Here is a 57,671-nt window from a genome sequence, read left to right on the forward strand (position 1 = left end):
CTTGTTCCAGCAGAGTGCAAAGCTCCGGCAGAGGCTGCACTTGTTGGTACAATTCGGTGAGCAAAGCACAGTGCCAGCTGCTCGCCAGTGGCTGCAGACTTGGTAGTTGCTGCAGAGCCTGGCGCAATCGGGCAAAGTCGCGCGGCCTGGCTGAGCGTAGCGCCAGCCGGGCAATCACCCGCTCAATATCGCCAATCTGCTTGAGTTGAGGTTGCAGCTCCGGGTAGCTGTCGCTCAGCTCGCTAACGGCCTGCAATCGCTGTTCAACGCGATGATGTTGCCGAAGTGGTGCCTGGATCCAGCGCTGCAATAAGCGGGATCCCATTGCGGTTTGGGTCTGATCCAGCACATCCAGCAGGGTATGCTCCCGACCACCGGCCAGATTTTGCGTCAGCTCCAGATTACGACGGGTAGCGGCATCCAGCACAATGTAATCATCGCCTTGCTCTTTGGCGATGGCGCGAAGATGCGGCAACTGGCTGCGCTGGGTGTCCTTGACGTACTGCATCAAACAGCCCGCCGCCATCAGGCCAGCCGGAGCATCCTCCACCCCAAAGCTCAGCAAATCCTTGGTACCAAACTGCTGGCACAATAAACGGCGGGCGGTTTCTATTTCAAACTCCCAGGCCGGACGGCGACGATTGCTGCAGCGAGACGGCAGCAGCTGTTGTGCTAACAGTTCCTCGCTGTACAACAGCTCGGCCGGTTGCAGTCGCTGCAGCAAGGCCTGCACATCGCTGTCGTTGTCGAGCTGCTGCAGCAAAAAGCGGCCACTGGCTAAATCCAGCCAGGCCACACCAAACTGATTTTTGTGCTGCACTAGGCAGGCCAGTAGGGTATCGCGCCGCTCTTGCATCAGGGCTTCATCGGTGACGGTGCCTGGGGTCACAATACGTACGACCTGACGCTCAACCGGACCTTTGCTGGTGGCCGGATCGCCAATCTGCTCGCAGATGGCAACCGACTCGCCCAGCTGTACCAGCCGGGCCAGGTAGGACTCAACGGCATGGTAGGGCACACCAGCCATCGGGATCGGTTGACCACCACTTTGACCGCGTTTGGTCAACGAGATATCCAGCAAGCGGGCTGCTTTTTTCGCATCGTCGTAAAACAGCTCGTAAAAATCACCCATACGGTAGAACAGCAGAATGTCCGGGTGCTGGGCTTTTAAGCCCAGATACTGTTGCATCATCGGAGTGTGGGCACTGGCAGCTTGCCCCAAAGTGGTGGTGGACGGCATAATAGCGTTACATTCCTTGCATCTGGATCACTGATGAACAAAGTCACCGACACCATGCAACTGGCACAGACGCTGGGCCAGTTATTAAAAGCGCAAAAGCGGATGGTGACGGCGGCGGAATCCTGTACCGGCGGTGGCTTGGCTTACAGCCTGACCGCTGTGGCCGGTAGCTCTGCGTATCTGGACCGCAGTTTTGTCACCTATAGTAACAAATCCAAACAGCAATTATTAGCGGTGGATGCGCAAACCCTGCAGCAGCATGGTGCTGTTAGCCTGCAAACGGTGCAGGAAATGGCGGCAGGTGCCGCCAAAGCGGCAGAAGCGGATTTGGCGATTGCGATTTCCGGTATCGCCGGGCCTGATGGCGGCTCCGAGCACAAGCCGGTAGGCACGGTGTGTTTTGCCTTTTGGCTGGATGGCATCTGCACCAGCAATCAGCAACACTTTGCCGGCGACCGGACGCAGATTCGCCAGCAGGCCATCGATTTCGCGCTGCAACAAAGCATCCGGCTGTTGACAGCGGCTTCAAACTAAACTACTGTATGCTCATACAGCATTCAGCCCAATCCAATTTTTCGGGAGTCATCAATGGACGACAATAAACAAAAAGCGCTGGCCGCCGCCTTAGGCCAAATTGAACGTCAGTTCGGTAAAGGCTCGATTATGCGGCTGGGCGACAGCACAGCGCTGGATATTGCCTCTGTTTCGACCGGCTCGTTAGGGTTGGACATTGCACTGGGCATTGGCGGTTTGCCGTATGGTCGTATTGTGGAGATCTACGGGCCTGAATCCTCCGGTAAAACTACGCTCACCTTACAGGTGATTGCTGAAGCGCAGCGCGCCGGTAAAACCTGTGCCTTTATCGACGCTGAGCATGCGCTGGACCCAGTGTATGCCGCCAAGCTGGGGGTCAATGTCGATGATTTGCTGGTGTCGCAGCCGGATACCGGTGAGCAGGCGCTGGAAATTTGCGATATGTTGGTACGTTCAGCCGCGGTCGATGTGGTCATTGTCGACTCGGTCGCCGCCTTAACGCCGAAAGCGGAAATTGAAGGCGATATGGGCGATAGCCACATGGGTCTGCAGGCACGTCTGATGTCGCAAGCCTTGCGTAAGTTGACTGCTAATATCAAGCGCTCCAACACCCTGTGCATTTTTATCAACCAAATCCGGATGAAGATTGGCGTGATGTTCGGCAACCCGGAAACCACCACCGGTGGTAATGCACTGAAGTTCTATGCTTCTGTCCGGTTGGATATCCGCCGCATTGGCTCGGTGAAAGATGGTGATGAAATCATCGGCAACGAAACCCGGGTTAAAGTGGTGAAAAACAAAGTAGCGCCGCCGTTTAAGCAAGCGGAGTTTATCATCACCTACGGCCAGGGCATCAACAAGCAGGGCGAGCTGCTGGATCTGGGCGTGCAGGAAAAACTGGTCGATAAATCCGGTGCCTGGTATGCCTATCAGGGCAATAAAGTTGGCCAGGGCAAAGCCAATGCGATGAAGTTTCTACTGGACAATCCGGCCATCGCTAATGAAATTGAAACCGAACTGCGCAACCGTCTACTGCTTAAGCCTGAAGCTTTGAAGCAAGCCGGTGCGGATGCAGCCGAGAGTCTGGCTGCCGACGACTAGCTGCGTCGAACGTTATCCCCCTTCCAGCCAGCCTTGTTGCTGGCTTTTTTGTGCGTTTGAGCTAGAGGATAGCTTACTTAATCTGTAGACGTCTATACGTTTAGAAGTTGACTTTTTGCCGTCTTTTGCGCACACTGCCAGCTATGTTCAATTGGGCGATGGAAGCGTTATGCCTATCAAAGTTGTCGATCAGTTGCCGGCTATTGGGGCCTTGTCGGCTGAAAATGTCTTTGTGATGACCGAAAGCCGGGCGGCCAGTCAGGATATCCGGCCGCAGCACATTGCCATCTTAAACCTGATGCCCAATAAAATAACCACTGAGATCCAGTTGCTGCGACTGTTGGCCAACTCACCATTGCAGGTGGATGTGGAATTGCTCAGGTTGGATGACCATGTCAGCAAGCACACGCCGGAAAGTCATTTGAACTGCTTTTACCGCTATTTCTCGCAGGTTGCAGAGCAAAAGTACGATGGGCTTATTATCACCGGCGCTCCCCTTGGGCTGGTCGACTATGAGGATGTGACTTACTGGGATCAGCTGGAAGGGATCCTGAGCTGGGCCGACAGCCACGTCACCTCCACCTTATTCTTGTGTTGGGCTGCCCATGCGGCTTTGTACCATTATTATGGCTTGCAGCGTGAGATCCGTGGCGAGAAGCTGTCCGGTGTCTACAACCAGCAGTTGGTGCAGCCTTTGTGCCCGCTGGTGCGCGGTTTTGATGATGAATTTAAAGTGCCGCATTCGCGCTATGCCCAGGTGCCCAAGCAGCGCTTTGCCCAGCACGATGATTTGCATATTCTGGCCGAGTCCGATGTCACCGGCCCCTATTTGCTGCAAAACAGCAGTGGCAGCCGGGTCTTTGTCACCGGCCACCCGGAGTACGATGTCAATACGCTGGCCGATGAGTATCAGCGTGATCTGGCCGCTGGACAAAATCCCCGGATACCCGAGCATTACTTTCCAGGCGATGATCCGGCGCAGCCACCGCTGAAGCTGTGGCAAAGCCACGCCTTTTTGTTATTCAGCAATTGGTTGAACTATTATGTCTATCAGGCCACACCCTTCGATTTGGGTGCCATTGGCCGGAAGTGAGGTATCATGAGTAAGGCTCGATTAACCCCAGCCCAACTAAGCACAGCTCTGTCACAGCGTATTATGATTCTGGATGGCGCCATGGGCACCATGATCCAGGCGCACCAGTTGCAAGAGGCCGATTACCGCGGCAGCGAGTTCATTGATTGGCCGACGGATTTAAAAGGCAACAATGATCTGCTGGTACTGACCCAGCCTGACATCATTCGCGAAATCCACCGGGAGTATCTGCTGGCTGGGGCCGATATTGTCGAAACCAACAGCTTTAATGCCACCACCATCGCCATGGCCGACTACCAGATGGAAGGCCTGTCGGCCCGCATCAATCGCGAGGCAGCCCGACTGGCGCGAGAATCCTGTGATGAAATCACGGCCCAGACACCGGAGCGGCCCCGCTATGTCGCAGGGGTGCTGGGGCCAACCAACCGCACCGCCTCGATTTCACCCGATGTCAATGATCCTGGCTTTCGCAATGTCAGCTTTGATGAATTGGTGCTGGCCTACAAAGAGTCGACCCATGCCTTGGTTGAAGGCGGAGCCGACATCATTATGCTGGAAACCATTTTTGACACCTTGAATGCCAAAGCTGCCGCCTTTGCCGTGTTGGAGGTGTTTGATGAGCTTGGTTTTGAGCTACCGGTGATGATCTCCGGCACCATCACCGATGCCTCCGGCCGAACCCTGTCGGGCCAGACCACCGAAGCTTTTTATCACTCACTGGCGCATGTCAAACCAGTCAGTTTTGGACTGAATTGCGCACTGGGGCCGGATTTACTGCGCCCTTATGTCGAGGCGCTTTCCACCGTGTCGGAAGCCTATGTCTCGGTGCATCCCAATGCCGGTTTGCCAAATGAATTTGGCGAGTATGATTTGGGCGCTGACGAAATGGCAGCAGAGATTGCCGACTGGGCCCGCCAAGGCTTCGTCAATATTGTCGGCGGTTGCTGCGGCACCACGCCAGAGCACATTGCTACCATTGCTGCCGCGGTGGCTGGCGTCACACCGCGTCAACCTAAGGCGGTTCGTCATCAGTTTCATCTGGCTGGGCTGGAAGCTTTTTCACCGGAGTGGTAATGCAACAACAAGCACGATTTATCAATGTGGGCGAGCGCACCAATGTCACCGGCTCGGCCCGTTTTAAAAAGCTGATTTTAAACGGCGACTACGAGACTGCGCTCGAAGTGGCAAAGCAGCAGGTCGAAAACGGCGCTCAGATTATCGACATCAACATGGATGAAGCCATGCTCGACAGCAAGGCTGCCATGGTGCGGTATCTGAATTTGTTGGCCGGTGAGCCCGATATTGCCCGGGTCCCCATTATGGTCGACTCCTCCAAGTGGGAGGTGATCGAAGCCGCCCTCAAATGCATTCAGGGCAAGGCCATCGTCAATTCCATTTCATTAAAAGAAGGCGAAGCGCCATTTTTAGAGCAGGCCCGTCGCATTCGGCGCTATGGTGCTGCCGCTGTGGTGATGGCCTTTGATGAAGTGGGGCAGGCCGATACCCAGGCGCGCAAAGTGGAAATTTGCCAACGTGCATACCGTTTGTTGGTCAATGAGGTTGGCTTTCCACCGGAAGACATCATCTTTGATCCCAATATTTTTGCCGTGGCGACCGGTATCGAAGAGCACAACAACTACGCGGTCGACTTTATTGAAGCCTGCCGTGACATCAAACGCCTGTGCCCTTACGCCAAAATTTCCGGCGGCGTGTCGAACATTTCCTTTTCGTTCCGAGGCAATGACCCGGTGCGTGAGGCGATGCACTCGGTATTTTTGTACCATGCCATCGCCGCCGGTATGGATATGGGCATCGTGAATGCTGGTCAGTTGGCCGTGTACGACGATATCCCACAGTTGCTACGCGAGCGGGTCGAGGATGTGATCTTAAACCGGCGTGAGGACGCTACCGAACGCTTGCTGGAGATAGCGCCGGAGTTTAAAGGCGACGGCAGCGTGGCGGAAAAGCAAGACGATGCCTGGCGCAGTCTGCCGGTGACCAAGCGGCTGGAACACGCCTTGGTCAAAGGCATTACCGATTACATTGAGCAGGATACTGAAGAAGCCCGTCAGCAGGCCGAAAAGCCACTGCACGTGATTGAAGGCCCCTTGATGGATGGCATGAATGTGGTGGGCGATCTCTTTGGTGAAGGCAAGATGTTCTTGCCTCAAGTGGTCAAATCGGCCCGGGTCATGAAAAAAGCCGTCGCTTATCTGCAGCCCTACATCGAGCAGGAAAAATCCGGTGGCAGTGCTCAGGGCAAAATTTTGCTGGCGACCGTCAAAGGCGATGTGCACGACATTGGTAAAAACATTGTTGGCGTGGTGCTGCAGTGCAACAACTTCGAAGTCATTGACCTGGGTGTAATGGTGCCTTGTGCCAAGTTGCTGCAGGTGGCCAAAGACGAGAATGTCGATGTGATTGGCTTGTCCGGATTAATCACCCCATCATTGGATGAAATGGTGCATGTGGCAAAAGAAATGCAGCGTCTAGGCTTTGAACTGCCGCTGCTGATTGGTGGCGCCACCACCTCCAAGGTGCACACTGCGGTGAAAATAGAACCGCACTACCCGCATGGTGTGGTCTATGTACCCAATGCCTCGCGCAGTGTCTCTGTGGTGCAATCGCTGATCAGTAAAATTGGCAAAGCCGAGTATCTGGCCCGCATTCAATCCGAGTATCAAACGGTGCGTGAGCAGCATCAGCGCAGCCGCCCCGGTCAACGCATGCTGAGCCTGGAGCAGGCCCGAGCCAATAAATTTTCGCTGGACTTGAGCAAAGTGGCCGCGGCACCGAAAAAGCCTGGGGTGCATCTGTGGCAGGATGTCGACTTACAGCCATTGCGTGATTACATTGACTGGACTCCCTTTTTCATGACCTGGCAGTTGTCGGGCAAGTACCCGCAAATTCTGAATCATGCCGAAGTAGGCATGGAAGCGCGGAAACTTTTTGCCGATGCCAACGCCATGCTGGATACCATGATTGCTGAGAAGCGCATTCAGGGCAAAGCGGTGTTCGGGCTCTTCCCGGCCAACAGCGAGGGCGATGACATTGTGGTCTACACCGATGAAAGCCGCACCGTTGAGCGTTGCCGCTTGCACCAGCTCCGTCAGCAATTGCAGCTGCGCAATAACATTCCCAACAGCTGTCTGAGTGATTTTATTGTGCCGGTAGGCAGTGGTGTGGCTGATTATGTGGGGGCCTTTGCCGTCAGTACGGGTTTTGGTGCCGACGAGTTCGCTGCCGAATTTGCTGCAGCGCACGATGATTACAACAGCATTTTAGTCAAAGCTCTGGCCGACCGGCTGGCAGAAGCGCTGGCCGAATACCTGCACCTGTGCATTCGTCGTGATTACTGGGGCTATGCCGCCGATGAAAACCTGGATAACGACCAGCTGATTCGTGAGCTCTATCAGGGGATCCGGCCCGCACCCGGTTATCCGGCTTGTCCTGAGCATACTGAGAAAGGCACCCTGTGGCAGTTGCTGGATGTGGAAGCGCAAACCGGCATGCAGCTGACGGAAAGTTTCGCGATGTGGCCTGGCGCCGCAGTCAGTGGCTGGTATCTGGCGCATCCAGATAGCAAATACTTTGCCGTCAGTAAAATTGGCCGCGATCAGCTGGCGGATTATGCTGCCCGTAAAGGCTGGTCTGAGCAAGAAGCGGAATGCTGGCTTGCACCCAATCTGAATGATTAGGGCGTGTTAACCTTTGCTGTTTGCTTTTAGAGCTGCTTGGCTGGTATCTATATAAGGCAAAGGTTGTAAGGTCAACATGCCCTAGTGTATAGCAGCCGGCTCTGGCAGTGGCAGGGTCGGCAAGTAGCGCGCCCGGATCTGCTGCAACCGGCCCTGCTGATACAGTCGTTGCCAGGCCTCATCCAGCTGGATTGCCTGAGCCTCAGCAATACTTTGTCGACTAATGCCAAAATAGACCGGGTTTTGATACACCACCAGCAGCTGCTGGTATTGGTTGTGTTGCACCTGACCGCTCTGCTGCCAGTGATAGAGGGTGGTTTGGTCTTCCAGCACCGCATCGACCCGGCCACTTTCCAACAAAGCCAGTTTGTCTTCATGGCTGCGGATTTCCACCAGAGTCGGGCCAAAGCCGTCCTGTTCAATCAGCTGCTGGAAAGCCTCGCCGTAGTAAGCACCATTTAAAATCGCAATGATGCGCTCTTTCGGCCACTCGGCTAATTCTGTAAGACTTTCAAGCTTTGGCAGCTTTGCGGCATCGCCGATAAGAATAACCGTTTCAATATGGTGAGGTCCGATAAAGCGAAAGTCGGCATGCCGTGCTTCGGAAAAAGATAGGTGACTCAGTATGTCCAACTGGCCTTGAGCCAGCAACTGCAATGATCGCCGCCAGGGCGACTGCAAAATGGTCAGCTCGCAGCCAACCTCTGTAGCCAGGGATCGCGCCAGATCAATGGACAAGCCCTGCCAGCCTTGTTCACCCGGGTTTAAATGGGGCGGGAAGTAACTATCAGCCCCCATTCGCAGGGTGCAACTGTAAGCCGGCATGGCAGCCAGCCAAAACAGCAGGGAAATCAAGAATAATCTTGGCACGAAGTGGCTTTCCTCAAAGCTGCCGTTGCGTTGTATTAAAGATACGTCGCAATGTTGTGAAATACAATTTCAGACTATACTTAAAAAACCAAAACATCATGAGCTTTGACCATGCGCTTTCTGCTCGGTTTTATCTTGCTGTTGGTGAGTATAAGTCTGTCTGCTGAACGTACCCTGACTATTCTGGTAGGAATGGATAAACCGCCTTACATTCAATTGCAGGACGGCACCGGTTTTGAGCTGGAGCTATTGCGTGAAGTCAGTCGTAAAATGGGCTATGAAGCGGTTTATTTGCACGTGCCCAATGCCCGTATTCGCTATTTGCTTGAGCAGGGGCATGGCGATGTCGCGACCTTGCAGCGGCCTTCCGGCGAGCCGAGCACGCTGTATTACAGCCAGCCCTATGTGCGCTATCAAAATGCGGTCATCAGCTTGCGTGAGCGTGAACTGGTGATTCAGCATCCTCAGGATATGCAGCCTTTACGGGTTACTGCCTTTCAAAATGCCCATTTTGTGTTGGGGCCGGATTTTCAGAGCATGGCACAAAGCTCCAGCCGCTACCAGGAGACCACCAACCAACAAACTCAGGTCAGCCTATTGCTGGCCGGGCGGATCGATGCCGCTGTGATGGACATCAATATTTTCCACTATTTTCGGCGTGTCAGTGGGGACAATCAACCTATTCAGCTGCATACCATTTTCCCGCCCAGTGATTACCGGGCTGTTTTTCGTGAGCAGTCGTTGCAACAAGCCTTTGATCGCGCCATGCATGCTTTTATGACATCGCCGGACTACTCTCGTTTGCAACTGGAGTTCTTTGGCTCCGTCAATCAGTATCAACTGGCCCCTTTAAGCACGGAATAACACTGGTTTTTTCCGGCTGACTCCTGACGGCACAGGCTTTTTCCAGTATCATAGCCGCCATGTCCAAGCCGTGCTATCCGGTAGTTTGTTGCGAGGTTGCTGTGCACTCTGTGTTTGAATTGATTCGTCGTCGCCCGGTCCTGTCAGCTGTGTATTGGGTAAAAGATGCCTGGCAATTGTTTGCGCAAGCACCCTGGCTCTGGATCCAACTGACTTCCTTTGCTTTGTTGCTGAATCTGGTGGGTCGGTTCAATTCTTTATTGCTTATTCTGGCAATCTTTTTAAATCCTTTTATCACGGCTGGCTTTTACAAGGTGGTGGTAGCGATTCAGCGGCAGGAAGCAGCCTCCTTTGCGCTGCTGTTTAAGCCGCTGCAACAGCCAGAATACCGACCTTTGTTTTTACGTCTGGCGGGCTTAAATTTTCTGCTGGCGATTCCGCTCAGCCTTTTTTATGAGTTTTTGGTGCAGCAGGTAGAGGCGGAAACGGTGCAGTTTAGCTTGGTCTTCTTGTTTGTGTTTTGTACCGCCATCGTCTGGATGATGTTCAGCTATGCGGTGGCGATTGTGTATTTTTTAGCAGAAAAGCGTTTGCTGTCTGCTTTGATGGCCAGCCTGGTTGCTTGTTGGCGTAATTTAGTGCCATTGATATTGTTTGGCATCATTGCTCTGGCGCTGAGTCTTGCTACGGTACCAACCTTTCTCCTGGGGATGATTCTGGTCATGCCACTGCTTCGCATAGCTTTCTTTTTGTCCTTTGAAGACATATTTTCCTTTGATCCCAAACAAGGTCGGGGCCAGGATTCGGAGCCTCCGGCAGCAGACGATGTGCTGGAAGTCTGAGTGATGGACTTCTCCGGGCTAAAAAAAGCAGCGCTGCAGTTGCTGTCGCGGCGTGAGTACAGCGCTCAGCAATTGCAGCAACGTTTGCAAGCCCGTACAGAGGATGACCAACTGGTCCAGCAAGTGATATCATGGTGTCAGGCAGAAAATTATCAGAGCGATAGCCGTTTTGTCGATATGCTGCTGCGCTCTCGGCTGGGCAAAGGCTATGGCCCTAAGATGATCCAGCAAGAGTGCCGCCAGCACGGTGTCGACCTGGCCCTGTTGCAACAGCAGCTGACAGAGCAGGCCCCGGATTGGGCCGCACTGGCCGCTGCCTGTTACCAGAAAAAATACGGCGATACCGCCATCACGACACCGAAAGAGCGGGCAAAACGATTGCGTTATTTGCAGCAACGTGGTTTTTACCCGGAAGATTGCAAGGCTGCGCTCCCCAATGACAGAAGTTAGGAAATCATCATGAGCATGACATCATCCGCTATACGAAGTGCTTTTCTGGATTACTTTGCCAGCAAAGGTCACCAGATTGTACCAAGCGCCTCCCTGATCCCTGGCAATGATGCCACCTTGTTGTTTACCAATGCCGGAATGGTGCCTTTTAAAGATGTTTTCTTAGGACAGGATCCGCGCTCTTACAGCCGGGCGACTTCAGCACAGCGCTGTGTCCGGGCCGGTGGCAAACACAATGATTTGGAAAATGTCGGTTACACCGCCCGTCATCACACTTTCTTTGAGATGCTGGGCAACTTTAGTTTTGGCGATTATTTTAAGCAAGAAGCCATTGCTTATGCCTGGGAGTTTCTGACCAAAGAGCTGAAATTACCAGCAGAGAAGCTGTTGGTTACGGTGTATGCCAGCGATGATGAAGCCTTTAACATCTGGACGCAGCAGATAGGTGTGCCGGCAGAAAAAGTGATCCGCATCGGCGATAATAAAGGGGCGCCCTATGCATCGGATAACTTCTGGGCCATGGGCGATACCGGACCTTGTGGCCCTTGTACCGAAGTGTTTTACGATCACGGCGAGCACATCTGGGGCGGGCCTCCGGGCAGCCCGGAAGAAGACGGTGACCGTTTTATTGAGATCTGGAACATTGTCTTTATGCAATTTAACCGCCACGCCGATGGCCGGATGGAGCCTTTGCCAAAACCGAGCGTCGATACCGGCATGGGGCTGGAGCGGATCGCGGCTATTTTGCAAGGGGTGCACAGCAACTACGAGATTGATATCTTTCAGGCTCTGATCAAAGCGGCTGCCGAAGCAACCGGAACGCAGGATTTAACCAACAAATCGCTGCGGGTTATCGCCGATCACATCCGCAGCTGTGCTTTTTTGATGGTGGATGGTGTGCAACCGTCCAATGAAGGCCGGGGCTATGTGCTGCGCCGCATTATTCGCCGCGCCGTTCGCCATGGCCATCAACTGGGCGCAGAAGGGGCCTTTTTCCATCAGCTGGTTGCGGCCTTGGTGGCACAAATGGGCGAGGCCTACCCGGAGCTGGCGGCCAAGCAGGCGGTGATTGAAAAACTGCTGAAAATTGAAGAAGAACAATTTGGCAAAACCTTGCAGCGGGGCTTGAGTATGCTGCAAGAAGCGCTGCAGCAGTTAGAAGGCAAGGTACTACCAGGTGACCTGGCGTTTAAACTGTACGACACCTATGGTTTTCCGGTGGATTTGACCAACGATGTGGCGCGGGAGCAGGGCTTCAGTGTCGATCAGGCAGGCTTTGAAGCCGAAATGGCGCAGCAGCGTCAGCGTGCCCAGCAGGCCAGCCAGTTTGGTGTCGACTACAATGCCCAGCTGAGCAGCAGCCAGATTACTGACTTTACCGGCTACGAGCAGCAGCATGGCAACGCCAGAGTGCTGGAAATCTTGCGTGATGGTGAGCCGTGCCAGCAACTGGCCGATGGCGACGAAGCTTTGATCGTGCTGGATCAAACGCCTTTTTATGCCGAGTCGGGTGGTCAGATTGGCGATACCGGCACCCTGACCACGGCCGATGGCAGCATCTTTACCGTGACCGACACCATCAAGTTGGGCAAGGCGCATGCGCACAAAGGGAAGCTTGCCGGTCAGCTCGAAGTTGGAGCGACTGTGATGGCGCAAATTGATGACGAGCGTCGTCAGGCCATCCGGCAAAACCATTCGGCGACCCATCTGGTGCATGCTGCTCTGCGTGCGGTTTTGGGTGAGCATGTAACGCAAAAAGGTTCTCTGGTTGGCCCAGAGCGTTTCCGTTTTGACTTCTCTCACTACGAAGGCATCTCGGTTGAGCAATTGCAGGCGGTCGAGCAACTGGTCAATCAGCACATTCAGGCCAATCACCCGGTGCAAACCGAGTTAATGAGCCTGGAGGCAGCCAAAGCCGCTGGTGCTATGGCGCTCTTTGGTGAGAAGTACGACGACGATGTTCGGGTGCTGACCATGAGCCCCTTCTCCGTTGAGCTTTGCGGTGGCACCCATGTGCAGCGTACCGGCGATATTGGTCTCTTTAAAATTGTCTCCGAGGGGGGTATTGCAGCTGGTGTTCGCCGTATTGAGGCCGTCACCGGCTTGCAGGCGCTCCGTTGGCTCCATCAATTGGAAAGCCAGGCGCATCAGGTCGCCAGTGCCCTGAAAGGCGATCTGTTCAGCATTGCTGAGCGGGTATTGCAGAGTCAGGAGCGCAGCAAACAGCTGGAAAAAGAGCGGGATCAGTTAAAGCAAAAGCTGGCCAGTCAAGCAGGGGCCTCTTTATTGGAACAGGTGCAACTGATAGCCGGCAGCAAAGTGCTGGTGACCGAGTTACCGCAGGTCGAGCCAAAAGCCTTGCGTCCTATGCTGGATGAGCTCAAGCAAAAGCTCGGCTCTGGCATTTTACTGCTGGCAACCGTCAATGACGGCAAAATCAGCTTGATTGCCGGTGTGACACAAGACTTGACCCAGAAAGTGCATGCCGGCAAGTTGGTCGGCTGGGCGGCGCAGCAGCTGGGCGGAAAAGGTGGTGGCCGGCCGGACATGGCGCAGGCTGGAGGCACCGATACGGCGGCTCTTGCCGAGGTGTTGCAGCAAAGCTTGCATCAGATTGAGCAGCAACTGTCGGCCTGATACTGATCCGACACAGCCAGTTTGTGGTATTTATACCCACTGGCTGTTGTTTTTTGCATCATCCTCGCAGCATCTTTGCTACACTGAGTCCGAGGATTCTTGGTGATGCGCAACAACCAGAAAGCTTTTCAGCAGGAAAACAGTTTGCTTGCTTTTCTTTCGGTAAGCAGCTGAGTTATGATAAGTGACTTTTTCAGGATGCCAGCCTTATAACTGGACCGAAAACAAGGAAATAGGAGCAAACGAATGCTAATTCTTACTCGACGGGTTGGTGAAACCTTAATGATTGGTGATGAAGTCACCGTCACTGTGTTGGGCGTCAAAGGAAATCAGGTACGAATTGGTGTCAATGCACCGAAAGAAGTATCTGTACACCGTGAAGAAATCTACATGCGGATCCAGGCAGAAAAGTCCCCGGACGAGGAAGGCAACGCCTAGAGCCAGCACCTTGCCATGGTGAAACGACCCGATTTGGTGTTCATTTTGGCAGATTGTTTAAAAGGTCGGCAAACAAGCCTGCCCCACCGAAAAATAGTTTGACTTATTTTCCTGAGACTTTAATATACACGCCGCAACACAGCGCGGAGAAATGGCCGAGTGGCTGAAGGCGCACCCCTGCTAAGGGTGTATAGGGGAAACTCTATCGAGGGTTCGAATCCCTCTTTCTCCGCCATTTTTTATTGAATTGGACGCGTAGCTCAGCTGGATAGAGTACTCGGCTACGAACCGAGCGGTCGGAGGTTCGAATCCTCCCGCGTCCGCCATTCAATAAAAACTGTGTGCAAAACGATTTAAGGACGCGTAGCTCAGCTGGATAGAGTACTCGGCTACGAACCGAGCGGTCGGAGGTTCGAATCCTCCCGCGTCCGCCATATCCGAAGAAACCCGCTTAGGTGAAAGCCTAAGTGGGTTTTGTCGTTTAAGCGCTATGCTGCATTAGCGGGAGGGTGAGAAGCTCCGTAGGTTCGACTGATTTGCCGGGAGCAAATCAGGACAGCTTCAGCTGGCCTTTGATTTGCATCCTCTTTGGAGCCATGCTATTAGATCCTTCCAAGCCCAAGGATTTTTTTTGCTATGGTGAGCCCCGATTACCAATTGCTGGACGATGGAGCGCTGCAACAGCCTGACAGCGACTCCGAATTGGTGCTCTGCCGCTATTGCGATCTGTTGCAACAGCTGCCTGAGCTGCAGCCTGGCCAGGAAGCGCATTGCAGCCAGTGTGGCCATCAACTCGACAGTCGTCATCCCCAGCCGATTCTACGACCGGTTCTCTTTGCCAGCAGTGCCCTTTTTATGCTGGTGTTGACCAACCTGTTTCCTTTTATCAGCATGCGGGCGGCAGGAACGCAGCAGCAAATGAGTTTTCTGGACACCTCATCGGTGCTTTTTGCCGTGCATCATCCGGCTCTGGCGGTGCTGGTGTGGCTGTTTATCCAGGCGATCCCGGCATTTTGTATGCTGGCGGTTATTTACCTGAAGCTTGGCATGATCTGGCGACTGCCTGCCCGGATGTGGATGGCTCGCGTGCTCTTTATGCTAAAGCCCTGGAGCATGGTGGATATCTTCTTAATTGGTTTGTTGGTGAGCTTTGTCAAGCTGGCCAGTCATGGGGATTTGGCGCTGGGACTGAGCTTTTGGGCTTTTTGTCTATTTTGCCTGTTGCACCTGCGAACTTTTCAGGTGATCGATCGCCGTGAAATGTGGGCCCGCATTGCGCCGAATCCTAAGCCTTTGTTGCAGGCAACCCCCGGCTTATCAGGAAAATCGCAGCAATTGAAAGTCTGTGGTTGTTGCACAGCTCTGGTTCCCTGGAGCCAAAAGCAGTGCAGTCGTTGCGGCGATCGGGTGCATGGCCGTTTACCATCCAGCATTCAGAAAACACTGGCATTGACTAGCACGGCAGCTATTCTTTATCTACCGGCCAACATTTATCCCATTATGATCACGGTGTCGATGGGCCAGGAAACCCACTCAACCATCGTCAGTGGCATCCGGTTACTCTGGCAGGACGGTGCTTATCCGGTAGCTGTGATCATTGCCCTGGCCAGTGTGGTGATTCCGGTGGTCAAAATCCTGGTGCTGTATTGGCTCTGTTTCCTGGTGATGCAAGGGCAAAGCTTACGCCAGAGAGGGTCGACATTGGTGTTTCGTTGGGTCGACTGGATCGGGCGCTGGTCGATGGTTGATGTGCTGGTGGTTGCTATTCTGGCCGCTTTGGTGCGGTTTGAGTTGTTAATGAGCGTCTACCCGGGGCCCGCTGCTTTTACTTTTGCCGCTGTGGTGATTATCACCATGTTGGCTGCCTTGAGTTTTGATCCCCGTTTACTCTGGGATGCAACCCTCAACAAACCGTCTTCAGACCCAAGCAAACACAACCAGGACAGTCCTTTGATGGAGCAACAAACGTGACAACAGAGCAATGGCGCCAGGCCAGCATTCAACCGATTAAGCAGTGGTCGCCCATTTGGATCGTGCCTTTGGCTGCCATTGGTATCGGCATCTGGATGCTGTACTACAGTTATCAGAATCAGGGACCGACCGTTATCCTGATTGCTCCTCATGCGGAGGGCATTGTTGCCGGCAAAACCCAGGTGAAAAGTCGCAGTGTCGATGTCGGCCAGGTGGTGCGCGTTGATTTAACGCCGGATCTGAAACAAGTTGAAATCCAGGTGCGAATGCGGCCGGATACCGAGCCTTTGCTCAATGCCGAGTCGCAGTTTTGGGTGGTGCGGCCTCAAGTCAGCCGCTCGGGTATTACCGGTTTGAATACCTTGCTCTCCGGCGCTTACATTGAGTTGCTGCCGGGCGAGTCCGGCCAACAGGTGTTGCACCATAACCTGCTGGATACGCCGCCGGTGGCCTCGGCAGAGGCCGCTGGAATTCGCATCCGGTTACGGACTGAAGATACCGGTGTTCTCTCGGTCGGGGATCCGGTGTTGTATCGCGGTTACGAGGTCGGTACCGTTGAGCAAAGTCTGTTTGATATGGATGAACGGCAAATGCTGTATCAGCTGTTTATTCGAGCGCCTTACGATCGGCTGGTTACCGAAAACGTCCGTTTTTGGCAGGCCAGTGGGGTCAGTTTTGAGTTAACACCCGATGGCGTTAGGGTGGAGTTGGCCTCCATTGCCAGTTTGATCAGTGGTGGCGTCAGTTTTGAAGTGCTGGAGGGCTGGCCGGCTGGCGAGCGGGTGGCATCGGACACCGAGTTTGCACTTTTCCCGAATAAAAGCAGCATTCACGAAGGGATGTACAGCCAGTTTGTTGAGTACGTACTGTTCTTTGAGGAGTCAGTGCGGGGGTTAAAACCCGGTGCCCCGGTGGAGTATCGGGGAGTCCGCGTTGGCACTGTGGTCAGCGTGCCTTTCTTCTTTTCGATGGGACATCCGCTGCAAACATCGCTGGATCAAGGCGTGCCGGTCCTGGTACGGGTAGAGACCGGCCGGCTGGCCGACAACATCAGCATTGAGCAAGTGCAACAGCAGCTGCAACAAGGTGCCGAGCAGGGGCTAAGAGCTATCTTAAAGACCAGCAGCTTACTAACCGGCGGCCTCTACATCGATCTTGATATGGTCGAGGAGCCAGAAGCCCCCTGGCAAGCAACCGAGTACGCTGGTTACCGGGTCTTGCCAACGGCCCGGGGCGGTCTTAGCAATATTGAGCAAAAAGTGCTGATGGCGCTGGAAAAAATGATTCAGCTGCCGGTAGAGCCTTTGCTGGAAGAGGGCACCCAAACGCTGGCACAGGCAACAGCAGTGATGGCTGAGATGGAACAGGTTATGCGCCAGCTGGAAGGTTATTTGGGCCAGCCCGCGCTGCAGCAGGTTCCTGATCAACTCAATGACAGTTTGCAGCAGCTGCAGCTGGTGCTGCAGTCGCTGGGGCCAGAGTCGGAAGCTCAGCAGCGTCTGACCAGCAATTTGCAGCAATTTGAACAGCTGCAGCGTGATTTGCAACCCTTGCTGCAGACGCTGAATCAGCGCAGCAATGCACTTATTTTCCAGGCCAAACCATCGGCCGATCCTGAACCAAGGAAAGCCAGACCATGAGAGTTCTGTTATTGAGCTGTTTTTTGCTATTGATCATGGCGTGTTCGCAGCCAGGGGTGCAGATTCGTTATTATCAGCTCCCTTATCCGGAGGGGATACCGGCAGCTACGGCGCAGTTTGCCCCTGAACAGGTACTGGTGCTGCATGGGATTCAACTGGCACCTTTTTTAAAACAACGCGGCATTGTGTATCAAAACAGCGCCACCGAGCTGACGGTCGCCCGACAGCACCTGTGGGCGGACGATTTGGCCAGTCAGTTGGAGCGTCAATTGCGGTTGCAGTTGGCCGTGTCGGCGCCAGAGTGGCAGTTGTCACCAGCTCCGGATAAGCATGGCGTCCAATTGCAGATCCGGGTGGATAGACTGGTTGGCTTGCCGGATGGTCACGCTCTTTTGAGCGGGGATTACCGCTTGTCCGATGGGCAGCGCAGTCAGCAACACAGTTTTGTGATTCGCCGTCCATTGCAGGATGATGGTTATCCGGCACTGGTCGAAGCGATGGCAGCCAGTTGGCAGCAACTCAATCAGCAAGTGGCTGAGCAGCTGAAGCTTTGGGTAAAAAATGACTAAAAATGACAGAAATCTGCTTACTTTTGCATTTTGCTGGTTTAGAATGGCTTTGGATGTCTGGACGTAAAAGTGTTTATACGTTTGTGGATTCATGCTATCTATAGCAGTTATCACAGAGCTGAATTGTCGCTTTGGGGCAGAATCCGCATAATGCATGCAATGCCAAAGTGAACGCATATGATGTTATGCAAATGAATCTGTTGTGGTTTTAGGGCCATTTCTGGCGCTGGAGCGGTACAGTGAAAGGGGGAATTATGTCGGTCAATCAGATGCTGCAACAAGCGGCCGAGCTTATGGCTATTGGGATGGCAACGGTCTTTGTTTTTTTGACGCTGTTGGTCATCATTATCCAATTGATGAGCTTGAGTGTACGTCGATTCTTCCCCAGCAAAAAAAATAGCCCAACCACGGTCGAGCTGGTGGAGTCGGATGCCATCTCACCCAAAGTGGTCGCCGCCATTACGGCTGCTGTTCATCAACACCGGCAGCAACAATTATAAAAGAGGACGGTTATGAGTAAGCCATTGTTATTGACTGAGCTGGTACTGCGTGATGCCCATCAATCGCTGCTGGCCACCCGGATGCGTCTGGAAGATATGTTGCCGATTGCAGAAAAGCTGGACAAAGTGGGCTACTGGTCGATGGAATCCTGGGGTGGTGCAACCTTCGATGCCTGCATTCGTTACCTGGGCGAAGATCCCTGGCACCGCATTCGGGCCTTGAAAAAAGCCATGCCCAACACCAAACAGCAAATGCTGCTGCGTGGCCAGAACCTGCTCGGCTACCGGCATTATGCCGATGATGTGGTCGAAGCCTTCGTCGATAGGGCGGTCGAGAACGGGGTGGATGTGTTCCGCATTTTCGATGCGATGAACGACATCCGCAACTTGCAAACGGCCATTCAGGCCGCCGTCAAAGCCGATGCTCATGCCCAGGGTACCATGTCGTACACGGTTAGCCCGGTGCATACCATTGATATGTGGGTGGATATGGCCATTCAGCTGGAAGACATGGGCTGTCACTCCATTTGCATCAAAGACATGGCGGGTTTGCTCAAGCCTTACGTGGCCGAAGAGCTGATTACCCGCATCAAAGAGGCGGTCAAAATTCCACTGGCGATGCAGTGCCATGCTACCACCGGGCTCAGTACCGCTACCTACCAAAAAGCTATTGATGCCGGCATTGATATGCTGGATACCGCCATCTCTTCAATGAGCATGACCTATGGCCACAGCGCTACCGAAACCATGGTGGCCATTACCGAAGACACCGAGCGTGATACCGGGCTGGATTTAACCTTGTTGGCAGAAATCGCGGCTTACTTCCGTGAAGTACGGAAGAAATACGCCAAGTTCGAAGGCTCCCTAAAAGGGGTGGATGCCCGGATCCTGCTGGCACAGGTCCCTGGAGGCATGCTGACCAATATGGAAAGCCAGCTGAAAGAACAAGATGCGCTGGACAAGCTGGATTCGGTCCTGAAAGAAATTCCTAAAGTGCGGGAAGACCTGGGCTTTATTCCTCTGGTTACCCCAACCTCGCAAATTGTTGGCACTCAGGCGGTGTTGAATGTGCTGACCGGTGAGCGTTACAAAACCATCACCAAAGAAACCGCCGGAGTGCTGAAGGGCGAGTACGGCGCTACCCCGGCCGAGGTGGATGAAGCCTTGCAACAGCGGGTGCTCGATGGCAATGAAGCCATTCGTTGCCGACCTGCTGACTTGCTTGAGCCGGAAATGGACAAATTGGGCAAAGAGCTGGACGAGATTGCGAAAAAAGAGGCCATTAGCCTGGCCGAGCACAAAATTGACGATGTGCTGACCTACGCGCTCTTCCCGCAAGTGGGCCTGAAGTTTTTGAAAAACCGCAACAACCCGGCTGCGTTTGAGCCTGTCCCTGAAGCTCCTGGCGAAACCGGAGCAGCCAGCGCTGCACCTGTCGCTCAGGTTGGCGGTGTCGCGGCCTACAGCGTGCGGGTGGATGGCAAGGTCTACGAGGTTGAAGTGGCCCCGAGCGGCGAATTGAGCAGCATTAAACCTGTAGTGGAAGAAAACATCCCCGGCCGGGCTTCGGTGACTGGCAGCGGCACTTTGACGGCGCCTTTGGCTGGCAACATCTGGAAGGTGGCGACCAAAGAGGGCGCTCAGGTGAAGAAAGGCGATGTGGTGATCATTATGGAAGCGATGAAAATGGAAACCGAAGTGCGTGCTGCCGTCGATGGTAGCATTCAGAAAATCCATGTCAGCGCCGGTGATGCGGTCAGCAATGGCGATGTGTTGATCACCTACGCCTGAGGAATGCCTTAATGGATGCTTTTCAAACCTTGTTGCAATCGACCGGGGTGCTGAACTTTACCGCCGGTCAAGTCGTGATGCTGCTGGTGGGTATCGGCCTGCTGTACCTGGCCATTGCGAAGAACTTTGAGCCCCTGCTGTTGCTGCCGATAGGTTTTGGCGCTGTGCTGACCAATGTCCCCTTGGCAGGCATGGGCGAAGTCGGTGGCTTTTTGCACATGTTTTACGACATTGGGGTTGGTACCGGCTTGTTTCCGCTTTTGATCTTCTTAGGCGTTGGTGCCATGACGGATTTTGGTGCTTTGATTGCCTATCCGCGGATGCTGTTTTTGGGCGCTGCTGCGCAGTTTGGTATTTTTGCGACCTTACTGGGCGCCATTGCACTGAACTGGGTACCCGGCATGAGCTTCACCTTTCAAGAAGCGGCCGCCATCGCCATTATCGGTGGTGCCGATGGCCCGACCGCCATTTTCCTGGCCTCGCAACTGGCACCTGAGTTACTGGGGGCCATAGCGGTTGCGGCTTATTCCTACATGGCGCTGGTACCGATGATCCAGCCGCCCATTATGAAAGCCCTGACCAGCAAAAAAGAGCGCGAAATTCAGATGACGCAGCTGCGTACCGTCAGCAAAAAAGAAAAGATCATGTTCCCACTGATTTTGCTGATGCTGACCATCCTGTTTCTGCCAACAGCTGCCCCGCTGATCGGGATGCTGTGTCTTGGCAATTTAATGCGTGAAGCCGGTGTGGTGGATCGCTTGAGCAAAACGGCGCAAAACGAGCTGATCAACATCGTCACCATTTTCCTGGGGCTGGCGGTAGGTTCCAGGTTAAGTGCCGAGCACTTTTTGACTGCGCAAACCCTGGGCATTCTGATCCTGGGCTTGGTGGCTTTTGCCATTGGCACCGGCTCTGGGGTGATCATGGCGAAAATCATGAACAAGCTGTCGAAACAGCCGATCAACCCTTTGGTGGGCGCTGCTGGCGTCTCTGCCGTTCCGATGGCCGCCCGGGTGGTGAATAAAGTTGGTTTGCAAGCCAACCCGCATAACTTCCTGCTGATGCATGCGATGGGGCCTAATGTGGCCGGGGTAATTGGTTCAGCGGTTGCTGCGGGTATTTTGCTGGCCCTGGTGGGCTAGGCAGTCAAACTATCGAACTCAATCAGCAATACTTAAGTACGTTAAGGCCTGTATTCAATACCAAGCACACAGGCCTTGCGTGCTCCGGTCACTGCCGGCACATTGCCAGGCCTTTGCTGGTCAAAAGCCTGCGCCAGCCAGGCAAAAGCCATGGCTTCTACCCAGTCGGGGTCTAGCCCTTCACTGCTACTGCTCTTCACTTTTGCCGGCGTTAGCAGTTGCTGCAAATCTGCCATCAACACCGGGTGATGGACACCACCACCACAGACAAATACCTCGCTAAGGTTAGGTAATTGCAGCTCGTTAGCAATGCTAAGCGCGGTAAAGCGGCATAAGGTGCGCTGCACATCGGCAGGAGCTTCCTGGCCGGTCAGTTGTTGCTGCAACCAAGGCAGATGAAAGTATTCGCGCCCGGTGCTTTTTGGGCCGCGCTGCTGAAAAAAGGGATCGCTCAGCAACTGCTGCAATAGCCTGGGCAGCAGCTTACCTTCTGCGCTAAAAACACCGTCTTTGTCGTAGGGCTGTTGGCGATGAAGTGACACCCAATCATCCATCAGGCAATTGCCAGGGCCGGTATCATAGCCAGTGATGCTGCCATTGGCATGCAGCAAACTGATATTGGCAATGCCGCCAATATTTACGACCGCACGGTTTTGGCCCGCCCTGGCAAAAAACGCCTGATGAAAAGCTGGTACCAAAGGGGCTCCCTGACCACCATAGGCCATGTCTTTACGGCGAAAATCGGCAATCACCCGGATACCCGTTAGCGCTGCCAACAGATGCATATTTCCAAGCTGCATGGTAAAAGGCTGGGCCTGACTGGGGCGATGCCGAATGGTCTGGCCATGGCAGCCTACAGCGCTGATTAACTCTGGTTGGTAATTGGCATGCTGCAGTAATTGCTTGACACCAGCGGCGTAGCACTCGGTCAGTTGATACTCAACCGGGCCTATGCGCTCAACTTCATTGTCGCCGGGTTCGGCCAGAGAGCGCAGCTCCCGTTGCAGGCTGGCTGGAAAGGGAAGCAGGCAACGACTCAGTAAGTTGGGCTTGCTCGTAAAGTCTGCCAGCACCAGATCAATGCCATCCAGGCTGGTGCCGGACATAATGCCAATGTAGAGTTGTGGCAGCACTTATGGTACCGCCACCAGCAGTTGTTGCTGTTGGTTTTGCAGTTCAGCCAGCACTTCAGTGGCCTGGGCAATAAAGTTCGTTTTATCGGCTCCGGTCAGTGCCTGTGCTTGCGGCAGTTGGACTGTCCGTGGGTTACGATGCACGCCATTGACCACAAACTCGTAATGCAAGTGTGGCCCGGTGACCCGACCGGTAGCACCCAGACGGCCAATCACCTGGCCCTGACGGACCCGGTCGCCAACCCGGACCTGACGGCGCGATAAGTGCAGGTACTTGGTGACGATGTTGTTGCCATGTTGAATAAAGACATAGTTGCCGTTCAGATTGTTATAAGTGGATGCGGTGACCCGTCCATCGCCGGTCGCCATAATAGGAGTTCCGACGGGCGCCACGTAGTCGATGCCGTTGTGGGCCGCAACCCGCCCGGTGACCGGGTGCAGCCGTCGTGGGTTAAAGTTGGAACTGATACGGGTAAACTCGACGGGCGCCCTCAAAAATGCCTGACGCATGCTGGTGCCATCTGGCTTGTAGTAATGGCCATCGCTATGGCGAACGGCCTGAATCAACCGCCCCTGATTGGTGAATTGGGCGGCCAGTATCTTGCCATTGCCGATGAACTCGTCGCCATTGTAATTGCGCTCAAACAAAACGGTAAAGCTATCACCGGCTCGGATATCGAGGGCAAAGTCGATGTCCCAGCCAAAGATGCTGGCTAGGGCCATTATCTGGTTGTTGCTAAGACCGGCATCCAGGCCTGCGTGCCAGAAACTGGAGCGGATGGTGGCCGCGGCATACTGGGTCCGCGTTTCAAGCTCCAGTTGCTCGCGTACCGCCTGAAAACGGCCTTCGTCATCACGAATTACCCGCAAGGACTCCAGCCGACTTATGGCGTAGTGAAGCTGCTGCAACTGACCCTCGTCATCCAGGCCAAACTCCAGCGTTTCCCCCGGAAACAGCCGGGTCAGGGTGCGGGTGCTGTCGCCAAGTGCCAGAATGGCCAGCATGGTTTGTTGGCTGACATTGGCCCGGCGAAATAAATTGGAAAGCGCATCGCCTCGTTGCACTGTCATGCTCTGCCAGTGCAGCGGATCGGCCGCCTGTTCGGGCTCTTCAGGCAAGACCTCGGTCTCCATTGCAACATCAACCGGTTCGACAGTGGGCGGTGCGAGAACTTCGGTATGAATGCTTTCGGATGGCACTTCGGTGAGCAGATCCGAGGCGGACAGCTGTTCTGTGCTGTGGTCGGGGGTAGTGGGCAGCCAGATCACCCAGACCGACAGGATCAACAAACCGAGGATCAGCAGGCGATGAGGAACAGGAAGGCGAGACACCAGTCTTTGCATGGGGTTTGATCGAATTACTGCCTAAATGAGCAGCATAGCGTTTTTTTTTCACCGATGCCAGTAGCGTGCAATTTGCAACCGTGCTGGCATCAGTTAGAATGGCCGGTTCTGATTGCACCCTAATTTTTTGGAGACCACCATGACCAACTGGGAGCAGGCGTTTGCAGAGTTAAAACGCGGCTGCGAAGAGATTTTGCTGGAAGAAGAGCTGATTGCCAAACTCAAAGAAGGCAAGCCACTGACGATAAAAGCCGGTTTTGATCCGACGGCGCCAGATTTGCATCTGGGGCACACCGTGCTTATCAACAAGTTGCGCACCTTCCAGCAGTATGGGCATGAGGTGATTTTCCTGATCGGTGACTTTACCGGCATGATTGGCGATCCCAGCGGCAAAAACGTCACCCGTAAGCCTCTGAGCCGCGAGGATGTGCTGGCCAACGCTGAAACCTACAAAGAGCAGGTGTTTAAAATTCTGGACCCGGCCAAGACCCGCATTGCCTTTAATTCGGAGTGGATGGGTGAGCTGGGGGCGGCTGGTTTAATTCGGCTGGCATCGCAACAAACGGTGGCGCGGATGCTGGAGCGGGATGACTTTAAAAAGCGCTTCGCCAACAATCAATCCATTGCCATTCATGAGTTTTTGTACCCGCTGGTGCAGGGCTGGGATTCGGTTGCACTTAAAGCCGATGTCGAAATGGGCGGAACCGATCAGCGCTTTAACCTGCTGATGGGGCGTGAGCTGCAAAAAGAAGCGGGTCAGCGGCCTCAAACTGTGATGATGGTGCCTTTGCTGGAAGGACTGGATGGCGTGCAGAAGATGTCCAAGTCGTTGGGCAACTACGTCGGCATCACCGATGCACCCAATGAGATGTTTGGCAAAATCATGTCAATTTCCGACGATTTGATGTGGCGCTACTTCGAGCTGCTGAGCTTCCGACCGCTGAGCGACATCGATGCGCTGAAGCAACGTATTGCTGACGGGGGCAACCCCCGGGATGTGAAGATTGAGCTGGCGAAAGAAATCATTGCCCGTTTTCACGATGCCGCTGCCGCCGATGCTGCTGAGCAGGACTTCATTCAGCGCTTTTCCAAAAATGCGTTGCCGGATGACATTCCAGAGCTTGAGCTAAGCTGCGAAGCCGACGCCATGCCTATTGCCAACTTGCTCAAAGAAGCCGGCCTGGTCGCCAGTACCTCAGAAGCGATGCGGATGATCAAGCAAGGTGCAGTAAAGCGCAACGGCGATGAGAAAATCGACGACAGCAAGCTGGAAATTGCCAAAGGCAGCGAAGCCATCTACCAGGTTGGCAAGCGCAAGTTTGCTAAAGTCAGCTTGGTGTAATGAGTAAGGGCGCATTCGGCGCCCTTACTTTTTCAGTGACTTTAGTCGTCCTGATGGCGTTTAAGATCGGCTGGCATGGATTTAATATGCAAGTCCCGCTGAGGGTAAGGAATGGTGATCTTATGTTCCTTAAATGCCCGCCAAATCGCTAAATTCACTTCCGATTTGACGCCGCCGGTGCCATTTTCCGGGTCAGAAATCCAGGCACGTAGCTGCAGTTCAATGCCGCTGTCGGCAAACTCCATCAACCGAACCGTAGGAGCGGGCTCGGTCAGAATACGTGTTGAGGCTTTGGCGCATTCCAGCATCAGCGCCATCGCTTGCTCTGGATCATCGTCGTAACTGATTTGCACCGGGATCACCACCCGGACATTGCGATCGGCATAACTCCAGTTAATCACTTCGGACGTAATCAAGTTTTCATTCGGGATCAGCGTATCGACCCCTTCACGATTTCGCACCACCACGTAGCGGGAATTGAGCGCCTCGACCCAGCCAAATTTATCGCCTACCGTGATGACATCGCCGGGCTTGATGGAGCGATCCAGCACCAGAATAAAGCCGCTGATAAAGTTCGATGCAATGCGCTGCAAACCAAAACCCAGGCCAACCCCAAGGGCACCACCAAAAATTGCCAGCGAGCTTAAGTTAATGCCGACCGCATTAAGGGCTATCAGAAAGGCCAGAGTCAGCAGGATAAACTTGCTGAACTTATTAAAGCCCACCCGCATGCTGGGTGAAATATAGGCTGAGCGCTGCAATTGCCGGCTAATCAGCTCGGACAGCCAAATCGCTACGGTAAAGGCCAAGCCCACCAGCAGCAGCAGTTTGAGCACCGACAGCACCGAAACGCGATGTTCACCCAGACTCAGGGCCAGACTGTCCAAAAAGTCGAGCACCACCGGCAACCAGCCGATTAAATGCAACACCACACCTAGCCAAACCAGCACCGACAAGGCGCTTTCCGATGATTTAAGCAGTGGGTTGATGGTAAAAGCTTTGCGCAGCAAATAAATGCTGAAGCGGATCAGCGCCAGCGCCCAAAGCACCGGTACGGCAATGGCAAGCAACTGAACTGGCATGGCGTAGCCGGTGAGAATTGCTTTGGCCGGGATCACCACAGCCAGAGCAACCAAAGGCCATAGCAGGCGCTGGGTGCTGCGCACCGCGATATGGCGGATGCCTTGCTGAGTTGCCGAGGCTTTTGTTTCCAGCAGCTGTTGGATTCGGCGGTTTAATAATGAGGCAGCAATGGCCGCCGAGGCTAAGATTGCTAACTGCCACAAAGTAGCTGGGCTTAGCAGTTGTTCGAGATGTTGTTGCCACCAGTTGAGGGCGGATTCCAGCATGGATGGTCCTTGTTCGAAATTCAGATAAGCAGCCAGTACACCACTGGCAAGGTCAAAAAGCTTAGCAGCACCCCAAAGCCGACCAGAGCACTGACCAGGCGGGGGGCCAACCCGGCCATAATGGCGATGGCGCCGGCTGAGATCATCGGCGGCATGGCGGCCATAAAGACCACGGTTTGCAGCAGTGTTGTTTCAGACCGACTCCCTTTGGCTATAGCATAGGCCATCAGAGGCATCAGAACCAGCGTTACCAGCAAGCCAAAGCCAACTGGCTTCAGCTCGTTGGCGTCCAGGCGAAAGCGCAGACTAAAGCCAACCGCTATCATCACCACCGGCACCAGGGTCGCAGCCACATTGCTGAGCAACTGCTCAGCCAGTGGGGGATAGCTGCTGTGACGAAGCAACAATGCCAGCAGCAGCGCCAGCAGTGGCGGAGCGCTCAGCACCTTGCGCAAGATGATGGCGGTGCTGGCCGGTTGTTTTTGGTTGCCGTAGAGACTGGCTAAAATGGTGGCCCAGCTTGCCAGCGCAATGAAAGAACCCAATTGATCGTAAATAATGGCCACCGGCATCCGCTCCGGGCCCCAAAAGGCTTCCACCATCGGGAAACCAAGAAAGGAGGTATTGCCTAGTGGCAGCACAATCAGCAAGGCCACGATGACATCGCGGCTCCAGTTCAGCCAGCGTCCTATCAGCAAGGTAAGCGCAGCCACCATCAGCAGCAACAGCCAGGGTGTCAGCACCGGTAGCCAGAGCTGAGCACTAAAGGTGAGCGTTGGAATTTTTAGCAGCACCAAAGCGGGCAGGGCAACATTCAGGACATAGGCATTGAGGGCGCGAGCACTGTCAGCAGGCATGGCTGGTACCAGCCGCAGCAGCAGACCTATTAACAGGTAGCCCAGAATCAGGGCATAGTTGTCCAGCGGTAAGGCGGGCATCCGTGGTACAGCTCCGGCAGTCAAAAGCTTATTCTAGCGTTTCAGCGTCCTTGGCTCCATCCGCCTTTTGGCGAATAAAGGCTTCTTTTTGCTGTTTGCTCAGTTGTTTAAACCGGTATTCGGCTTTACTGGCACTGCTGCGGCAAGGGTAGGGCTCTTGGTACAACAGCTGCAAAGGGCGCTGGCCACGCAAGGCCTTGGCGCCACCGGTAAGCTCGCCGTTGTGCTGGCGCAACCGGCGTTCAGGGTCTGTACTAATGCCGGTGTATATTTGCCCTTTGGCCGTGCTAAGCAGATATAAAAACCAGGCTTTCTCAGTCTGATGCATGCAAGCTGCCAAGTTTTGCTTTGTACAGGCCGCGTCGATCCGATGAGCGTGCGTAGTGGTGTGCTGTCAGCAAACGACGCTGTGCGGAGGCAAAGTGCCCCCGCAGATAATCGATTTGTGCCTGCCGGTAGTAGATTTCATCCAAATAAGGTGCGTAGTGCTGGGCTCGTTGCAAGTAGCGTTCAGCCCTAACCAGACTGTTCTGGCGTATGGCTTCATCTGCCAGGTAAATCCACTCGTAGGGATTGGGATCGTCAATCCTGGCGATGGCTTCATGTAAGGCTGCTGCGTCAGCCAGCCGCCCTTGCGATCGCAACATTTCACGGTAGTTTATCATGGCATTCAAGTTGACAGGGTTGTACTCGAGGATATGCCGGTAAAGTTTCTCGGCTGTGTGCTCATCTTGTTTCCGGCGATGAAGCACAGCCATAATATTAATGGCCGCAGCGTTCTCAGGAGCGATACGCAAAGCCTCCATGGCATAAAGAAAGGCGTTTTGCTCATCACCCTGTTTTAGGTACTCCGCCGCAACATTTTGATAGAACATTGAAATAAACAGTGACTCTGCAATCCAGCTGCCACGGCTTCTGAGACTACCAGGAAAATAGTCGATGGTGCTGTTCGAAAACTGCACCACACCGGTTTCGGGGTTTCTGTTTGGAGGCGAAACGACCTGGGTTCGGACATGGCTGGATACATAGAGTGTATCCTCAAGCAATTCATAAATTGGCACGGAATAAACCAGTTGATACCGGACTTCAAGGCCGACCAATCGTGCGTATGCTGTGGTCAGAGTAGCCAATGACATGCAGTTGCCCGCCTGCCCCTGTAAGCTCTCACTGGCTTTGAGGGTGGTACCGTAATAATGGAAATCAGCATAACGACGCTCAATAAAGCTGGCCAGTCGTCGATCTGGAGCCAGATCTGAGCGGTTTTCATCAAAATAATAGTGCAAGAACTCTTGTTCTTGCTGCTCGGTCAATTGGAAGATATCACGGACAGATGGTGGCTTATCCAGAACTTCCTCGTTGAGCAACGCTTTATTGATTGGAAGCTGTTCAAATTGAACCACGGGTGTGGGGTTTTGAGAGGCAACTGCATCGGGGATAACTGCTGACGTTGTGGTACACCCCATCAGTAACAACAAGACAAGCTGAGTGAATAAACCCACTAGTATTGCGTGGCGCATTGGATGCTCCCATCGTTCGCATGAAGGTTCAGCATAGCAAAAATTCCTTTGCCTGCCATCAGCAGAGGAGCTTTTGGCTCCCCTGCTGAGTGATGCATCCGTTAAGCTAAAGGCTGTTGCTGAGTAATGCAGTGGATATTGCCGCCGCCAAGCAGAATTTCACGGCCAGGCACCAGCACCACCTCGCGCTCCGGGAACAAATTACGCAGGATGCTGGCGGCAACCTGGTCATTCGGGTCGTCAAAAGCTGGCATAATCAGGCCGCCATTGCACAGATAAAAGTTGATGTAGGAGCCAGCCAGCCGGGCATGTGCCTCGCGTGGTATGGTATGCAGCACTGAATCAACGCTGGCGTATTCTTCCGGCTCGGCGATAATGGGCGCAGGCAAGGGCAGTTTGTGCACTTTAATCGCACGACCCTTGGCATCGGTGCTGTTTTCCAGTACGGTAAGCGCCGCCTGGGAGCGGGCGTACTGTGGATCGTTTTCATCATCAGTCCAGGCCAGCAGCACTTCACCAGGCCGGACAAAACAGGCCATGTTGTCGATGTGGCCATCGGTCTCATCCAGGTAAATACCCTGCTCCAGCCAGATCACCTTGCTGGTGCCAAGATAATCATGCAGTATTTGCTCAATCTGCGCGCGGTTTAAATGCGGATTGCGATTGGGGTTGAGCAAACACTCCTCGGTGGTCAGTACGGTGCCTTCGCCGTCGACATGAATGCCGCCACCTTCCAGCACAAAGCCTTCGGTGCGATAACGCAGTTGTTGCTCGACACTGAGCACCTTGCTGGCAACCTGATCGTCCAGGTGCCAGGGGAAGTACAAGCCGCCATTCAGTCCGCCCCAGGCGTTGAATGTCCAGTCAATGCCCCGCACCTCGCCTTTGCCATTCACCACAAAGCTGGGACCGGTATCCCGGCACCAGGCATCGTTGCTGGAGAGCTCAATCACCCGGATCCGCTCTGCCAGCTCAGGGCTGCTGTGCAGCTGGACCAGCGCATTGCCGTACTGGTTGGCCGAGACGCCAACGGTGACCGGTTCAAAGCGGGCAATGGCCTGAATCACCTGAGTAAAAGCGGCCTGAGCCGGTTTGGCACCCAAGCGCCAGTTGTCGGTCCGTTCAGGCCAAACCATCCAGGTCTGGCGATGCGGTTGCCACTCGGCAGGCATGTAAAAGCCATCCTGCCGTGGGGTTGTGCTTAGCGTGCGCGCCAACTTAGTTGTCACCCTGTTGGGTGAAACCATCTTTGGTCAGCAGCGGCTGGTACAAATCGATACGGCGGTCACGGAACACGCCCCAGCCGCGACGGTTTTGCGCCACTTCATCCAAATCAAAGGTATGCACCAACACGGCCTCGGAGCGCTCGTCGGCTTCTTGCACCTTGGCACCGTATTCATTGGCAATAAAGGAGCTGCCGTAGAAGGTGATGGCAAAATCATCTTCGGTTTCCACCCCAATGCGGTTGGAAGCAATCAGCGGCACCAGGTTGGCGGCAGCATGACCTTGTTGGGTACGCTGCCAGTGATCGCGTGAGTTCACGCTGGCATCGTGCGGCTCGCTGCCAATGGCGGTTGGGTAGAACAGCAGCTCTGCGCCCATTAAGGCCATGCTGCGGGCGCACTCCGGGAACCATTGATCCCAGCAGATGCCAATGCCGATTTTGGCATAACGGGTTTGCCAGACTTTAAAACCGCTGTCGCCCGGTGTGAAATAGAACTTCTCGGAGTAACCAGGGCCATCCGGGATATGGCTTTTACGGTAAACACCCAGCAGGCTGCCATCGGCATCCAATACAGCGATGCTGTTGTAGAAGCAGTTGCCGGCTTTTTCGTAGAAGCTGATCGGCAGCACCACCGCCAGCTCTTTGGCAATGGCCTGAAAGTGGCGAATCGCCGGGTTTTCTTCTACTGTGGTGGCAAAATCCAGGTAAGCTTCTTTTTGTTTCTGGCAGAAGTAATTGCGCTCGAACAGCTCCTGCAGCAGGATGATTTGTGCGCCCTGAGCCGCGGCCTGACGGACCAGTTTCTCACCACGGGCAATGTTTTCATCGACATTCCAACCACCGATCATTTGGGTGGCAGCAACCGTTACATTTCGCATTTAACTTCTCCGTTAGAGTAAGCCGAGCCCCCCGAATTCGTGTCGGAGAACCCTTCAATAAAGGCGCGCAAAATGCCGTATTTTTCAACAGCCGTCAACTGCTTTTAATGGCAGCTGTTGAATTCTGCCTGAGCCTCAGCGATCAGACATGGCATCGTGACTTCTGTCGTCTGCCAATGCAGCACAGACCATACATTTTAGCGTACAATAATCCGGTTGAAAAATGCAGAGGGCGAAAGATGTTTGATCTGACGGTGGTGGGTGGTGGCATGGTTGGTGCTAGCATTGCGGCTTACATGGCGCAGCAGGGCTGGCAGGTCGCGTTGGTAGAAGCGCAGCGACCGGAGCCTTATGAAGCCAGCCAACCGGCAGATTTACGGGTATCGGCCATCAGCCAGCGCAGCCAGCAGTGGCTGGAGCAATCCGGAGCCTGGCAGGCGGTTGCTGCGATGCGGCTCTGTCCATATCGCCGTTTGCAGGCGTTTGAGCGGCCAGAGCACAGCGTCGAGTTCAGTGCCGCCAGCATTGAGCAGAGCGAACTCGGTCATATTGTGGAGAATCGTGTGCTGCAACTGGCGTGCTGGCAGCAGTTTCCTGAAAGTTTGCAGCTGTTTTGCCCGGCCCGGGTGACCGCACTGCACCAGGATGCCGACAGCGCCCAGCTGACGCTGGATAATGGCAATCTTCTGCGCAGCCGTTTGGTGATTGCGGCCGATGGCGCTCGCTCGACACTGCGTCAGCTGGCTGGCATAGGCACCCGCGGCTGGCGTTATGCCCAGGGCTGCCTGGTCGCCCATGTACGGACTGAACAACCACAGCAGGACGTTACTTGGCAGCAATTTACTGAAACTGGCCCTAAAGCCTTCTTACCACTGCCCGGCCAGCAAGGCTCCTTGGTTTGGTACCACAGTGTGCCTAAGGTGCAGCAGTTGGCTGCGCTGTCGCCGGCTGCGCTCAGTCAGGCCATCATGGCTGCTTTTCCAGCGCAACTGGGAACCATTGAAGTGCAGAGGGCGACTTGGTTCCCGCTGCAACGCTTGCATGCTTTATCCTATTACCAGCAACGGCTGGTATTGGTGGGGGATGCAGCGCATGCCATTCACCCGATGGCCGGGCAGGGGGTGAACCTTGGTTTTGCTGATGGGGCCTTATTGTGCCAGTTGTTGCAGCAAGGCGGTGTGGCAGCGCTTCAGCAGCCGCAAGCGCTTCTAAAGCGCTATCAGCAGCAACGTCAGCCACAAAACTGGTTGATGATGAGCAGCATGGATGCACTTTATCATGGCTTTGGCAGCCGGTGGCCACTGGTCAGACAGTTACGTCAATTGGGTTTGATGCTGGCCGGGCGAAGTAGCTTGCTGAAAAATCTGGTAACTCGTTACGCCACAGGCTAAGCAGAGTACATGCAGTAAGATAAAAATTTGGTGATGATTTGCTGCTGAGAATGGCAGGGGTGCCAGGATTCGAACCTGGGCATGGCGGGATCAAAACCCGCTGCCTTACCGCTTGGCTACACCCCTAACAAGGATTTACAACCGAAGAAAGAGAAATGGCAGGGGTGCCAGGATTCGAACCTGGGCATGGCGGGATCAAAACCCGCTGCCTTACCGCTTGGCTACACCCCTGCAGTGTCTCTCCTTGCCTGGTACACTTGGTGCGGAAGGAGAGACTCGAACTCTCACACCTCGCGGCGCTGGAACCTAAATCCAGTGCGTCTACCAATTCCGCCACTTCCGCAGCATACCTGAAGAGAAGAAGTGGTGGCTACAGCGGGAATCGAACCTGCGACCCCAGCATTATGAGTGCTGTGCTCTAACCAGCTGAGCTATGTAGCCACGTTAACTTGTCTTCAGCAAGTGGCGCGTATTATCCGTATCTGCTTTGGCAGCGTCAACCGTTTTTTGCAAATTATGCCGGCTGCCAAAGCCCGTTTGCTGGTTTTATACCCAAAGCAGCCAAGGGATGGTGGATAATCGCGCCAATTGCTTACACATTGAACAGGAAGTGCATCACATCGCCGTCTTTCACGATGTAGTTTTTGCCTTCTACCCGAAGCTTACCCGCTTCTTTGGCACCGGCTTCGCCCTTGCAGGCGATGAAATCATCAAAGCCAATCACTTCAGCACGGATAAAGCCTTTTTCAAAGTCGGTGTGAATAACGCCGGCGGCTCTTGGTGCACTGGCACCAATGGCAACGGTCCAGGCCCGTACTTCTTTCACACCGGCGGTGAAGTAGGTTTGCAGGTTCAGCAGCGAGTAGCCACCGCGGATCACTCGGTTCAGACCGGGCTCTTCCAGGCCTAAGTCCGCCATAAACTCGGCTTTTTCATCATCGTCCAGCTCGGCGATTTCCGACTCGATGGCCGCGCAAACGGGCACGACGATGGCGTCTTCTTTGGCGGCAATGTCGCGCACAATGTCGAGGTAGGGATTGTTCTCAAAACCATCTTCAGTCACATTGGCAATGTACATGGTCGGCTTGATGGTCAGGAAGTTCATGTAGCTCACCAGGGCCACTTCTTCTGGTTCCAGCACCAGCTGACGCAGGGTCAGGCCCTGTTCCAGGTGCGCCTTCACCTTGGCCAGCACCTCCAACTCGGCTTTGGCATCTTTGTCGCCCGATTTGGCTTTCTTACCAACCCGCAGCATGGCCCGTTCGGCACTTTCCATATCGGCCAGCACCAGTTCCATATTGATGGTGTCGATGTCGTCGGCTGGGTCGACTTTACCGGCAACATGCACGATGTTGTCGTCGTCAAAGCAGCGCACCACATGGCCGATGGCATCAGTTTCCCGGATATTGGCCAGGAACTTATTGCCAAGGCCTTCGCCTTTGGAAGCGCCTTTGACCAGACCGGCGATATCAACGAACTCCATGGTGGTTGGGATCACCCGTTGTGGGTTGACGATCTCAGCCAGTTGGGTCAAACGCTGATCCGGCACCGGGACTACGCCGGTGTTGGGCTCGATGGTGCAAAATGGAAAGTTTGCCGCTTCGATGCCGGCTTTGGTCAAAGCGTTGAACAGGGTGGATTTACCCACATTGGGTAAACCGACAATTCCACATTTAAATCCCATGACAGTGTCCTATTCCAGTGCAGCGCCGTGCTGCCGGTTAAGCGGGGCTGGCCTGAAAGCTGTGCAAACGGCTTTGCGCTTTGACCAGACCATCCTTTAGCAGTATCGGCAGGCAACGCAGTGCTTCATCGATACTGGCTTCGATTAATAATTGTTCACTGGCTGGTGCTTTGCCTAGCACATAGCCGGTAACCTTGTGTTTATCCCCTGGATGGCCAATACCAAGCCGCAACCGCAAAAAGTTGCTGTTGTTGCCTAAGCGGGCTGTGGTGTCTTTTAAACCATTATGGCCGGCATGGCCACCGCCGACTTTGAGTTTGGCAACGCCTGGCGGCAACGCCAGTTCATCGTGCACAACCAGAATGTGTTCGGGTGGTATTTTGTAAAAATTTGCCATTGCCTGCACGGCTTTACCGCTCAGGTTCATGTAGGTGGTGGGGATAAGCAGTTTAATGTCTTGTGCTGCCAGTTGAACACGGGCAATGTCACCAAAAAATTTGGGCTCGTGTTTTAACGACGTCTGAGTTTGTCGTGCCAGTTGTTCAACAAACCAGGCGCCGGCATTGTGTCTGGTTTGGCTGTATTCGGGGCCTGGATTCGCCAGGCCCACGATCAGCTGGATCGGCTGGGACATTACTCAGCAGATTCGGCTGCTTCACCTTCGCCTTCGTCGGCATCGACGGCTTTACCAGCAGGCTTGTTGACAGAAACAACAGCCAGGTCATGGCCTTCGCCTTTGGTCAATTGCGTGAAGGTAACGCCTTTTGGTGCAACCAGATCAGACAAGTGCAGAGTCTGGCCGATTTCAACATTGGTCAGATCCACTTCAATGAACTCAGGCAGATCTTTTGGCAGCACGTTGATTTCAACTTCGTTGGCACCGTGAACCACAACGCCGCCTTTCTTAATGGCAACTTCTTCGTTCAGGAAGTGCAGCGGCACAGTGGTGTGCAGCTCTTGGCCAGCTTCAACACGTTGGAAATCGACGTGCATGATTTTTGGCTTGAACGGGTGACGCTGCATATCTTTAACGATGGCCTGGATCTTTTCTTTGCCGACATTCAGAGTCAGAATGTGCGAGTAGAAAGATTCGAAGCTTTGTGCTTTCAACAGCTTAGAGTGCTCTAAAGTGATTGACAGAGCATCTTTGTGACCACCGTAAATGATGGCTGGTACTTTATCCTGATGACGCAGGCGGCGGCTCGCACCTTTCCCCAGGTCAGTCCGGACTTCAGCATCTAAAGTATAAATTGCGTCAGACATGGTATTCTCCAGTAATTCATAAGGTTCCACAGACCGCGACCAGACTGTGGGACGTAGGCCCCCTTAAAAGGGCGCGACATGATACCACTGGTGTTTTTTTGGCGCAATTGAAAAAGGCACCCGAAGGTGCCTTTAGTCTGCAGTCGATGTGACTTAATCAAACATCGACGAAATCGATTCTTCGTTGCTGATGCGACGAATGCACTCGGCCATCATTTCGCTCAGTGACAGCTGGCGTACTTTGGCTACTTTTTTCATCTCGGCGCTCAGTGGAATGGTGTCGGTCACGATCAGTTCATCAATCACCGAATTGGCAATAATCTGAGGGGCATTGCCAGAGAATACCGGATGGGTAGCGTAGGCAAAGACCCGCTTAGCACCATGCTCTTTCAGCGCTTCGGCCGCTTTACACAGCGTGCCGCCGGTATCGATCATGTCGTCGACCAGGATACAATCGCGATCTTTCACATCACCAATGATGTGCATCACTTGCGATACATTGGCTTTTGGACGACGTTTGTCAATGATGGCCAGATCGGCATCGTTCAGCAGCTTGGCCACCGCACGGGCACGGACTACGCCGCCGATATCCGGGGAGACCACCACCGGTGATTGCAGATCCTGCTTGCGCATGTCTTCCAGCAATACCGGGCTGGCGAAGACGTTATCGACCGGTACATCAAAGAACCCTTGAATTTGCTCGGCATGTAAATCAACGGTCAGCACTCGATCCACGCCGACACTGGACAGAAAGTCGGCGACAACTTTGGCGGTAATGGGGACCCGGGCAGAACGAACCCGACGGTCCTGACGGGCGTAACCAAAATAAGGCAATACCGCAGTGATCCGGCCGGCTGAGGCGCGACGTAATGCATCGACCATCACGATCAGTTCCATCAGGTTGTCGTTGGTGGGTGCGCAGGTGGACTGGATGATGAAAACATCGGAGCCACGGACGTTTTCATTGATCATCACGCTGACTTCGCCATCGCTGAAACGGCCAACGTCGGCATCACCGAGTTTGATGTAGAGCCGGCTGGCAATTTTGTTCGCGAGTTCTGGTACGGCGTTACCAGCAAAAACCTTCATATCGGGCACGGTAGGATCCTCAGGGCAGTTGGAGTCCGGTTAACAAAATTGACCCTGCGTGGCAGGGCCCTGATGGTGGTAATGGCGCATTACCGAAATGCGGTCAGTGCAGTCAGGGCTGGTGACTCGCTAACCCCCCTGGCGATGAACCCACTGCAGAAAGCGGGCATATCACGCAAGGCAGCTTCCGCTTGCAAACGATCAGAGAAGGCGGCAAACACACTGGCTCCGGTCCCTGTCATGCGGCTTGGCGCATATTCTAACAACCACTGTAAGGTGATTGCAACATTCGGATAGAGGCGGCAGACCAGAGCCTGGCAGTCATTGCGCCAGTCGATTTCCATCAGTTGATCCAGCCCGACTTTGGGCGTATTTCGAGGTAAATCAGCATGCTGAAAGATGGTTTTGGTGGAAATATGGCAATCGGGTGTCACCACCAGATACCAGCAGGAGGGCAGTTCGATGGGGGTGATTTTTTCACCGACGCCTTCGGCAAAAGCAGTGCGGCCACGGACAAAAATGGGCACATCGGCCCCAAGCTGCAAACCAAGCCCAGCCAGTTCATCCTGGCTTAACCCCAGTTGCCACAATTGATTGAGTGCCAACAGGGTGCTGGCAGCATCCGATGAGCCTCCCCCAATGCCGCCGCCCAGTGGCAATACCTTATCCAGTTGGATCTGGGCTCCCTGACGGCAGCCGGTGTGTTGTTGCAGCAAACGGGCCGCTCGAAGCACCAGGTTGTCGTCGTTGACCAGAGCTGGCTGGTTGCAGCTCAACGTCAGCTCTGGACTGCTGTGGCTGCTTAGATGCAGGGTATCGCCGTAATCGAGCAGTTGGAAAATGCTTTGCAGCTCATGATAGCCATCCGCCCGTTGCCCGGTGATGTGCAGGAACAAATTGAGTTTGGCAATGGCCGGAAGTGACAATGACCGGCTCATAACTGCCAGTTCCTGATCACCAGTCTGATGCTCAGATCCGTCGATTTCACATCGATACGCCTTGGCAGCGCCAGCGCATCGTTAAAAAAACTGTGGTACCGAATGTGCCAATGATAACCGCTGCTATCCTGCAGCTCAAAGGCAATCAAGCGGCCCAGTGCGTCGTATTCTTTGGCGCTGGCATTTTGACCTGCCAGCCCCTTGAGCCACAGCGGCATCTCTTCCAGCGGCAAGCTCCAGCCGGTCAGTGCCCACATCAGCTCGCTGCTATTGCGTGCCTGGTAATCCTCGCCGCGCACTTGCAGCTGTGCCTGGCCAGCGCTGCTTTCAAGACTGAAAATTCGAATGCCCAGGAAGTTGGTCATGCGGGCCTGGTAATCTGCCCCTTGCTGCTGCCAGTGCAAGCTGCCATTGACAGTGTCGCCCAGTGCCTGGATGCCCATGGTGGCAGTCAGCTCAAAGTGTTGCAATTGCTCGATGCGATCTTGCCGTTGCTGAGTCGATAGCACAGGCCCTTCGGTTCTGGGTTTGATGCTGCAGCCGCTGGCCAGCACACTGAGCAAGAGTAAAAGAAACAAGCTTTTTACGGCGTTTGACACACGAAAGTCCTCGTCTGAGCTTTTATTGGGCTGGTCTTTTTCGTACAATTCGCCCCTTGAACATCAAGGTTATTACAGGTGGATGGCCATTTACGCGCTAGGCATTAATCACAAAACAGCACCAGTGGCACTGCGTGAACAAGTGGCTTTTGCACCAGAGCAGGTGTCACAAGCGCTGCGCGAGCTGGCAGCGGTAGCCAATGTCACCGATGCCGTGATCCTGTCGACCTGCAATCGAACTGAATTGTATTTTAACGGTTCAACCGAGCAAGCGGAACAGGTGATTGCCTGGCTAAGCGAATTTCATCAATTGGACAGCCAATTGGTGCAGCCTCACTTGTATCTGTATCAACAGCAGGATGCAGCGGCGCACCTGATGCGGGTGGCAGCAGGCCTGGACTCGCTGGTGCTGGGTGAGCCGCAAATTCTGGGGCAGGTCAAGCAGGCCTACAATCAGTCGCGTCAGGCCGGTACCATCAACCCGGAATTTGAGCGGTTATTCCAGAAAACCTTTGCCATCGCCAAGCAGGTTCGCACGGAAACCGAAATTGGCGCCAATGCTGTGTCGGTGGCTTTTGTCGCCGTCAGCCTGGCGAAACAGATTTTTGGCCGGCTGGATAAAGTCTCGGTGCTGTTGATTGGCGCCGGCGAAACCATCGAGCTGGTGGCTCGCCATTTAAAAGAGCAAGGTGCCAGTAAGCTGACCGTGGCAAACCGGACCTACGAGCGTGGTTTGGCACTGGCTGAAGCCTTTGGTGCCGAAGTGGTGACCTTGTCCCAGGTGCCTGCTGTGCTTGGACGTGCAGATGTGGTGATAAGCTCTACTGCCAGTACTTTGCCCATCATCGGCAAAGGCATGGTGGAACAAGCGCTGAAGGTGCGTAAGCACAAGCCGATGTTTCTGGTCGATTTAGCCGTACCGCGGGATATTGAAGCCCAGGTCGCCGAGCTGGATGATGCTTACCTCTACACTGTGGATGACCTGCAAAACATCATCGCCCAGAACATGGAGTCGCGTCAGCAAGCGGCCCAGCAGGCTGAGCTGATCATTGACCAGGGCGTTGCCGAGTTTCAGCAGTGGCAGTTGCTGCAAGGCAATGTGGACTGGGTGCGGGATTACCGCCAGCAGTGCGAGCAGGTCAAAAATGAATTGCTGGCCAAGGCGGTCAATCAACTGGTGGCCGGCCAGGAGCCGGAAAAAGTACTGGCCGAGCTGGCCACGCGTTTAAGCAACCGTCTGATGCACAGTCCGACCAAAGCCATCCGCCATTTGGTGCAGGATGAGCAACCGTCTCCTCAGACACTGATATCCATTTTACTCGATCTCTGAGCTTGCTCGGGATTGATGCGTAAGGAAGCACCGTTAAGATGAAAGCATCGGTTTACGGCAAACTGGAAGCACTGACAGAGCGCTACGAAGAAGTGCAGGCGCTGCTCAGTGACGCCAGCATTATCGCCAATCAAGAGCGTTTTCGTGAGCTGTCCAAAGAGTACAGTCAACTGGAGGCAGTCAGCAAAGCCTTCATGCAGTACCAGCAGACAGAGCAAGGGTTAAAAGACACTGAGCTGATGTTGCAGGACAGCGACCCCGAAGTGCGGGAGATGGCGCAAGAGGAACAAAAAGAGTTAAAGCAGCAGCTGGAAGCCTTGCAGGCTGAGCTGCAAATTCTGATGCTGCCAACCGATCCAAACGACAACAACAACTGCTTTTTGGAGATCCGGGCCGGTGCGGGTGGCGATGAAGCGGCTATTTTCGCGGGCGACCTGTTTCGGATGTACAGCCGCTTTGCCGAAAGCCGCGGCTGGCGACTGGAAGTGCTGAGTGCCAATGAAGGGGAGCATGGCGGCTACAAAGAAATCATCGCCCAGGTTTCAGGCGAAAAAGCTTATGGCACCCTGAAATTTGAGTCCGGTGGGCACCGGGTGCAGCGGGTACCGGCAACCGAATCGCAGGGGCGGGTCCATACCTCGGCCTGTACCGTGGCGGTGATGCCGGAAATTCCAGAAAGCGAAGCCATCGAAATCAACCCGGCCGATTTACGGGTCGATACCTACCGCGCATCCGGTGCCGGTGGTCAGCACGTCAACCGGACCGACTCCGCCATTCGGTTAACCCATTTGCCAACCGGCATTGTGGTGGAATGTCAGGAAGAGCGTTCGCAGCATAAGAACCGGGCCAAAGCCATGAGCATGCTGCAGTCACGCATTCAGGCCGCAGAGGATGAAAAACGCCGCCTAAGCGAAGAGAGCACCCGCCGCTTGTTGGTCGGTAGTGGCGATCGCTCCGAGCGGATCCGCACCTACAACTTCCCGCAAGGCCGGCTGACCGATCATCGCATCAACCTGACGCTGTACCGGCTCAGTGAAATTATGGAAGGGAGTCTGGAGCTGGTGTTGGAGCCCATTCAGCAAGAGCACCAGGCTGATTTGTTGGCTGCCATGTCGGAAGACAACTAGTTGATGGCGAGCAGCAGTCTTTGCATTGCTGACTGGTTGGCTGGTGCCAAAACCCGCTTGGCTGCAGTCACCGAAGAGGCCGATACCGAAGCGAAGTATTGCTTGTGCCACTTGTTGGCATGCAGCAGCAGTTACCTTTATGCCTATCCGGAACAGCCGCTGACAACAGAGCAGCTGTCGCAATTGGATGCTTACCTGGCGCAGCGCTTGACTGGCCGGCCATTGGCCTATGTGCTGGGACGCTGGCACTTTTGGGACTTCGAGTTGGCAGTGTCTGAAGCGACCTTGATCCCAAGAGCCGATACCGAAGTAGTGGTCGAGCAGGCACTGAAGCTGGCCTTGCCGGCAGATGCTAAGGTACTGGACCTGGGCAGCGGTACCGGTGCCATAGCGCTGGCTTTGGCCAGAGAGCGTCCCGATTGGCAAGTGTTAGGGCTGGACATCCAGCCTGATGCCGTTCAGTGCGCCAACGGCAATGCCAGTACACTGCAGCTGAGAAATTGCCGCTTTATGGCCAGCAACTGGTTTGATGCCGTGCCGGCACAGTCCTTTGAGCTGATTGTCAGCAACCCGCCATACATTGAGCCTGAAGATCCGCATTTGGCGCTCGGTGATCTGCGCTACGAGCCCCAAACCGCCCTGGTAGCTGGCCGGGAAGGTCTGGCCGATATCGAGCACATCGTGCAAAACAGTTGGCAGTATCTGGCTGCTGGCGGTTGGTTGGTCCTGGAGCACGGTTATCAGCAAGCCGATGCAGTTCGTCACTGTTTGCAACAAGCTGGCTTTGTTGCGGTTCGCTCGCAAAAAGACTACGGCGGCAATTGGCGTATCAGTTTGGGGCAGTGTCCAAGCTAGAGTGAATTAAGGCCGATCCTGGCTTCCTCGTTGACCAATTTGCCATCTGCACATATAACTAAAGGGATAACGATCTTTTGGGTGATGTGTGGATGAGTGATGATTTTCTTTTTGCCGGTGAAGCGGATGAACCGGAACAGCCTGAGCTCAGCAGTTCGGTTCAGCAATGGAAGGTATTGATTGTTGATGATGAAGCCGAAGTGCATGCGGTTACCAAGCTGGCGCTCAGTGACTTTAGCTTTCAGGGCAAAACTCTCGAGTTTCTGAGTGCCTATTCCGGCGCCGAGGCCAAAAGCCTGATGGAGCAGCACCCGGACACCGCCATCATGTTGCTGGATGTGGTAATGGAAACCGATGATGCTGGTTTGCAGGTGGCGCAGTACATTCGTGAAGAACTGCACAACACCCATGTGCGGATTATTCTGCGAACCGGGCAGCCAGGGCAGGCACCGGAGCGGCAAGTCATTGTCAATTACGACATCAACGACTACAAATCCAAAACCGAACTGACAGCACAAAAGCTGTTTACCGTGGTGATGTCGAGCTTGCGCTCTTACCGCGATATACTGGCGATTGATCACAGTCGTCAGGGGCTGGAAAAAATCATCAATGCCTCGGCCAACCTGTTTTCCGCTCACTCGATGGAGCAGTTTATTGATGGGGTGCTGCAGCAACTGACCTCGATTCTGGGGTGCAATGAGGATGCTTTGTTGGTTACTTCCTCACTTGTTGCCGGTAGTCCTGGTGACGATACCGATCCTGAGCACTTAATTGTCTTTGCCGGCATGGGCGAGTTTGAACAAAAAGAAGGCGAGCCAGTGACCAAGGTGCTGGACAACAGCCTGCTGGAAGCCTTTTACGACGCCTTAAAAAGCCGCAGCATCGTCTACAAGGAAAACTACCTGGTGGCCTATTGCACCAGCAAGTTTACCCATGGCTCCTTGTTGTACGTCTCTGGTTTGCCGGGGCAAGTCACCGACAGTCAGAAAAAGTTGATTGAGCTGTTCTCACAAAATGTGCAGATTGCTTACGAAAATGTGCAATTGCAGCATGAAATTGAGGACACGCAGCGGGAAATCGTCTATCGACTAAGCGAAGCGGTAGAACACCGCTCCATTGAAACCGGCAATCATGTCAAACGGGTTGCCTTTATTTGCTACGATTTGGCAAAGGCCTACGGCTTGCCGGATGAAGAGGCTGAGAAGCTGATGTTTGCGTCACCGCTGCACGATGTCGGCAAAGTGGGCATTCCAGATGGTATTTTGAACAAACCGATGCGGCTGGATGAACGCGAGTGGGAAGTGATGAAAACCCATGCCACCATTGGCTATGATATTTTAAAAAACTCCAAACGCGCCATTATCCAGGCTGGCGCTATCATTGCCCGCGATCATCACGAGAAATGGGATGGCAGCGGTTACCCGGATGGCAAAAAAGGCGAAGAGATCCATATTTATGGCCGAATTGCTGCCATTGCCGATGTGTATGATGCGCTGCGGCATCGCCGCTGTTACAAGTCGGCCTGGCCACTGGAAAAAGTCGTGGCTTTGGTGGACAGTGAAGCCGGCAAGCAATTTGATCCCAAGCTGGTGGAAATTTTCAAAACCAGAGTCGATAAACTCGAAGCCATCCTGAAAAAATATCCCGACTCCGATGAGGATGAGGTGCGCTAGTGCCTGTCTGATTTGGCATGTCATCGTATTGTCGCATTATGCAGGCAAACTTTCCTGCCAGTTTTTAGCTGGCTGTTGTTTATTTTGGGTCTGCTTATGACAAAATAGCGGCCTGAACAGCCACTAGCTCTATCACAAGGACAGCTATGACCCAGCAAACCATCGTGCTTGATAGCATCAACGTTGACAACACTTCGCCTTTTGTTCTTTTTGGTGGCATGAATGTGCTTGAATCCCGTGATCTGGCTTTACGGATCGCCGAGCATTACGTCGAAGTCACCGGCCGGCTTGGCATTCCTTACGTCTTTAAAGCCTCCTTCGACAAAGCCAATCGCTCCTCTGTTCACTCCTACCGTGGTCCAGGCCTGGATGAGGGATTGAAAATCTTTGAGGAGATAAAACAGACTTTCCAGGTACCGCTGATCACCGATGTGCACGAACCCTGGCAAGCCGCCCCTGTTGCTGAAGTGGTGGATGTGCTGCAACTGCCCGCTTTTTTAGCCCGGCAAACCGATTTGGTGGTCGCCATGGCCAAAACCGGTGCTGTGATCAATGTGAAAAAACCACAGTTTTTAGCGCCACATGAAATGCGGCATATCCTGACCAAATTCAGTGAGGCTGGCAATGAGCAAGTGATGCTGTGTGAGCGGGGTTCCAGTTTTGGCTACAACAACCTGGTGGTGGACATGCTGGGCATGGATGAGATGAAAACCATGGCCCCGGTGATTTTTGATGCCACCCACGCTTTGCAGCGGCCTGGTGGACGCACCGACTCAGCCGATGGCCGCCGAGCTCAAGCTGCACAGCTGGCACGATCAGGAATGGCGCTTGGTCTGGCAGGCTTATTTATTGAGGCGCACCCTGATCCGGAACAAGCCAAATGCGATGGCCCTTGCGCCTTGCCATTGGCGAAGCTGGAACCCTACCTTGCACAAATGAAAGCGTTGGATGACCTGGTGAAAAGCTTCCCTGCGCTCGATACCTCTGCAGGTTAGGCCGGCTTTAATAGCGCTGCTGCACATAGGACTCCACTTTATTGAACTCTGTATGCAGTTGGCGGAAATGCTCTTGCAAGCTGGCCCAGTCTTTGTCGGCACTGGCGCTCTCAAGCGCCAGTGCCTTTTCCGCCATGTGCAAAGCGCCCACGCTTTTCGCCATGGCTTTTAGCTGATGGGTTTGTTGCCGGACCAAAGAGCGTTCCTGTTGCTGCAAAGCCGACTCCAGCGTTGTCAGAATGGGGTAGGTTTGCCGTACAAAGAAGTTCAGATGTTCTTCGTGCTTCAGCGGATCATTGCCCAGATAGTTGGCGATGGTGGTAAAGCAAATCGGAGCCAGATGGTTGCTGTCTCGGGCTCCTTGTTGCTCGATCAGTTCTTTATTTGGTGAGCCGGATTGCGGCAACCAGCGTTGCAACAGACTTTCCAGCACATTCAACTCAATCGGCTTGGTGATGTAACCATCCATGCCGACACTCAGACACTTTTGCTCTTCGCCCTTTAAGGCATTGGCTGTGACAGCAATAATACGGGTAAACTGGTTGTCGTCATCGGCTTGCAGTGCTTCTTTGCGAACAGCTTCGGTCAGATCATAGCCACTCATGTTGGGCATATGCAGATCGGTCAGAATTAACGGGTAGCGGTAGTGACGCCACATTTCAAGGGCGATAGCACCATCGTCAGCAACCTCGGCGGCATAACCCAGTGCATTGAGTTGGTCCAGGATCACTTTCTGGTTCATCTGATTGTCTTCGGCCAACAAAATGAGCTGGCCGTTTCGCCGGGCTGTTTCAACCGCTGGAGCGGTACCCAGCGTGGAAATACTGCTTTGTTGAGGGCGACTGCCGGCCTTTTTACCAGCCGCTGTCAAAATGGCGTCAATGACATGACTGCGGCAAATGGGAGAGCTGTGCAGGTACAGCACCCGTTCAGAGCTTTGCTCGGCCAACTCGACCAGATTGGTGATGATGACAAAGTGGACTTGCTGCAGCTTGGGATGCTGCACCAGTTGCTGGATTTGTTCGGTACTGATTTGCTCGTAGGTGGCATCGAGCAGCCAGACCGCCCGCACTTTGGGGGGGAGTATTTGCTGCTGTTCTGCGCGCTCCAGCAAAGGCTCAAAGCGCTGGTAAGGGTGAAAATCGGCATTGAGGTAGTTCAGATAGCAACTCAGGTGTTCGCTGTTGTCAGCATCACTGCTCAACAACACCAACTGAACATCGCGCAATAAATCCTGACTCAGGTAACTGACTTCGTCGGAAAGCCGAAGCGGGATACTGACCCGAAACTCCGTTCCCTTGTCCTGCTCACTGTCCACGTCGATTTGGCCATACATCAATGAGGTCAGGCGCTGGCAAATCGATAAGCCTAAGCCAGTGCCGCCAAACTTGCGGGTAATGGAGCCCTCAGCCTGATTAAACGGCTGAAAGACATAATTGATTTGCCGCCTGGTCATGCCTTTGCCGTTGTCGGTAATTCGGAACAGCACCTGGCAGTAATCCATGGTGCTTTCCTGAAGCTCAGCCCGGATGCTGACCAAGCCCGATTTCTCCGGAGTGGTGCTGGTAAACTTGATGGCATTGCCAGCCAAATTGTAGAGGATTTGCCGTAAACGGACAGGATCGCCAAAAAGGCCATCCGGAATGCGGGGGTCGATGAAGACTTTCAAGTCAATCTGGCGTTGGTGAGCCACTGAGACCAGGATCCGGCCAACCGCTTCAATAATTTCAGTGACCGAAAGAGGAATGCTTTCCAGCTCGAGTTTACCGGCTTCAATTTTTGAGAAATCGAGAATATCATCCAGAATCCGCAGCAGCGAAAACGACGACTCGCGGATGGTATCGGTCATGCGAAACTGCGCATTGTTTAAAGAGGTCTTGCGCAGCAGATCCATGGTACCGATGATGCCATTCATTGGCGTGCGGATTTCATGACTCATGGTGGCCAGGAAAGTCGATTTGGCTTCATTGGCTTTTTCGGCGGTCAACTTGGCTGTTTCCAGTGCATCGGTGCGCTCTTTGATGCGTTGCTCAATCTCTTGACGAAGTTGAGTAATATTGTGTTCCGCTTGTGCGCTATCCTGCTCGCCTTTTTCAATGCGCTGAAACAGTCGATTAATCAAGCCTGCCAGTACGCCAAAATCATGGTGGCAATGCTCATCTAACCGAGTTTGAAACTGATCGTCCTTAACCGCTTGATGCAAGGGAGTCATCACTTCAGCAAGCTGGCGGTGGATTAGTTGATTGCCGACCAGGCTGGTTAACAAGGCAGCTCCAGCAGCAGCTGCCATAATCAAGATCGTAAGTGCAAGCCAGTTTGACCAGCTCCACAGTAGCAGTTCTGCTGGGGGCCATAGCCACAATACAAGACCAACCAACAGGGCGGTGACAAGCAGGCAAATTGGCAAGGTTCGCCAAAACAACGGAGCAAAAAAGGATGATTTTTCCATGCAAGTACCAAGGCTATGAATTGAAAGGTGGAGCTGGTTGCTTGTGGCTGATTGTAGCATAGCCCAGTTTCGGCTGAGAAATGAACTTGGAATCTGCCGATTGCATCTGTCCGATGTCGGCTTTGTTCAGAGAATAAGCGAACGCAGGCTGGCAACAAAAAAATGATTGACTTAGTTTGCCAAAATCCGTTTAATACCTCCCCGTTGCCCAGATAGCTCAGTCGGTAGAGCAGAGGATTGAAAATCCTCGTGTCGGTGGTTCGATTCCGCCTCTGGGCACCATTCTTTTTCATGCGAATGGTGCCAGCAACTGGTAACACTTTATTGCCCAGATAGCTCAGTCGGTAGAGCAGAGGATTGAAAATCCTCGTGTCGGTGGTTCGATTCCGCCTCTGGGCACCATTCATTCCGTTCTTATTATCCCTTATCTGCTTCAGTATTGCTGTTGTTCGCACCCCATTGTTTCTTGTTAACATCACTCTTTAAGAAAAATTGATATACTGTGGGCATGATCCCATGAAGGCTGAGTCTGTCATGACCAGCGAAGTGAGGCAGAATGACAAAAGCAGTAATTTTGGTACTGGATAGTTTTGGCATTGGCAGTGCGCCCGATGCCGACCGCTTTGGCGATGCTGGCGCCAATACCCTGGCAAGTATCGCTCGGGTATTCAGTCAACAAAAAGGCCGTCAACTGGCCTTGCCTAATTTAGCCAGGCTGGGCTTAATCCGTGCTGCACAGGCAGCTTCTGAGCAACTGATTTTGGTGGATGATGCCGCCCAGATCCAGGGCGCTTATGGTTATGCCGCAGAGCTTAGCAGTGGCAAAGATACCCCCAGCGGCCATTGGGAAATTGCAGGGGTGCCGGTGTTATTTGACTGGGGCTACTTCGAGCAAAAGACTCAAAGCTTTCCAACCGAGCTCATCGAAAAGCTGTGCCGCGAGACCGGCGTGCCCGGGATTTTGGGCAATTGCCATGCATCGGGGACCGACATTCTGAAAAAGCTTGGTGATGAGCATGTTCGTACCGGTATGCCGATTTGCTACACCTCGGCTGACAGTGTGTTTCAGGTGGCCGCCCATGAGCAGCATTTCGGCCTGGAAAAGCTGCTGGATTTTTGCCAGGTGGCTCGCCGTTTGTTGGATGATTACAACATTGGCCGGGTGATTGCTCGTCCCTTTATTGGCGATGGCCCAGACAGTTATGCCCGAACCGGCAACCGGCGTGACTATTCGGTCCTGCCGCCAGCGCCAACTGTGCTGGACAAGCTGACACAGGCTGGCGGTGAGGTCATCAGCATTGGTAAAATTGCCGATATCTATGCGCATCAGGGCATCAGCAAATCGGTCAAAGCTACTGGCTTGGCTGCTTTGCTCGATACCACGCTCACAGAAATGCAGCAGGCTGGGCCGAATAGCCTGATTTTTACCAATTTGGTCGACTTTGATCAGAACTATGGCCACCGACGCGATCCCATGGGTTATGGCGAGGCGCTGGAGTATTTTGATGCCAGGCTGCCGGAGCTTATCGCCGCCTTGGATTCGGATACCTTGCTGTTGCTAACCGCCGATCATGGCTGCGATCCAACCTGGCCAGGCACCGAGCATACCCGGGAGTTTATCCCTGTGTTGTGCTATCAGCATGGTATGAATGCCATTGAGCTGGGGCAGCGTGACAGCTTTGCCGACATTGGTCAGACTCTGACCGATTGGTATGGCCTGGATGCCATGGACCATGGCCAATCCTTTTTTAAACAACTGACAACGAATTAGAGAGTACCACTATGACCACGCCACACATTGCCGCCAAAACCGGCGACATCGCCAGTACCGTCCTGATGCCGGGTGATCCGCTGCGTGCCAAACACATTGCCGAGACCTTTTTGCAGGATGTTCGCTGTGTCAATGAGGTACGCAACATGTTCGCCTATACCGGCAGCTATCAGGGCAAGGCTGTGACCGTCATGGGCTCGGGCATGGGCGTGCCTTCCATGTCGATTTATGCTACCGAGCTGGTGAAGTTTTACGATGTGAAACGCATCGTGCGTATTGGCTCCTGCGGTGCTTTGCCGCTGTCTGTCAAAGTGCGGGATGTGGTGATTGCCATGGGTGCCAGTACCGATTCCTCTGTCAATCGCAATCGCCTGCAAGGCCTGGACTTTGCCGCTTTGGGCAGCTTCGGATTGATTGAAAAAGCGGTGGCCGCGGCCCGGCAAAAGCAAATTCCGGTGCAGGTTGGCAATGTCTTTACTTCCGATTTATTCTACAACCCGAACCCGACACTCTTTGATACGCTGGAAAAGTACGGCATTTTGGCGGTCGAAATGGAAGCTGCTGGCCTTTACGGTGTAGCCGCTGAGTATGGCATCGAAGCGCTGAGTATTTTAACGGTAAGCGATCATATCCGCAGCGGTGAGTCACTGAGTGCTGAGCTGCGCCAAACCTCGTTCAACGATATGGTTGAAATTGCGCTGGGCATGTTGGATTAAGCCGTATGTCGATGACCAACCATAAAATGTTCTATGTATCCTGGGAAGCCTTTCACCGTGCCAGCCGCGAGCTGGCAGCCCGGTTGCTGACGGGTGGTTATGACCGTATTCTGGCGGTTAGCCGGGGTGGCCTGGTACCGGCCACCATTTTAGCGCGCGAACTCAATATCCGCTTGCTGGATACCATTTGCATTGCCAGCTACCAGCACGATCAACAAGGTGCGCTGTCTGTTTTGAAAGGCTGCGACTGGGTCGATGACAGCAAACTGCTGATCGTCGATGATTTGGTGGATACCGGTGAAACGGCCAAGGTGTTAAAACAGCAGTTTCCTAAAGCAACACTGGCGACGGTGTATGCCAAGCCCTTGGGTAAGCCTTTGGTGGATGTCTATGTGACCGATATCGAACAGGCCACCTGGATCCAGCTGCCCTGGGATACGGAGCTGAGTTACACTGCTCCTTTGGCTGAGCAGCAGCAACTGCCTTAATCCAGTCTTAGATCAACCCAGACCAGCCGGTGATCCGAGCTGGTATGGCGATGACCCACCAGGTCAGCATTGGGTTCATCCGACGCTGGCCAAAACACCCCACTTTGCATTACGGCAAGCCCTGCTTTACTGGGTAGCACATAATCGGCCCGCATCCGCCATGTTGCTGTATGCAGGGCGGCATCAGGATTCTTGGGGCTGTGTTCCTTGCCGCCGCGACTGGTCGGTTTTGGATCCACAATATTGGGGTGGGTTAACAGGCTTCGGATCCCAGCCTTGATGGCATCGCCTTCGCTGGTGCAGGCGTTCAGGTCGCCCAAAACCACAAAAGGCTCGCTCTTGCTAAAGCCACCTAACTGCCCATTATCGTCGTAGATGTAATTTCCCTTAGAGCCGCTGATGTAATCGACCCAAAAACGGATTTCATCGTGATTGCGTTTTGCGTTTCTGCGTTCAGGCCCATCAAAAACTGGCGGTGTTGGGTGGCTGGCAAAAAGATGCAATCGCTTACCAGCGACATCAATCGGGATGTCCCAATGCGATTTGGACGATAGCGGAAACTGCTGCCAGGCATCGTTATCGTACCAGGGGCTGCCATCTGTCTGCTGCGTCTCAAGATGGCCCGGCATGTCTTTCCATTTAAACTGACGAAAGGTGCGGACCCCGTTTTCAACAATGGGATAGCGCGACAACAGCAGCATGCCGTATTGCCCTGGGTAATTGCCATAGCCCCAGGCATCGGCTCCCTTGCCGGTGGCTTTGCCATTACGATCTAAATCGAATGGGCTGGGTTGACCGCTATTGACCCGATCGTAGAAATAATAAGGGTAATGAATAGGGGAGCTACCCTGCTGGGATAGAGCCAGATAGTTCTGTACAAAGGCTTCAACGCCAAGAGCTGGAGTAGCAATGTCGTCAAACTCATTCAGTAAAATAACATCTGGCCGGGTTAACTGAATAATTCGGGCAATCGCTTGTATTTGCGGCTCACCACCTTGAGTCAACCGTGCAATCAAAACCTGTTGGTCGCCCGCACAGCCTCGAGGCAGGTAGTTTTCCGCTTCCATACTGACATTAAATGTGGCAACCCGAATAGATGAGGTGTTTTTATGCACAATGATGGCCAGTTAACGTGCTGATTTATAGTGTAGAGGATAAGAGGTTGCTGTTGCTTTAGCCAGGACCGGCTCGAGATAATCCGATGGAGCAACCAAGATGTTTACCTCGTTTGTTCCTGGAGTCTCAGGATAGCTGAAGAAATTTTCTGCAAAATTATTGGATTAGCAAGTACGCAACTCAGACCAGTCATGTTACAATTGTATGACCAAAGCAGTTAGATGCACGGCGCACAAAAAAGTTCCGGTGTTGTCAGGTATCGCGTAAAAAAAACGTCACATTCATTCGTTAGGATGTCTTCCCAAATTGAAGACAGCATATGAATTCAAATGGATTGGGTACTAATTCAGAAACTACCAGGTGAAACGATATGAAAATTAAACATTTAGCTATGGCTGTTGCTCTCGGGCTAGGTATTAGCCAGTTTGCTTATGCCGACACCACTTCCGCCATTCGTGGTGTTGTAGTAAATGAAGCCGGACAAACAGTTGGCAACGCCAGCATTCGGTTGACTGATCTTCGCACTGGCACCAGCCGTACTTTTGCTGCCAATGATACTGGTACCTTTTCTGCTCGCGGCTTGCAAGTAGGCGGTCCATACATTCTTGAGATTACCGATTCTGCCGGTCGACGCGAGGTCATTGAAAATGTCTTCCTGACTTTGGGTGAAACGCAGAACATCAATGTCACTATTCGTCCGGCCGATCAGGTTGAGCGCATCGCTGTGACTGGTCAAATGATTTCTAACGCTGCTTACGGTAGCAGCAGCCCTGTTGCTGCATTTAGTCAGGTAGATTTAGAAAACTTGCCAAGCATTAACCGTGATTTGACCGATATTGTTGCTGTTGATCCGCGGATCTACATCGATGAAGGTTTTGCCCGTGGTATTCAATGTAACGGTGCCAGCCCTCGTTTCAACAGTTTGACGGTAGATGGCGTTCGGATGAACGACAACTTTGGTCTGAACAACAATGGTTACCCAACTGAGCGGATGCCATTCTCTTACGATGCGATCCAACAGGTTGCCGTTGAGTTTGCACCTTTTAATGTGAATTATGGCGGTTTTACTGCTTGTAATATCAATGCGGTTACCAAGTCTGGTGCCAACGAGATGTTTGGCTCTGTTTTCTTTGACTTCAATAACCAGCGGCTTCGTGGCCGGAAAATTGAAGGGGATCGTTTAGACCGCGACCCGTTTACTGAAAAGCGCATGGGCTTTAACTTGGGCGGTGCTCTTATCAAAGATACCTTATTCTTGTTCGGTGCCTATGAGAAATACGAAGGTGCCAGCAGCTTTGATCGTGGTCCTTTTGATGCGAATCCAGGTACCCCTGTTTTTGGCTTATCGCAAGCTGATCTGAATCGTATTGGGCAAATCGCACAACAGCAGTACGGTTATACCGTGGGTGATCCTATCACCTCTGCTCCAGTTGATGATGAAAAACTTCTTCTGAAACTCGACTGGTATATTAACAATGACCATCGGTTAGCCTTTACTTACAACTACAACGATGGTGAGTCTATCTCTCAAGCCGCGGGTGGAAATTCAAATTACGAATTTTCAGATCACTTTTATACCCGTGGTGCTAAGTTCCAGTCTTATGTCCTTCAAGTCTTTTCAGACTGGACCGAGAATTTCTCTACAGAGCTTCGTGCAGGACACTCCAAGTTAGATAATCGGCAAATTAACTTAGGGGGCTCTCAAATTGGTCAGGTTCAAATAGATACTTTCGCGAATGATACTTCTGCGACTGTTTATCTGGGAACGGATCGCTCCAGGCAGTCAAATAAACTGAAGTACGACACAAACTTCATTAAACTGGCCGGTACTTATCATTGGGGTGATCACATTATCTTTGGTGGTTACGAGCGTGAAGAGTACAGTGTATTCAACATGTTTGTGCAGAACTCCCTGGGGCGTTACTACTTCCGTAACATCGATGATTTTGAGGCCGGAACCCCATGGCGCATTGATTATCAAAACAGTGCTGGCAGCAATAACCCTGCCGATGCTGCGGCAGACTTTAGCTATGCCAACAATACTCTGTATCTGCAAGATGAGTATTACATGATTGATTATGATCTGACGTTAACCTTTGGTTTGCGCTATGACTGGTACACCAGCAGCGAGCGTCCATTGGCCAACCAGAATTTTATCAATCGCTACGGCTTTAGCAATGACAGCAACTTTGATGGCATGAGCCTGTTGCAGCCGCGCTTGGGTTTCAATTGGAATGCGACCCACAACCTGGAAGTTCGTGGCGGCTTTGGCTTGTATTCAGGCGGCAATCCAAATGTTTGGTTAGCCAATGGCTATCAGAATGATGGTGCTACCTTGATATTTAACCGGATTGGTGTTGCACCGAACTCAGCCGATACTTTACCAAGTCTGTTTGAAACCGATTTGTCTGGTCAGGGACGCCCGCTGTATGACGTTCCAGCATCTCAATTTGATGCTGTTGCAAATGCAACAAACGATGGCAATGTCAATGCGTTGGATCCCAACTTCAAGTTACCAAGCGAGTGGAAGTACGCTTTGGGTGGTACTTACACTTTCGAGAATGGCTTGATTGCGATGGCGGATTTGATGTACACCCGCAGCCAGAATCAGTCACTTGTTCAGAACATTGCATTGGAGCAAGTCGGCACCATTATGGATGGCCGTCCTGTTTTTGCGCCGCGTGAACCAGGAAGTCGTCAAGACTATCTGCTGACAAATGCAAGCAGCGATGCTACGAACTATTCCTTCAGCACTTCTTTATCGCGTGTTGAAGACTTTGGCTTAAGCTGGACAGTAGCCTATGCATACACCCAAGCCAAAGATGCCAACCCAATGACCAGCTCTGTTGCGGCGTCAAATTTTAACAACTTTGCCCGCTCAGATTTTAACGACCCACGCAATGCAACTTCAAACTATGAAATACCGCATCGCTTCACAGTGCGAGCTGTCTACAACCATGAGTTTATTGATGGCTACAAAACAACCTTTAGCTTGGTAGGCTCACACAACAAAGGCCGTCCATTCAGCTATACCTTCCGTGGACAGCTGTTTGGTGATAGCACCTTTGATCGTCAATTGCTGTACATCCCAACTGGGCTGAATGATCCTGCGGTTGAGTTTGGACCAGATTTTGATACGGATGCATTTTTTGCTTTTGTTGAAAGAACTGGTTTAAGCAAGTATGCGGGCCGTACTTCTGAAAGGAATGCTTTCCGCTCGGATTGGTGGACCAAGGTTGATCTTCGTATTCAACAAGAGCTGCCAGGTTTCCGTGACTCTCACCGCGCTAAAGCATTTTTGGTTGTGAATAACTTAACCAACATGCTCAACAGCAGCTGGGGTACTTTGTACGAAGCAGAGTTCCCGCAAGCTGAGCGTACTGTAACGGCTGAACTGCTGGACAACGGTGTTGTTCGATACAATCGTTTCGAAGAGCCGCGTCCGCAAGGTCGCCGTGTGAATCCATCACTTTGGAACGTTGTGTTGGGGATTAAATACGATTTCTAATCGGTCCCTGGCTAAACAAAGCTGACAAAACCGGCCCTTTGGGCCGGTTTTTTATTTCTAAATGCACCGTTTTTAGCGATAATTGCTCTTTGTGTGTATTGAAAAGTGACAATAACGTGGGTAAGAACACCATCATTGCTATAGCAGGCGCCTCTGCATCGGGTAAAAGTTTATTTGCATCAACAGTTTATCAGGAGTTGGTAGCGGAGCTGGGTGGGGAGCGTATTGCTATACTGGCGGAAGATGCCTATTACCGCGATCAAAGCCATTTGTCGTTTGAGCAGCGAACTCTCACCAACTACGACCATCCATCAGCATTTGAGCACAAATTGCTGGGACAGCATTTGCAGGATCTGCGCGCAGGGCAGGCGATTGACATGCCGCAATACTGCTACAAAACCCATACCCGCTTAGCAGACAGCATCCGGGTGCAGCCTGCCAAAGTGATCTTGGTGGAAGGTATTTTATTGTTGAGCGACCCCTTGCTGCGTGATGAGTTTGATATCAGTGTCTTTATGGATACGCCACTGGATATTTGCCTGCTGCGCCGTATTCGTCGTGATTTGGAAGACAGAGGCCGAAGTTTGCAATCTGTGGTCGAGCAGTACGAAGCCACGGTCAGGCCCGCATTTTTTGATTTTATTGCACCGTCCAAGCAATTCGCTGACTTGGTGGTGACCCGCGGTGGCAAAAATGAAATTGCCATCGATATTATAAAAACGAAAATTCGCCAGCTACTGGCGGAATAAAGACAAGGACCAGGGGAATGATGGGATTAGTCGGCATCGCCGTGCTGCTGCTGGTAGCATGGCTGGCATCCAACAATAAAAAGCACATTAACTGGCGCACCGTGGGCGGTGCTTTTGCCATCCAGGTCGCCATTGGCGCCTTTGTCTTGTACATTCCGTTTGGTCAGGATGTGCTGTACAGCATTTCGCAAGTGGTCGCCAATGTCATTGGCTATGCCAATGCTGGTATTGAGTTCCTGTTTGGGGATTTAGGACGCTTCTCGCAAGGCTTTATATTTGCCATCCATGTACTGACCATTATTATCTTTTTCTCATCGCTGATAGCGGTGCTCTATCACATCGGCATTATGACCTGGGTGATTCGTCTGATTGGCGGTGGTTTGCAAAAGCTGCTGGGTACCAGTCGCCCTGAGTCGATGTCGGCTGCAGCCAATATCTTCGTCGGGCAGACCGAAGCGCCATTGATTGTGCGTCCTTTTGTTCCCACCATGACCCGCTCGGAGCTTTTTGCCGTGATGGTCGGTGGCCTGGCCTCAGTAGCCGGCTCGGTACTGGCTGGTTATGCCGGTCTTGGCGTGGAATTAAAGTACCTGATAGCGGCCAGCTTTATGGCGGCGCCCGGCGGTTTTCTAATGGCTAAAATGATTTTGCCGGAAACCGAACAACCAAAAAATGAGCTCACCGAAATTGCTCAGGAAAAACCCCACACCAATGTGATTGATGCTGCCGCAGCAGGCGCTTCCAGCGGTATGCAGCTGGCGCTAAATGTGGGTGCCATGCTGCTGGCTTTCATTGGTCTGATTGCGCTGATCAATGGCATGGTCGGTGGCATTGGCGGTTGGTTTGGCATGGATAACCTGACTTTGCAGCTGATTTTCGGTTATGTGTTCCAACCACTGGCTTTCATCTTAGGCGTATCCTGGGACGAAGCCCGCATGGCGGGCAGTTTTATTGGCCAGAAGCTGGTAATCAATGAGTTTGTCGCTTACCTTGACTATGTTCAGGTGAAAGAGCAATTAAGTGCCCATACCCAGGTGATTGTGACTATTGCACTCTGTGGCTTTGCCAATTTCTCTTCCATTGCGATCTTATTAGGTGGCTTGGGCGGTATGGCGCCCGGTCGCCGGGCTGATATTGCGGCTCTGGGTTTAAAAGCCTTGCTGGCAGCAACATTGGCCAACTTAATGAGCGCTGCCATCGCAGGGTTCTTTTTTTCTTTAGGCTAGTACCTCGAAAACCAATAGCATCATAAAAGTGCTATTGGTGCTCCTGGTACCCAAACAGGTCTTATTTATGACACAGCAAGTTCCAACGTTAGATATAAGACGGTTTGCCACCGACAAAGATAACTTTGTTGCCGAAATTGGCAAGGCCTACACTGAGTTTGGATTTTGTGGCATTAGCGGTCACGGGATCTCCGATGAAGTGGTAGCAGAGACATACTCCGCCATTAAGCAGTTTTTTGCGCTGCCCAATGAAGTAAAAGCGAAGTACCACATGCCGGGGCAGGGCGGTGCCCGCGGTTATACCGGCTTTGGCGTGGAAAAAGCCAAAGATAGCAAGCATCCGGATCTGAAAGAGTTCTGGCATGTTGGCCGTGAACTGGACGGCGCTGCACCGCACCCCAGCTTGTACCCCAATGTTTGGCCTACGGAAGTGCCGGGCTTTAAAGAAGCGACCTACCGCTTGTACAGCGAGCTGGAAAAGCTGGGCAACCGGGTGTTAGAAGCGCTGGCGCTCTTCTTAGGGCAGCCACAGGACTATTTTGCCGATAAGGTCAATTTTGGCAACTCTATCCTGCGGCCTATTCATTATCCGCCAATTCAGGATACCAGCACTCAGTCGATCCGAGCAGGTCAACACGAAGACATTAACTTGATCACCTTGCTGGTCGGCTCGAACGAGGCTGGTTTGGAAATACTGCGTCGCGATGGCAGCTGGTTGCCGGTCACGACCATTGAAGGAACCATCGTTGTGAATATCGGTGATATGCTGCAGCGGTTAACCAACCATGTGTTGCCATCCACCACCCATAGGGTGGTGAATCCGGCAGGTATGGCTGCGGGCGAGCCTCGATACTCCATTCCTTTCTTTATGCATCCAAATCCGGATTTTGTCATTGAGACGCTGCCAAGCTGTATCAGTGCCGAGCGCCCCAATCGTTATCCGGAGCCAATTAATTCCAACGACTACTTAATGCAGCGTTTGGAAGAAATTGGCTTGCTAAAAAAGAACGGAAAATAGCCGCTTTGCGCAGCAAATAAGCGAGTGACACAAAAGCCGTTAAATTGTGCCATATTGCAGTTGACAGCTTTTTGGAACTCGCTATACTGTGCGCCATGTTGAGCATCGATGCGCGACATACCACGCAGATGTGGTGGAATTGGTAGACACGCTAGCTTCAGGTGCTAGTGCTCGAAAGGGCGTGAGAGTTCGAGTCTCTCCATCTGCACCAAATTAACCGGCTTAACGCCGGTTTTTTTGTGCCTGCTATCCCTGCAGGCATCCCTCCGGGACCAGCCATTGGCTGTCCAAAAGCACTCCCGATGCTTTTGTGTTTTTAGGTTTTACCGCTTTAGCTCAATCCGGCGGATAAATTCTTCCACCAGCAAGTCATAGAGCTTGCTGCCCAGATACAAATCTTCCACTCCATCATCGATGTTTGGGTTGTCATTGACCTCGATCACGTACACCTTATCCCCATCTTGTTTGATGTCAACGCCATAGAGGCTGTCGCCAATCGGAGCGCAGGCTCGAATAGCAGCATCAAGCACATGAGCCGGTACTTCGCTCACAGCGCAGGTGCTAAATGCACCGCTTTGGG

General features: G+C 53.2%; 47 protein-coding genes, 10 tRNA genes and 1 pseudogene (2 of these 58 cut by a window edge). 35 read left to right on the forward strand and 23 right to left on the reverse strand.

The annotated features are described in order from the left end of the window. Positions 1–1,240 carry the start of a DNA mismatch repair protein MutS gene (gene mutS, locus Q3O59_RS09890; RefSeq protein ID WP_305945424.1) on the reverse strand. Its footprint begins 1,337 nt before the window's first position, so only the first 1,240 of its 2,577 coding nucleotides appear in the window; its start codon is at positions 1,238–1,240; its stop codon lies off the left edge, out of view. 33 nt (positions 1,241–1,273) lie between these two features. On the opposite strand from mutS, the gene Q3O59_RS09895 reads away from it, so the two are divergent. From Q3O59_RS09895 to metH, 4 genes and pseudogenes are all read left to right on the forward strand, one after another. Beyond that, positions 1,274–1,774, forward strand: coding sequence for a CinA family protein (locus Q3O59_RS09895; RefSeq protein ID WP_305945425.1), 501 nt, complete (start codon positions 1,274–1,276; stop codon positions 1,772–1,774). A 54-nt stretch (positions 1,775–1,828) separates the two neighbouring features. After that, positions 1,829–2,875, forward strand: a complete 1,047-nt coding sequence (gene recA, locus Q3O59_RS09900) for a recombinase RecA (RefSeq protein ID WP_305945426.1) — start codon at positions 1,829–1,831, stop codon at positions 2,873–2,875. 169 nt (positions 2,876–3,044) lie between these two features. Beyond that, a complete protein-coding gene (locus Q3O59_RS09905; protein ID WP_305945427.1) occupies positions 3,045–3,968 on the forward strand; it encodes a homoserine O-succinyltransferase in 924 nt (307 codons plus the stop codon). A 6-nt stretch (positions 3,969–3,974) separates the two neighbouring features. Further along, positions 3,975–7,666: pseudogene (metH, locus tag Q3O59_RS09915) on the forward strand (methionine synthase). Between the two features lie 81 nt (positions 7,667–7,747). Here metH and Q3O59_RS09920 read toward each other — a convergent pair. Further along, positions 7,748–8,536: a substrate-binding periplasmic protein gene (locus Q3O59_RS09920; protein ID WP_305945430.1), complete on the reverse strand. Its 789-nt coding sequence runs from the start codon at positions 8,534–8,536 to the stop codon at positions 7,748–7,750. A 111-nt stretch (positions 8,537–8,647) separates the two neighbouring features. Here Q3O59_RS09920 and Q3O59_RS09925 point away from each other — a divergent pair, with 111 nt between their 5' ends. The 14 genes from Q3O59_RS09925 (at position 8,648) to Q3O59_RS09990 (ending at position 21,380) form a co-directional block, all read left to right on the forward strand. After that, complete coding sequence (locus Q3O59_RS09925) at positions 8,648–9,400, forward strand: substrate-binding periplasmic protein (protein WP_305945431.1); 753 nt, start codon at positions 8,648–8,650, stop codon at positions 9,398–9,400. 110 nt (positions 9,401–9,510) lie between these two features. Then, a complete protein-coding gene (locus Q3O59_RS09930) occupies positions 9,511–10,242 on the forward strand; it encodes a DUF2189 domain-containing protein (protein ID WP_305945432.1) in 732 nt (243 codons plus the stop codon). 3 nt (positions 10,243–10,245) lie between these two features. Further along, positions 10,246–10,692, forward strand: coding sequence for a regulatory protein RecX (locus Q3O59_RS09935; RefSeq protein ID WP_305945482.1), 447 nt, complete (start codon positions 10,246–10,248; stop codon positions 10,690–10,692). A gap of 9 nt (positions 10,693–10,701) precedes the next feature. Next, the gene (gene alaS, locus Q3O59_RS09940; RefSeq protein ID WP_305945433.1) at positions 10,702–13,329 is read left to right on the forward strand and encodes an alanine--tRNA ligase; all 2,628 of its coding nucleotides are present in this window, start codon (positions 10,702–10,704) and stop codon (positions 13,327–13,329) included. A gap of 246 nt (positions 13,330–13,575) precedes the next feature. Next, entirely contained in the window at positions 13,576–13,767 is a 192-nt protein-coding gene (gene csrA / locus Q3O59_RS09945) for a carbon storage regulator CsrA (RefSeq protein ID WP_228592973.1), read from the forward strand. 145 nt (positions 13,768–13,912) lie between these two features. Continuing rightward, positions 13,913–14,002: transfer RNA gene (locus Q3O59_RS09950), tRNA-Ser, on the forward strand. 14 nt (positions 14,003–14,016) lie between these two features. Beyond that, positions 14,017–14,093 (forward strand) — tRNA-Arg (locus Q3O59_RS09955). A 31-nt stretch (positions 14,094–14,124) separates the two neighbouring features. After that, positions 14,125–14,201: transfer RNA gene (locus Q3O59_RS09960), tRNA-Arg, on the forward strand. Positions 14,202–14,403: 202 nt separating this feature from the next. Next, on the forward strand, positions 14,404–15,738 hold the full coding sequence (locus Q3O59_RS09965) for a PqiA/YebS family transporter subunit (RefSeq protein ID WP_305945434.1): 1,335 nt from the start codon (positions 14,404–14,406) through the stop codon (positions 15,736–15,738). After that, positions 15,735–17,378: an intermembrane transport protein PqiB gene (gene pqiB, locus Q3O59_RS09970; protein ID WP_305945435.1), complete on the forward strand. Its 1,644-nt coding sequence runs from the start codon at positions 15,735–15,737 to the stop codon at positions 17,376–17,378. The genes Q3O59_RS09965 and pqiB overlap by 4 nt, the downstream gene beginning before the upstream one ends. Beyond that, positions 17,375–17,947 carry a PqiC family protein gene (locus tag Q3O59_RS09975; protein WP_305945436.1) on the forward strand — a complete coding sequence of 191 codons (573 nt, stop codon included), beginning with the start codon at positions 17,375–17,377 and terminating at the stop codon, positions 17,945–17,947. Before pqiB ends, Q3O59_RS09975 begins: the two co-directional genes overlap by 4 nt. Positions 17,948–18,201: 254 nt before the next feature. Next, complete coding sequence (locus Q3O59_RS09980) at positions 18,202–18,447, forward strand: OadG family protein (RefSeq protein WP_228592552.1); 246 nt, start codon at positions 18,202–18,204, stop codon at positions 18,445–18,447. Positions 18,448–18,459: 12 nt separating this feature from the next. Continuing rightward, positions 18,460–20,238 (forward strand): sodium-extruding oxaloacetate decarboxylase subunit alpha, encoded by a 1,779-nt coding sequence (oadA, locus tag Q3O59_RS09985; RefSeq protein WP_305945437.1) that lies wholly within the window; start codon positions 18,460–18,462, stop codon positions 20,236–20,238. Between the two features lie 11 nt (positions 20,239–20,249). Next, positions 20,250–21,380 (forward strand): sodium ion-translocating decarboxylase subunit beta, encoded by a 1,131-nt coding sequence (locus Q3O59_RS09990; protein WP_305945438.1) that lies wholly within the window; start codon positions 20,250–20,252, stop codon positions 21,378–21,380. 41 nt (positions 21,381–21,421) lie between these two features. On the opposite strand, the gene Q3O59_RS09995 is transcribed toward Q3O59_RS09990, so the two are convergent. Together Q3O59_RS09995 and Q3O59_RS10000 are read right to left on the reverse strand one after the other, a co-directional pair. After that, positions 21,422–22,513, reverse strand: coding sequence for an anhydro-N-acetylmuramic acid kinase (locus Q3O59_RS09995; RefSeq protein WP_369812379.1), 1,092 nt, complete (start codon positions 22,511–22,513; stop codon positions 21,422–21,424). Beyond that, a complete protein-coding gene (locus Q3O59_RS10000) occupies positions 22,514–23,857 on the reverse strand; it encodes a peptidoglycan DD-metalloendopeptidase family protein (RefSeq protein WP_369812380.1) in 1,344 nt (447 codons plus the stop codon). Positions 23,858–23,996: 139 nt separating this feature from the next. Here Q3O59_RS10000 and tyrS point away from each other — a divergent pair, with 139 nt between their 5' ends. Further along, complete coding sequence (gene tyrS, locus Q3O59_RS10005) at positions 23,997–25,199, forward strand: tyrosine--tRNA ligase (protein WP_305945440.1); 1,203 nt, start codon at positions 23,997–23,999, stop codon at positions 25,197–25,199. A gap of 41 nt (positions 25,200–25,240) precedes the next feature. Here tyrS and Q3O59_RS10010 read toward each other — a convergent pair whose 3' ends face one another. From Q3O59_RS10010 to aguB, 6 genes are all read right to left on the reverse strand, one after another. Next, the gene (locus tag Q3O59_RS10010) at positions 25,241–26,548 is read right to left on the reverse strand and encodes a mechanosensitive ion channel family protein (RefSeq protein ID WP_305945441.1); all 1,308 of its coding nucleotides are present in this window, start codon (positions 26,546–26,548) and stop codon (positions 25,241–25,243) included. Between the two features lie 20 nt (positions 26,549–26,568). Then, positions 26,569–27,486 carry an AEC family transporter gene (locus tag Q3O59_RS10015; protein ID WP_305945442.1) on the reverse strand — a complete coding sequence of 306 codons (918 nt, stop codon included), beginning with the start codon at positions 27,484–27,486 and terminating at the stop codon, positions 26,569–26,571. Between the two features lie 28 nt (positions 27,487–27,514). After that, the gene (locus tag Q3O59_RS10020) at positions 27,515–27,814 is read right to left on the reverse strand and encodes a GIY-YIG nuclease family protein (protein WP_305945443.1); all 300 of its coding nucleotides are present in this window, start codon (positions 27,812–27,814) and stop codon (positions 27,515–27,517) included. After that, the gene (locus Q3O59_RS10025; RefSeq protein WP_305945444.1) at positions 27,801–29,003 is read right to left on the reverse strand and encodes a transglutaminase domain-containing protein; all 1,203 of its coding nucleotides are present in this window, start codon (positions 29,001–29,003) and stop codon (positions 27,801–27,803) included. The genes Q3O59_RS10020 and Q3O59_RS10025 overlap by 14 nt, the downstream gene beginning before the upstream one ends. 101 nt (positions 29,004–29,104) lie before the next feature. Beyond that, positions 29,105–30,232 (reverse strand): agmatine deiminase, encoded by a 1,128-nt coding sequence (aguA, locus tag Q3O59_RS10030; protein WP_369812381.1) that lies wholly within the window; start codon positions 30,230–30,232, stop codon positions 29,105–29,107. Further along, complete coding sequence (aguB, locus tag Q3O59_RS10035) at positions 30,222–31,106, reverse strand: N-carbamoylputrescine amidase (RefSeq protein ID WP_305945445.1); 885 nt, start codon at positions 31,104–31,106, stop codon at positions 30,222–30,224. The genes aguA and aguB overlap by 11 nt, the downstream gene beginning before the upstream one ends. 239 nt (positions 31,107–31,345) lie before the next feature. On the opposite strand from aguB, the gene Q3O59_RS10040 reads away from it, so the two are divergent. Further along, entirely contained in the window at positions 31,346–32,497 is a 1,152-nt protein-coding gene (locus tag Q3O59_RS10040; RefSeq protein WP_305945446.1) for an FAD-dependent oxidoreductase, read from the forward strand. Positions 32,498–32,548: 51 nt separating this feature from the next. Here Q3O59_RS10040 and Q3O59_RS10045 read toward each other — a convergent pair. The 10 genes from Q3O59_RS10045 to lolB all read right to left on the reverse strand — a co-directional run bounded on the left by Q3O59_RS10045 (position 32,549) and on the right by lolB (position 38,070). After that, positions 32,549–32,623, reverse strand: a tRNA-Gln gene (locus Q3O59_RS10045). A gap of 30 nt (positions 32,624–32,653) precedes the next feature. After that, a tRNA-Gln gene (locus Q3O59_RS10050) sits at positions 32,654–32,728 on the reverse strand. A 27-nt stretch (positions 32,729–32,755) separates the two neighbouring features. Beyond that, positions 32,756–32,840 (reverse strand) — tRNA-Leu (locus tag Q3O59_RS10055). Between the two features lie 21 nt (positions 32,841–32,861). Further along, positions 32,862–32,938 (reverse strand) — tRNA-Met (locus Q3O59_RS10060). A 151-nt stretch (positions 32,939–33,089) separates the two neighbouring features. Beyond that, complete coding sequence (gene ychF, locus Q3O59_RS10065) at positions 33,090–34,181, reverse strand: redox-regulated ATPase YchF (protein WP_305945447.1); 1,092 nt, start codon at positions 34,179–34,181, stop codon at positions 33,090–33,092. A 37-nt stretch (positions 34,182–34,218) separates the two neighbouring features. Further along, the gene (gene pth, locus Q3O59_RS10070) at positions 34,219–34,815 is read right to left on the reverse strand and encodes an aminoacyl-tRNA hydrolase (protein WP_305945448.1); all 597 of its coding nucleotides are present in this window, start codon (positions 34,813–34,815) and stop codon (positions 34,219–34,221) included. Further along, positions 34,815–35,444, reverse strand: a complete 630-nt coding sequence (locus tag Q3O59_RS10075) for a 50S ribosomal protein L25/general stress protein Ctc (protein WP_305945449.1) — start codon at positions 35,442–35,444, stop codon at positions 34,815–34,817. The genes pth and Q3O59_RS10075 overlap by 1 nt, the downstream gene beginning before the upstream one ends. A 153-nt stretch (positions 35,445–35,597) precedes the next feature. Continuing rightward, positions 35,598–36,542, reverse strand: a complete 945-nt coding sequence (locus tag Q3O59_RS10080; RefSeq protein WP_228591342.1) for a ribose-phosphate pyrophosphokinase — start codon at positions 36,540–36,542, stop codon at positions 35,598–35,600. A gap of 80 nt (positions 36,543–36,622) precedes the next feature. After that, a complete protein-coding gene (ispE, locus tag Q3O59_RS10085) occupies positions 36,623–37,471 on the reverse strand; it encodes a 4-(cytidine 5'-diphospho)-2-C-methyl-D-erythritol kinase (protein ID WP_305945450.1) in 849 nt (282 codons plus the stop codon). Next, complete coding sequence (lolB, locus tag Q3O59_RS10090) at positions 37,468–38,070, reverse strand: lipoprotein insertase outer membrane protein LolB (RefSeq protein ID WP_305945451.1); 603 nt, start codon at positions 38,068–38,070, stop codon at positions 37,468–37,470. The genes ispE and lolB overlap by 4 nt, the downstream gene beginning before the upstream one ends. A gap of 82 nt (positions 38,071–38,152) precedes the next feature. Between lolB and hemA the strand changes: the two genes are divergently transcribed. The 5 genes from hemA to kdsA all read left to right on the forward strand — a co-directional run bounded on the left by hemA (position 38,153) and on the right by kdsA (position 44,050). Next, complete coding sequence (gene hemA / locus Q3O59_RS10095; RefSeq protein ID WP_305945452.1) at positions 38,153–39,400, forward strand: glutamyl-tRNA reductase; 1,248 nt, start codon at positions 38,153–38,155, stop codon at positions 39,398–39,400. Positions 39,401–39,438: 38 nt separating this feature from the next. Continuing rightward, positions 39,439–40,527 (forward strand): peptide chain release factor 1, encoded by a 1,089-nt coding sequence (prfA, locus tag Q3O59_RS10100; protein WP_305945453.1) that lies wholly within the window; start codon positions 39,439–39,441, stop codon positions 40,525–40,527. A 3-nt stretch (positions 40,528–40,530) separates the two neighbouring features. Further along, entirely contained in the window at positions 40,531–41,382 is an 852-nt protein-coding gene (gene prmC, locus Q3O59_RS10105; protein ID WP_305945454.1) for a peptide chain release factor N(5)-glutamine methyltransferase, read from the forward strand. 92 nt (positions 41,383–41,474) lie between these two features. After that, a complete protein-coding gene (locus Q3O59_RS10110) occupies positions 41,475–43,055 on the forward strand; it encodes a DUF3369 domain-containing protein (RefSeq protein ID WP_305945455.1) in 1,581 nt (526 codons plus the stop codon). A 146-nt stretch (positions 43,056–43,201) separates the two neighbouring features. Beyond that, positions 43,202–44,050, forward strand: a complete 849-nt coding sequence (gene kdsA / locus Q3O59_RS10115) for a 3-deoxy-8-phosphooctulonate synthase (protein WP_305945456.1) — start codon at positions 43,202–43,204, stop codon at positions 44,048–44,050. A gap of 7 nt (positions 44,051–44,057) precedes the next feature. On the opposite strand, the gene Q3O59_RS10120 is transcribed toward kdsA, so the two are convergent. Beyond that, the gene (locus tag Q3O59_RS10120) at positions 44,058–46,340 is read right to left on the reverse strand and encodes a hybrid sensor histidine kinase/response regulator (protein WP_305945457.1); all 2,283 of its coding nucleotides are present in this window, start codon (positions 46,338–46,340) and stop codon (positions 44,058–44,060) included. A 365-nt stretch (positions 46,341–46,705) separates the two neighbouring features. Here Q3O59_RS10120 and Q3O59_RS10125 point away from each other — a divergent pair. The 5 genes from Q3O59_RS10125 to gpt all read left to right on the forward strand — a co-directional run bounded on the left by Q3O59_RS10125 (position 46,706) and on the right by gpt (position 49,474). Next, positions 46,706–46,781 (forward strand) — tRNA-Phe (locus tag Q3O59_RS10125). A gap of 44 nt (positions 46,782–46,825) precedes the next feature. Continuing rightward, positions 46,826–46,901: transfer RNA gene (locus Q3O59_RS10130), tRNA-Phe, on the forward strand. A gap of 154 nt (positions 46,902–47,055) precedes the next feature. Continuing rightward, positions 47,056–48,270, forward strand: a complete 1,215-nt coding sequence (locus Q3O59_RS10135; protein ID WP_305945458.1) for a phosphopentomutase — start codon at positions 47,056–47,058, stop codon at positions 48,268–48,270. Positions 48,271–48,281: 11 nt separating this feature from the next. Then, a complete protein-coding gene (deoD, locus tag Q3O59_RS10140) occupies positions 48,282–48,986 on the forward strand; it encodes a purine-nucleoside phosphorylase (protein WP_305945459.1) in 705 nt (234 codons plus the stop codon). A gap of 5 nt (positions 48,987–48,991) precedes the next feature. Beyond that, the gene (gene gpt / locus Q3O59_RS10145; RefSeq protein ID WP_305945460.1) at positions 48,992–49,474 is read left to right on the forward strand and encodes a xanthine phosphoribosyltransferase; all 483 of its coding nucleotides are present in this window, start codon (positions 48,992–48,994) and stop codon (positions 49,472–49,474) included. On the opposite strand, the gene Q3O59_RS10150 is transcribed toward gpt, so the two are convergent. Further along, positions 49,471–50,589: an endonuclease/exonuclease/phosphatase family protein gene (locus tag Q3O59_RS10150; protein WP_305945461.1), complete on the reverse strand. Its 1,119-nt coding sequence runs from the start codon at positions 50,587–50,589 to the stop codon at positions 49,471–49,473. The genes gpt and Q3O59_RS10150 overlap by 4 nt on opposite strands. Positions 50,590–50,960: 371 nt before the next feature. Between Q3O59_RS10150 and Q3O59_RS10155 the strand changes: the two genes are divergently transcribed. The 5 genes from Q3O59_RS10155 (at position 50,961) to Q3O59_RS10175 (ending at position 57,302) form a co-directional block, all read left to right on the forward strand. Then, positions 50,961–54,098, forward strand: a complete 3,138-nt coding sequence (locus Q3O59_RS10155; RefSeq protein ID WP_305945462.1) for a TonB-dependent receptor — start codon at positions 50,961–50,963, stop codon at positions 54,096–54,098. Positions 54,099–54,214: 116 nt separating this feature from the next. Beyond that, complete coding sequence (udk, locus tag Q3O59_RS10160) at positions 54,215–54,847, forward strand: uridine kinase (RefSeq protein WP_305945463.1); 633 nt, start codon at positions 54,215–54,217, stop codon at positions 54,845–54,847. Positions 54,848–54,864: 17 nt separating this feature from the next. After that, positions 54,865–56,073: a NupC/NupG family nucleoside CNT transporter gene (locus Q3O59_RS10165; protein ID WP_305945464.1), complete on the forward strand. Its 1,209-nt coding sequence runs from the start codon at positions 54,865–54,867 to the stop codon at positions 56,071–56,073. Positions 56,074–56,140: 67 nt separating this feature from the next. Further along, on the forward strand, positions 56,141–57,091 hold the full coding sequence (locus Q3O59_RS10170) for an isopenicillin N synthase family dioxygenase (protein WP_305945465.1): 951 nt from the start codon (positions 56,141–56,143) through the stop codon (positions 57,089–57,091). Between the two features lie 124 nt (positions 57,092–57,215). Continuing rightward, positions 57,216–57,302, forward strand: a tRNA-Leu gene (locus Q3O59_RS10175). A 112-nt stretch (positions 57,303–57,414) separates the two neighbouring features. On the opposite strand, the gene Q3O59_RS10180 is transcribed toward Q3O59_RS10175, so the two are convergent. Further along, on the reverse strand, positions 57,415–57,671 hold the 3' end of the coding sequence (locus Q3O59_RS10180) for a RimK family ATP-grasp domain-containing protein (RefSeq protein ID WP_305945466.1). The gene runs 1,210 nt beyond the window's last position; 257 of the gene's 1,467 nt are visible here — the last part of the coding sequence; the start codon falls outside the window, past its right edge — the gene reads right to left on this strand; the stop codon is at positions 57,415–57,417.

It is taken from the genome of Alkalimonas delamerensis, from assembly GCF_030717955.1.
GTDB classification, from domain to species: Bacteria; Pseudomonadota; Gammaproteobacteria; order Enterobacterales; family Alteromonadaceae; genus Alkalimonas; species Alkalimonas delamerensis.

What these genes read in the sequence shown, in the direction of transcription:
- Q3O59_RS09895 (WP_305945425.1), top strand. Translation starts at nt 1,274, where the DNA reads ATGAACAAAGTCACCGACACCATGCAACTGGCACAGACGCTGGGCCAG.
- recA (WP_305945426.1), top strand. Translation starts at nt 1,829, where the DNA reads ATGGACGACAATAAACAAAAAGCGCTGGCCGCCGCCTTAGGCCAAATT.
- Q3O59_RS09905 (WP_305945427.1), top strand. Translation starts at nt 3,045, where the DNA reads ATGCCTATCAAAGTTGTCGATCAGTTGCCGGCTATTGGGGCCTTGTCG.
- Q3O59_RS09925 (WP_305945431.1), top strand. Translation starts at nt 8,648, where the DNA reads ATGCGCTTTCTGCTCGGTTTTATCTTGCTGTTGGTGAGTATAAGTCTG.
- Q3O59_RS09935 (WP_305945482.1), top strand. Translation starts at nt 10,246, where the DNA reads ATGGACTTCTCCGGGCTAAAAAAAGCAGCGCTGCAGTTGCTGTCGCGG.
- alaS (WP_305945433.1), top strand. Translation starts at nt 10,702, where the DNA reads ATGAGCATGACATCATCCGCTATACGAAGTGCTTTTCTGGATTACTTT.
- csrA (WP_228592973.1), top strand. Translation starts at nt 13,576, where the DNA reads ATGCTAATTCTTACTCGACGGGTTGGTGAAACCTTAATGATTGGTGAT.
- Q3O59_RS09965 (WP_305945434.1), top strand. Translation starts at nt 14,404, where the DNA reads ATGGTGAGCCCCGATTACCAATTGCTGGACGATGGAGCGCTGCAACAG.
- Q3O59_RS09975 (WP_305945436.1), top strand. Translation starts at nt 17,375, where the DNA reads ATGAGAGTTCTGTTATTGAGCTGTTTTTTGCTATTGATCATGGCGTGT.
- Q3O59_RS09980 (WP_228592552.1), top strand. Translation starts at nt 18,202, where the DNA reads ATGTCGGTCAATCAGATGCTGCAACAAGCGGCCGAGCTTATGGCTATT.
- oadA (WP_305945437.1), top strand. Translation starts at nt 18,460, where the DNA reads ATGAGTAAGCCATTGTTATTGACTGAGCTGGTACTGCGTGATGCCCAT.
- Q3O59_RS09990 (WP_305945438.1), top strand. Translation starts at nt 20,250, where the DNA reads ATGGATGCTTTTCAAACCTTGTTGCAATCGACCGGGGTGCTGAACTTT.
- Q3O59_RS10000 (WP_369812380.1), bottom strand. Translation starts at nt 23,857, where the DNA reads ATGCAAAGACTGGTGTCTCGCCTTCCTGTTCCTCATCGCCTGCTGATC.
- tyrS (WP_305945440.1), top strand. Translation starts at nt 23,997, where the DNA reads ATGACCAACTGGGAGCAGGCGTTTGCAGAGTTAAAACGCGGCTGCGAA.
- Q3O59_RS10010 (WP_305945441.1), bottom strand. Translation starts at nt 26,548, where the DNA reads ATGCTGGAATCCGCCCTCAACTGGTGGCAACAACATCTCGAACAACTG.
- Q3O59_RS10015 (WP_305945442.1), bottom strand. Translation starts at nt 27,486, where the DNA reads ATGCCCGCCTTACCGCTGGACAACTATGCCCTGATTCTGGGCTACCTG.
- Q3O59_RS10020 (WP_305945443.1), bottom strand. Translation starts at nt 27,814, where the DNA reads ATGCATCAGACTGAGAAAGCCTGGTTTTTATATCTGCTTAGCACGGCC.
- Q3O59_RS10025 (WP_305945444.1), bottom strand. Translation starts at nt 29,003, where the DNA reads ATGCGCCACGCAATACTAGTGGGTTTATTCACTCAGCTTGTCTTGTTG.
- aguB (WP_305945445.1), bottom strand. Translation starts at nt 31,106, where the DNA reads ATGCGAAATGTAACGGTTGCTGCCACCCAAATGATCGGTGGTTGGAAT.
- Q3O59_RS10040 (WP_305945446.1), top strand. Translation starts at nt 31,346, where the DNA reads ATGTTTGATCTGACGGTGGTGGGTGGTGGCATGGTTGGTGCTAGCATT.
- ychF (WP_305945447.1), bottom strand. Translation starts at nt 34,181, where the DNA reads ATGGGATTTAAATGTGGAATTGTCGGTTTACCCAATGTGGGTAAATCC.
- pth (WP_305945448.1), bottom strand. Translation starts at nt 34,815, where the DNA reads ATGTCCCAGCCGATCCAGCTGATCGTGGGCCTGGCGAATCCAGGCCCC.
- Q3O59_RS10075 (WP_305945449.1), bottom strand. Translation starts at nt 35,444, where the DNA reads ATGTCTGACGCAATTTATACTTTAGATGCTGAAGTCCGGACTGACCTG.
- ispE (WP_305945450.1), bottom strand. Translation starts at nt 37,471, where the DNA reads ATGAGCCGGTCATTGTCACTTCCGGCCATTGCCAAACTCAATTTGTTC.
- hemA (WP_305945452.1), top strand. Translation starts at nt 38,153, where the DNA reads ATGGCCATTTACGCGCTAGGCATTAATCACAAAACAGCACCAGTGGCA.
- prfA (WP_305945453.1), top strand. Translation starts at nt 39,439, where the DNA reads ATGAAAGCATCGGTTTACGGCAAACTGGAAGCACTGACAGAGCGCTAC.
- prmC (WP_305945454.1), top strand. Translation starts at nt 40,531, where the DNA reads ATGGCGAGCAGCAGTCTTTGCATTGCTGACTGGTTGGCTGGTGCCAAA.
- Q3O59_RS10110 (WP_305945455.1), top strand. Translation starts at nt 41,475, where the DNA reads ATGAGTGATGATTTTCTTTTTGCCGGTGAAGCGGATGAACCGGAACAG.
- kdsA (WP_305945456.1), top strand. Translation starts at nt 43,202, where the DNA reads ATGACCCAGCAAACCATCGTGCTTGATAGCATCAACGTTGACAACACT.
- Q3O59_RS10120 (WP_305945457.1), bottom strand. Translation starts at nt 46,340, where the DNA reads ATGGCAGCTGCTGCTGGAGCTGCCTTGTTAACCAGCCTGGTCGGCAAT.
- Q3O59_RS10135 (WP_305945458.1), top strand. Translation starts at nt 47,056, where the DNA reads ATGACAAAAGCAGTAATTTTGGTACTGGATAGTTTTGGCATTGGCAGT.
- deoD (WP_305945459.1), top strand. Translation starts at nt 48,282, where the DNA reads ATGACCACGCCACACATTGCCGCCAAAACCGGCGACATCGCCAGTACC.
- gpt (WP_305945460.1), top strand. Translation starts at nt 48,992, where the DNA reads ATGTCGATGACCAACCATAAAATGTTCTATGTATCCTGGGAAGCCTTT.
- Q3O59_RS10155 (WP_305945462.1), top strand. Translation starts at nt 50,961, where the DNA reads ATGAAAATTAAACATTTAGCTATGGCTGTTGCTCTCGGGCTAGGTATT.
- Q3O59_RS10165 (WP_305945464.1), top strand. Translation starts at nt 54,865, where the DNA reads ATGATGGGATTAGTCGGCATCGCCGTGCTGCTGCTGGTAGCATGGCTG.
- Q3O59_RS10170 (WP_305945465.1), top strand. Translation starts at nt 56,141, where the DNA reads ATGACACAGCAAGTTCCAACGTTAGATATAAGACGGTTTGCCACCGAC.